Source organism: Micromonospora sp. KC723, from assembly GCF_004348595.1.
GTDB lineage: Bacteria > Actinomycetota > Actinomycetes > Mycobacteriales > Micromonosporaceae > Micromonospora.
On sequence record NZ_SMKD01000040.1, the window covers coordinates 1 to 41,181 of the forward strand.

Sequence of the window (41,181 nt, forward strand, 5' to 3'; positions counted from 1 at the left end):
GGCCGGAGCGGGGGCGGTGGGTGCCGCCTGCGCTGTGGTGACGACGCAGGTCAGCATGCCGCCGGTTAGCAGCATTGCGCTAACGGCGGCGAGGGGTCTTCTCACGTGCCCTCCTGGCAGGGGATTCGGTGACGGGGGTAGTCACCGATGTAGATATAGCTATATATCTGGCAAAGCGGAAGAGGGAGAGCACTCGCCGACACCGACACTGGCCGAACGGGGGAGGGCGTCCTGCTGACGGAACCCGACGGCGACGGTGCGCGTCCGACCGGCATGAGATCATCCACCCTGGCCATTGTCAAGATCGTCGTGGCCGGGCTGCTGACCGGCTGCGCGGCGACCTCGACCGGCGACCTCCCCGCCACCGCCACCCCTGACGGCACGGCCAGCAGTTCCACCGGCACGGCCGACATCCGGGTCGTGCTGACCCGCTCCGGGGGCCTGGCGGGCCGCGACGACACGGTGACCGTCGGACCCGACGGGCGTTGGACGGCCACCGGCCGGGGTGGGGCCGTCCGGCAGGGGCAGCTCTCCCCCGCCGACCTCGATCGGCTCCGTGCGCTGGCGGACACCGCCACCACCGGTGCCGGCGGCACGAGCACCGAGGCCGCCGGCTGCGCGGACACCTTCCGGTACCGACTCACCGTCCCGGCGGGCAGCGTCGCGTGGACCGACTGCCCCGGCCCGCCGCCGCCGACCGCCGACACGATCGCGCACCTCCTGCTCACCGCCACCGGAACCAACTGACGCGCCACTGATCGCAACGCCACGTTGCGTTGACATATGCTGGCAGGCATGACTGCTTCCACGGCTTCCGCGGGCACGGAGATCACCGGCAACCCGGCCGGTGGAGGGCTACCACCGGCCCTGCCCGCGCGGGCCGCCGACCTGGTGACCCAGGTCCGAGGCACCGGGACGCCGTTCACCGCGCGGTCGCCACTGACCGACGAGCCGACGGCGCGCGTGCCGTCCAGCGGACCGGACGACATCGACGCCGCGTTCGCCGACGCGGCCGAGGCGCAGCGGACCTGGGCGGCCCTGCCCGTGGCCCGACGCGCCGCCGTGCTGCTGCGCCTGCACGACCTCGTCCTCGACCGGCAGGCCGAAGGACTGGACCTGATCCAGCTCGAATCGGGCAAGGCCCGCCGGCACGCCGTCGAGGAGGTCCTCGACGTCGCCATCAACGCCCGGTACTACGCCCGTACCGCGGCGAAGCTGCTGCGCCCCCGGCGACGGGCCGGCGCGCTGCCGATCCTCACCCGCACCCGCGAGCTGCGTTTCCCCGTCGGCGTGGTCGGCGTCGTCTCGCCCTGGAACTACCCGCTCTCACTGGCCGCCGCCGAGGTGCTGCCGGCCCTGGTGGCCGGCAACGCGGTGGTGCACCGGCCCGACCCGGCCACCATGCTCACCGCCCTCTGGGTACGCGACCTGGCCCTGGCCGCCGGGCTGCCGCCCGCGCTGTGGCAGGTCGTCGCCGGAGCGGGCGCCGAGGTCGGCCCGCTGCTCGTCGCGCGTGCCGACATGATCTGCTTCACCGGCTCCACCCGGGTCGGCCGCGAGGTGGCCGCCCAGGCCGCCCGCCGGCTGATCCCCACCTCGCTGGAACTGGGCGGCAAGAACCCGCTGCTCGTGCTCGACGACGTCGACCTGGACCGGGCGGTGGAGGCGGCGATCCGTGCCTGCTTCGCCAGCGCCGGGCAGCTCTGCGTGTCGATCGAACGGATCTACGTCGCCGACCGGCTGCACGACGAGTTCCTGCGCCGGTTCGTGGCGCGTACCGGCACGCTGCGGCTGGGCATCGGCGGCGACTTCGACGCCGACCTCGGCTCGCTCGCCTCGGCCCGGCAACTCGACACGGTCACCGCGCACGTCGCGGACGCCGTCACGCAGGGCGCCACCCTGCACACCGGCGGCCGGCACCGCCCCGACGTCGGGCCGTACGTCTTCGAACCGACCGTGCTCACCGGCGTCACGCCGGGGATGCGCATGTACGCGGAGGAGACCTTCGGCCCCGTGGTCGGGGTGTACCGGTTCAGCACCGACGACGAGGCGGTCGCCCTGGCCAACGACACCACGTACGGCCTGAACGCCAGCGTGCTCAGCGGCTCCGGCGCGCGCGGCGAGACGGTCGCCGCGCGGATCGACGCCGGCGCGGTGAACGTCGACGACGGCTACTCCGCCGTCTGGGGCAGCATCGACGCCCCGATGGGCGGCTGGAAGGACTCCGGGCTGGGCGGCCGGCACGGCGCCGACGGGCTGCTCCGGTTCACCCGGGTCAAGACCGTCGCCCGGCAGCGAGGACTGGACCTCGCGCCGCCGTACCACCGGCCGGGCGACCAGACCGCGGCCTGGGCCCGCCGGATGACCCTGGCGCTGCGTCTGCTGCGCCGTACCGGACGATGACCGCCACCGCCGGGCGGACGGCGCGCGGGCCACGGGGCGCCGCCGCCATCCACGCCGCCGTGCTCGACCTGCTGGCCGCCGAGGGGTACGCCGGGTTGACCATCGAGGGGGTGGCCCGGCGCTCCGGGGTCAACAAGACCACGGTATACCGCTGGTGGCCGTCCAAGCCGGCGCTGGTCGCGGCGACGTTCCGGCACGCCGTGGCCCGGGAGCTACCGGTGCCGGACACCGGCACGCTCCGCGGCGACCTGGTCGCCCTGGTGCGGTCGAAGGCGGCGTTCCTCGGCGAGGGGCCGGGACGGCTCGCCGCCGACGTGCTCGCCCACACCGGCGCCGACCCGGAACTGGCCCGGCTCGCCGGCGAAGTGTTGGGCCAGCACAGCACGCACGTCGCCGAGGTGACCGGCCGGGCCCGCGCCCGAGGCGAGCTGGCCGGCGCGGTGGACGACCTCCTCCTGGCCGACCTGCTGCTCGGCCCGGTCTGGCTGCGGGCGGTGGTGACCCACCGTCCGCTCTCCGCCGAGGACGCCGAGGCGCTGGTCGACGCGGTGCTGCCCGGGTTGGACGGCTGATCGCCACCTTCGCCGGGTAACGTTCCGCTCCGATCCGTCGAGGAGCACCATGCCGAAGAGACGTCCCACCGGCCCGTGCCGGCCCGTTGCCCTGCTCGCCGCGCTGGTGGCCACCGGCGCCGTGACGTTCACCTCGGGCTGCGCCCGGGTGGGGGACGAACGTGCGGCGACACCGGCCCCGACGGCGACCGCTTCCCGGACGTTGACCCTGCCGGATACGGTGCTGGGTTTGCCCCCCTCGACCAGGCCGGAGTTGACCCGGGTCTCCCGGTCCTCCCTGAAGCGGCTGGGGGCGGAGGTCACCGACGTGACCAGCAGCATCGAGGGGGCGTACGCGGGCAGCGCACGGAACGCCGACGCGGTGGTGGTCAGCGGCGTCTCCGGCACGGTCACCGATCGGGAGGGCACCCTGACCCGGGTGCTGCGCCCGTACCCAATCACCACCTTCCGCACCGTCGAGTACGGCCGGTTCGACGGCGAGGCCCGGTGCGGCCGGGGACGCACCGGGGACAAGCACTACCTGACCGTCTGCGGCTGGGCGGACCCGGAGACCGCCGGCGTGATCGCCTTCATCTCCGCCCGCCGCCAACTCGAGCTCAACACCGAGTTCTTCGAGATCCGCGACCGTCTCGACGGCACCACCGGCTGAGGCGTCAGAGGCGTTCGACCACGCGGAAGCGTTCCAGCACCGCACGGGTGTCGTCGTCCACGGTGAACTCCGGGTCGCCCAGCCAGGCCCGGTAGTCCGGACCGTGCCAGTACGCCTCGTGCCCGGCCCGCCAGGCGGCCACCGAGGCGTACCCCTCGCCCTCGTCCCGGGCGTGGTCGAGGTCGACATCGCCGAGCCGGACGACCCGCACCCCGGTCACCTCGATCACCGCCACCGGACGGTCGACCGAGTCGACCACCACCGAGCGGGCACCGACCTCCGGCGGCGGCTCACCGTCGAGCTCGTAGTCCTGGAGCAGGCCGGTGGTGGAGGTCTTGGCCCCGGAGAGCACCGCCGCCACCAGCTGATCACGCAGCGGCCCGGGGAAGGCGAACTCACACCGGGGCAGGTCAGATGACGTCACCGGCCGACGGTAGCCGGATCGGTCGCCGCTCATATCCGGTAGTCGGCGGGCAGGCCGGTCCCCCGCAGCTCCGGCGGCAGGTGAGCGACGTCGTTGAAAGCGATCAGGCTGGGCGGCCCCGCCGAGCGGTAACGGATCACCGTCAGCCCCGCATTGTGGGCGTTGAGCCCGAGCCAGCGCCGCTCCGGCGCGTCCAGGGCGTGCCGGACCAGCCAGGCGATCAGGAAGGAGTGGGTGACCACCAGTTCGCGTACCTCACCGTCGGCCGGTGCGGTGGCGAACCGGGCCACGGCCGCCGCCGTCAGCCGTGGCCCGTCGAGCCGCTCGGCCGCCGAGTAGCCGGCCAGCAGGTCCGCGTACGACGGCGGCAGGCCGGCCGGGTCGGTGTCGTGCGGAAGATGGTCGCCGGCCAGTTCGGACTCGTACACCGGAATGCCGGGCAGCGATCCGGCGACCAACTCGGCGGTCTCCGTAGCCCGCGGCAGGGGGCCGTGGTGGACGGCGCGCAACGGCAGGCCGTGCAACCGTTCGCCGAGCAGGACCGCCTGCCGCCGGCCGCGCGCGGTGAGCCCGGCCTGCGGCGCCTCCGCCTCCGCGCGCTCCTGTTCACCGTGCCGGACCAGATAGAGCAGGCGGACGCCCATGGTCACCTCACCGGGTCGGGAGGCGCGATGCTACCCGCACCCGATCTGGTCCGTCCCCTGCGAGTTCGAGTCCCGGGGGAACATCTGGCCGATACGGATCTTGTTGCCGAACGGGTCGCGGATGCCGAAGTCGATCCCGTACGACCGCTCGGTCGGCTCGTCGGTGATCTCCACGCCCCTGCCGACCAGTTCCTCGTACGTCTTGTACGCGTCGTCGGTGGTCATGAAGAGGTAGCCGCCCAGCGCCCCCTTGGTGAGCAGCTCACGGACCTGCTCGGCGGTGGCCGGGTCCAGGGCCGGCGGGCCCGGCTTCTCCAGCAGGATCTCCCGCTCCGGGTCGCCGGGCAGGTTGACCGTCAGCCAGCGCATGAAGCCGAGATCGGCGTCGGTGTTGACCTCCATGCCAAGCTTGCCGACGTAGAAGTCGAGCGCCTCGTCCTGGTCGAGGACGTAGATCTGGGACCGGCTGATCGCGTTCATCGTCATGCCGAAGACGCTACGGGCCGGCCCTGAGCTGCTGCTTATCCAAAACTGCTGGGTCTGGTCCACGCCTTGGTGAAGCAGCTCGGCACGCCCGGGGTGGGCCGCCGGGCGCGGCGGAACTCGGTTGGCGACTGGCCCACGATCTGCCGGAACGTGCGGCTGAACGTGCCGAGGCTGCCGAACCCGACCGCGTAGCAGATGTCGGTGACGTCCCGGTTGCTCTCCATCAGCAGCGACATCGCCCGTTCCACCCGGCGGCGTTGCAGGTAGCGGTGCGGGGTCTCGCCGAAGGTGGCCCGGAAGGTACGGATGAAGTGGGCCTCGGAGACCAGGGCGACACGGGCCAGCGTCGGGATGTCCAGCGGCTCCGCGTACGCGCGGTCCATCGCGTCCCGGGCCCGCAGCATCGCCCGGTTGGACTCCTCCACAGCCCGGCTCATCGCGGCTCCGGTTCCGCCGCCCTGAGCACAATCGGGATCTGCCCGCCGATGACCACCACCACGCCGGGTGCCCCCTTTCACACACCCGGGCCGCGCCACCTGCGCCCGGCCGCACAAAGCGCCATCGTACGGAGGGATAGCCCTCGTCCGTTGCCCCTGCGGCCGACCGGCCGGGATCAGCCCGACGCACCGGCGAGCCGGTGGGCACGGCCGTCGGCGACGTGGTCGGCTCGGGCGACTGCGGCGTGGTCAGGCCGACACGATACAGATCAACGCCTGCGGCCGGGTGCCCGTCGGATCGATCGATGTAGTTGGAGCCCCCGGCCGGGATCGAACCGGCGACATCTCGCTTACAAGCTCTGTGCATCTCGTCCGCACACGTCCGGGATCGGCTGCACACTCGGAGCTTGGTCCGCGCCAGCGCGCGCCAGACTGCTGCCGTCCGGCGTCGTTGCTGTCAGCGTTGCTGTCGACAGCCGCCGTTCCGCCGACGGCCCACGCCAACTCACGTCGGGGGGATGCGGACATAACTTGCTGGCGGCTGTCATCTGCTAGCAGCCCGCGTTGGCGAGCACGTGGCGGGCAGTGCTGGTTGACGTCCGGTTCCGACAGGCGCCAAGCCTTGCGCTGTCTTCTGGCTGCCTCGCTGCCTGATGCTCCCTTACTTGCTCTGGAGGCCGCCTCCGCACGTGTCTGGCACCGGCCGCACACCTCGGGATCTTGCCCATGCCGGCCCACGTCAGCGTGCCTCCGTCCGGCGGGGTTGCTTTCGGCGCTCCTCCGACAACCCGGCCCGCATCCACCAGCGTCCGACAGCAGCGACGCGCAGGTGGGGGCCGCCAACACTTGCGGGCCCGGACGGCTGGCAGCCCGGGGTCTGTATGGACGCAACGGCGCGGCGTGCCTACCGACACTCGAACAGGCTTTCGAACATGATCGGGGCCAAGCCTCTATGCTGGCCGCTGCACCAACTGAGGGGATGGAAGCGAGATGACTGCCACGGCTGCCGAGCCGCTTTTTCACTTACCCGCCGCCATCCCGGGCCCCCGCGACGGCCAGGACGAGAGTCGTCCGCTCAAGGTCATCGACCTTTTCGCTGGCGCCGGCGGCCTCTCGGAGGGCTTCAGGCAGGCGGGCTTCGACGTTGTTGCAGGCTCGGACGTCGACCCAGACGCGGTTGCCACCTACAAGCTGAACTTCCCAGAGGCTACGCCGCTGTCTGGCGACATCCGCGAAGGCAGCGTTAAGCGGGATGTGTTGAGCGTGGGCCGGGGCGTGGACGTCGTCGTCGGTGGACCCCCGTGCCAGGCGTTCTCGCAAGTCCGCAACCATTCTCGCATTATCGATGACCCACGAAACTCGCTTTATCGGGAGTTTGTTGCATCGGTTGCTGACATAGCTCCGGCAGCATTTGTAATGGAGAACGTTCCCGGCATGGCGCAAATGGGTGTGCTCGAACAAGTTGTCGAGGACCTCAGCCTCGGCGGCACGTATACCGTAGAGCCGCAGGTCTTGGACGCCGCCGACTTCGGAGTACCACAAACGAGAAAGCGCATCGTGTTCCTCGGGGTGCGCACCGCCCTCAAGACAGCTCCCGTAAGGCTTACCGGCACCAACGCTACCGAGGTGCTGGGTCTCATCCGGCAGGGCAAGGGCCAATACGAGGTTGATGGGCGTGGCGGTGACGCCGAAAAATATCTTGAGCGTTTGGCAGACCCCCAGGACGCGAGGATTGTGACAGCAGCCCAGGCAATCTCTGACCTTGAAGACCTAGAGGCTGGCAGACGGCTAGACGACATAGCCACCGGAGAGCTGCCTCGCGCAAAGGGGGCCTATCAGCGGCTGATGCGACAGGGCCGAGGACCCACCGTAAGAAACGTAAGTGTCCCTCGCATTAACCGCGACACCGTCACCCGGCTGCTGGCCATCCCGGCGGGCGGCAATCACAGAGACCTCTCCGAGGAGCTTCTTGCCCGCTACATCAGCGGAGACAAGTGGGGTCCAAGCACCGACAGTGGACGCTTGGGCCGCTCTCACTTCTACGCCTACCGCCGTCTACACCCCGCCATCTGGGCTTGGACGTTGAACACGAAGGCTGACTCGGCCTACCACTATCGGGCCGCGCGGGCGCTAAGCGTCCGAGAGTTCGCCCGCCTTCAGTCCTTCCCCGATCGCTTCGTCTTCACAACGGACGAACGCCGTGGCAACATACCGGGGCGCATCGATGGCGGCGCCACCCACTCCCGTTACCGCCAGGTGGGAAATGCGGTGCCGCCTCTTCTTGCGGCAGCCATCGCACGGGAGGTCGCCACCCTTGTCAGAACCGCACGGCGCCGAGCCGCTCTCGGATGACCATGGTCTGATTGAAGTCAACCCGCTGGAGAGCACCAAGCTCGCCAACCGCGCTTTTGGAGAGGAGAACCGAGCGCGGCTCCTCGCCGACTACTTCTCAGAAGTCGGCGATGTAGGGCCTGAAACCGCGTGGATGCATGTCTACAAACTCCTCTTGTCGATTGACCGGACCATTGGGTTGGCCCACTGCTACGAGAGCGATAAGTGCCAGCCAGGGCGACCGTGGTACGCCCGATCCCTGGCTTTTCACGATTGGGTATCTGGCGCCTTAGGCGTTGCGCCCAGTGAGCTCGGTACCGAGATCGACTGGCTCTTTAAGAGAGCGAGCGCGGACTTGGCGAGCTACGCTCTTCGGGCTGGACACTCTGAGAAGGTGCGCCAGCAACGGAGGCCCTATCAGGGCCGAGCCTTTCCCGAGCCCGGCGATGACCCAGAACTAATGTCCATAGTCCTCGACGGTCTGAGGCCTTGGCTGAACTCGATGCCGCCAGCCACCGCTCAACGCGTGCTTGCGGAACGCATCATGGCGTACCTCACGCACGAGAACAAGCGCAAGAACCTGATCGGCGAGGGCTTCGAAGATACCTTGGCCGCTATATTAAGACGCGTGCCTGGCATTAGCGACGCCTACACGATCCACACTAGGGCGATGCTTCATAACTTGCCCGGCTTCCACCGCGGCCCCGTGAACGAGAAGCCTCGTCAAGTAGACCTCGCGCTGGTCCGAAAGTCCGACCAGCAGCGAACGCTAATCACCGCAAAGTGGAGCGTGCGAGCCGACCGAGAAGAGCAGTTCATGAGTGACTTCCGTGACTATGCTCGAGTGAACTTCGGCGGCGAGGCGTTCCGCTACGTACTCGTCACGAACGAGTTCGATGCAGCACGCCTGGTGCGGGCATGCGACCGGAGAGCCGAGAACAGTTTGCTACTCACGGACGTCGTGCACGTCAACCCTAATGGGCCTAAGGTAGCTTACGCTGACGTAAGCCCGGCATCGAAGAACAAGTGCGTTGACATGCGTCGGCACATCGAGAGCCGACGCCTTTCCTCTCTCGATGACTGGCTACAGCGCCTGGTCTCCGACCACTGACGGAGGGCTCCAGCCGGCGCGCTTAAGAGCCTCCAGCACCGAGTTTGTGACACGTTGGATGTCGTCCTTTACTTCGAAATCCCAGAAGCGTAGGACGGTCCAGTCAGCAGCGGCCAGCGATTCTGTAGCTATCCGGTCCCGCCTCTGAGTATTGGCTATCTTCATCTTCCAGTACTCAGAGGCGGTCTCCGGTTGAAAATGCTCAGGATGGCCGTGCCAGAAAGCGCCGTCTACGAAGATGGCGATCTTCCACCTCGTGAAAGCAATGTCCGGCTTGCCTGGAAGCAGTTTAGCGTGTAGGCGGTACCCTGTTGCACCTACCAGTCGCAGTGAGGCTCTGAGGGCAATCTCGGGCTTCGTATTCTTCGACCGAATGGCCGCCATGACCCGAGACCGCCCCTGCGTGGATAAGTGATCAGGCACTCAGCTAACTCCTGTCTCGGTTCGTACCCCGGCCGCCCTGCGTGCACTTACCTGCGACCCAAGTTGCGTCTCAGGAGCGTCCTCCGCTTCCGTATCCTCGATGAGCTTGCTGAAATCGCTGCTCAGGTATTCCTGCCTGTCATACCTCAGGTCGGCAAGAAGGTCTGCCATCTCAGCACGCATTGCGTCAAATAGAGCATCGTTAGATCGCAAAGCCTCGTCGGCGTCAACCACTCTACTCATCCTGCGAGCGTGCTGGGTAAGCTCCTCACACTCGTCTACGGGTCTTGGCTCCTGAAGCAGGCCCGCCGCATCGCGCACAGTCGGTTCTTGGGGCGTAACCCGGATGGCAAGGCTAAACATATTGGGCGCCAGCAGGTATCTGTTGACTCGATAATTCATGACGCTAACAACCCTAAAGCGGGAACTCCGGATCCCCCGGCCCACACTACATAGCCAGCTTATAAAAGCGAGCACCAGAAGCTTCGAGTACCCGTCGTGGTCGCATTCGTCCAACTCTGGCAGACCGCTTCCTTCGCCTCTCTCAAAGATGTCCTGCGCTGCGGCCTCCGCACTCGCACACTCCTCCAACCGCTCCTTCAGGGCCCGCACTAGGTTCTCTGCGTTCGACTGCCCATGATTGCTTTGAGTATCTTTTCCGAAGGTTGCCGTGAACAGCAGAAGCCAAGGCTCTTCACGCTTCGCTTGAACTCGGAGCACGTTTTTGAGGGCTGGATAGATGGTATTATCTTGGCCCGCCGGCTCGTTGGTGGCGCTTCCGCAGAGATCCAAGTTGACAACGTCGAACGACATGCGGTTAGCCGTTGTGTAGGCCAGCGATCGGACATCTCCTAACTGCGAGAACTCATCGGGCATGACAAGGCTTTCGCGGTGCACGTTGCCACTTTTAGACAGCTCGTCTCGGCTGAGGTTGAGATAGGCGCTCTCGGCGCTTTCCCCTGTGGCCGTCCTGTCGAAGCCGAGATACCGCAACTTTAGCGCTCTCGCGGCACACTCCTCGGCGAACAGACGGACATCAAGCAAGTCGCTACCAGGTAAGCCGATGTAGCTCGCGTCCCTCCGATCACTATCCCGCCGGCACAGTTCGTTCAGAAGATCCGCGAAGGAACTGACCCACTGCTTCCGTCGGACATATTGCTTTCGCGGCCGATGCCAAGGCTTGAATTGGCGTGGAATCCCGCCGAAGGGCACGGGTCTTCCGTAGGCCGGGCCGAGGTCGTCCTTCTCCTCCTCAAACGGCAGGTCATGCTCAACGTACTCTTCATCGATTTCGTCGAAGCTCACGGTTCCGCCCTAAGAGCCGTGGCGATAGCGCCCATTAGGTCATTGATCTCGCTCGGCGATAGGTTCTCCAGCAGGTTGTATGCCGCAAGGATCTGCGCGATAGCTGCTACCGTCCGCCGATCTCGCTCCAAGGCGGTTGTGTCGCGCCGATCGCCAAGTACCGTCTCCGGTTGTAGTCGAATGCTGTCGACGGTTTCTTGTTGTCGTCGCAATGACGGATAGGTCCAAGTTACAGGCGGAGGATCGCTTGATTCGTTCTGGCGGCGCTGCCAAGTTGACCGGGTCAATCGGTCGAGTTCTGCGGCGACGCCAACTGCCGCCGCTACACGACTTTCGCGCCGCTTCTTGTTTGCGATTGCCTTCTGGGTGTTGATTACCCGACCGATGGCAGCATGAAGCCAATTGGTTATGCGGCGGGCATGCGGGTGAGCTTGGTTGAACGCCTCTCGGTCAATGTTTAGTGCCGCTTCGAAGCCTTGTGTGACGTAGATCTCGCATGTCAACTGCCTGAGTCGCGTGGTTTCGGCTATCCCGTAATGCAGGAAGGTGCTGTCGAACAGTGTTCCGCTGGAGCCATGCACTCGAATGAGCGCCCCGTTGTGTTCAATCGGTGCAACCTTCGGCGCCCACATTATATACGCAATAAATTCGAGTGACCCTCCACTACGCGCAGTGTCCGCGCCTCCAAAGTCCTCACACACCCGGTCCGCGAAAATCAGCGGCTGCTTTAGCGCATGGCTGGTTGAGGGAAGGTTTTCTACTCTGATCGGGCGCTGGAGCTCAAGGTTGTCGACAAAAACCCTGAAGGGTTGCGCACCTATTCCGATGTCGGCAGGCACGCCCAAATCTGCCGCTAGAGATTCTTCCGCCAGGAAGCGTGGGGGCTGGCGTCTGCTCGTCTGCAACACGTAGCGTTCAGCGTCTTCAGGCCCGACCATTAATGGGTGTGCGCCGACGTACGGAAGCGGTGCCGCTAGCGCAATTTCCCACACAGTTTGCAGGTATTTGTCGAACAAGTGTTGAATGGATGGATTACGAGCGCTACCTGTCCGCAGCTCATCCCAAACGGCGTCCACGAGAGATTTGAAGGCGGTAGCACCGTCATCGCCCTCCTTCCACGGCACTGATTCGACCGGCTGGCCCTGCTTACTTACAAGCTCCCCATGCTCAATGCGGCCGACGTGATACCGCGGTGGGCTCTCGCCATTTTGCACTCGGTACCAGCGATCAGCGTCGGACATGGTGCGCACGGTATGCGCTTGCAGGTGCGTTAATACGATGGTCGTGCCGCTTGCGTCGACATCTCGAGCAGGTACCCGCCAAATCGAAACTAGGCCCGCTTCGTAGGGCCCATTTTCAACGTCCGAAGCCTCATCTGAAAACGTGCGAAGCCGGACCATTGCGACGGTTCGCCATGGATCACCGGCCACCTTCGTGATAATTTGAAATGAATGTGTCAACTGCGACACGGAAAACAGGCCAATCCCGATCCGGCCGATGAGTCGCCGACCACCTGGACTCAGATAGACATTGTCGCCCTGAGTTACTCCCAGGCTTCCCCCGCTGGGCGACCGCTTGGCGCTCCCGCCAATATGCTCGATTACGTGCGCAACTACCTCTGGGCTCATGCCATTGCCGTTGTCCGTGATGGTTATCGCCGAGAAACGTGGCCGGTCCGTCTGAATTACAACCTCGGTTGCATCAGCATCGTAGGCGTTAGAGACCAGCTCCCTCAGCGCACTCGACGGTTCACGGTAAATGCCGTCCGTAACTCGGGCAAGGACTCGCTCATCAGTCGTAAGCTTGGCCTGGACCACGTCATGCTCGCCACGGCTGCTGGCTATCCGCTGGGCGAGTGTTTCCTCCACCACGCTAGAAGCACTACCCGATGCGACCTCAGTCATGACGGAATACTACCTGCGTAGGCACCCTCCGTAGCACGGTGCAAGCGCCCTTCAGACTTCTTTCCAAATTGACATAAATCCTGCCCGTGCGGGCTATCCATCCCGTATGCCGTCCACCGGCCCTGCTAGAGAAGCGGGCTTCCGCCCGCCACGTCAAGCGGACCCTGTCCTTAGGCTTCGGAGGCTGGCGGGTGGTGCGTTGGCCTGCTCGGCTTGCCCGGGTGGATGGGGAGGCGGGATGGCCCAGCCCAACCACCCATGGAATCCGCCCCGTTGACAGAGCCCCGGCCTTACTGGCGCCGGGGCACCTCCGCCAGAAGCGCAATGATCACAACCCCGTGACCGGTGCCAGTTCGCCACCGGCCGGCGGGCGCTCTCCTGCGCCGCGTGGGCTCGTGGCCGCGCGGCGCGGCCGGCTGCCGGCCCACCCTCCTCCGGTCAACGGGCCTGTCGGTCTGCGGCGTCCTCCGGGCTTACCACCGTCCGCGCCAACTGCTGGGCGTCAGGCATGTCGGCCGCAGAGCGGTAGCAGCCGGCGCGCGCCCATGCAGCGGCGCGTGCGGCCGATGCGGGCCGCCCTCAGGGAATACAGAAGCTACGAGCCTCAGCTCATCAAATACTCCGCTCCATGGAGCTGGCTATTCAGTGGCAAGCCGCGTAGCGGCGCGGCAGCGATCGCCCTGCCATCGGTATCCGCCACCCCGCTCGCGATCGTCACGGCATGTTTGACCGTAAGCCTGCCCATCCTGCCCCGCCGGCGTGCCGGCCGATGCCGGCCGGAGGCCGCCAGCAGGCCGAGTGCGCCGGGCGGGGCCGCGCATGCGCGGCCCTTGATCCTAATGAGATTGTTTCGGCAGTGGTGAGGAAGAGGTCGCTACCCCCGGTCAGCGACCACCCGACGAAGCCGTTCCACAGCCGCGAAGACTTGTTGTTCTGGGCCAGGCCGGCTTGGTCGCCACTCGGTTAGCACAGGTCGCACCGCTTCGGCGAGCACCGGGAGGCCGTCAGCGGTCTGCGGATTAGGAAGCACCTCAAGCTCCGCAATCGCGCTCACGGTTGTCTGGTAGCGGTGGACGTTCGTCGGAGTGTCTGGCCAGTCTGAGGCGTGCCGCCACTCCTGTACTCGGGCCAGGACTTCGGCTGCGGCAGCTCGGATCAGGTCCGCGCGTTCACCCGGGGTAAGTCTGGATCGAGGGTGTTGGCTGTTGGAGGGGTCTTGCGGCGGCGTGTCGGCGTCGCGCATGGCGGCGATCGTACCGGTCCCATGATCACCATGGCTCGGCCTTGCTGCCGCAGCACAGGAGGCGGTCAGCCTGCGGTGGTGTTCCGCTCCTGGCCGAGGATGGAGTAGAGCAGGGAGTCTCGCCAGGCGCCGTTGGTGAAGACGTGATCGCGTAGGCGACCTTCGTACTGCATGCCGAGCCGTTTGGCGACGGCGATCGAGGCGGCATTGTCGGGGCCGATGGCTGCGGTAATGCGGTGTAGCTTCAGCTCCTCGAAGCCGAAGTTGACGATGGTACGGGCAGCGTCGGTGGCGTAGCCGTGGCCCCAGTGGTCGGCGTTGATGGCGTACCCGAGTTTGGCGGCCTGGTGGCCGGTGAGTCCGAGTCGGGCAAACCCGATCATGCGGTCTGCGGCGTCTGCCACGGCTAGGTAGTACTCGGTGCGAGGGTCGAGCTGCGCCCGGGTCACGGCGCCTTCGATCATCGCGACGGTGCCGTCCTGGTCGCGGCTGTCGAATGAGAGCCACTGGGTCACCCGGTCGTCGCCGACGATCGCCAAGGCGTCGGTCGCGTCATCGGGTCGCATTTCGCGGAGGGTGATGACGCGGCCGGGGATGGTGATCGGGTACATGCGCTGATGGTGCCTTATCGAGGGAGGGCGTTGGCGGGGGTGTGGGTGAAGTGTTCGATGCCGTCGATGAGGTCGCGGGCGTCGTTGGCGTGGCCGGCGCGGGTAATGGCTTGGTGGACGCGTCGGACAGAGTGAACGATTCCGTTGATGCGCTGGTCGGCGGGGAGGTCGAGTACGGGGGCGAGGGCGTCTTCGGCGGCGTCGAGTTCGCCGTTGGCGACGCGGGCGATGGCGAGGTTGGTGTGTGAGCCGGCTTGGTCGCCGAAGGCCCATGCGGGGTCGTAGCGGTCGGAGTATGCCTGGACGGCTTGCAGGGCGTAGCGCTCGGTGGTGGCGGCTTCGTCGGGGAGCCAGGCGAGGGCGTCGCTGGCGTAGTAGAGGGTGCGGGGCTGGTTGAAGGTGCAGATGCCGCCCATTTCGTCCATCTCGTCGGGCCGTACCCGGGACCAGGCGTCTTCGGCCTCGTGGATGGCGGCTTTGGCCTGGTCGGCGTTGCCGAGTGCGGCGTAGGCGCGGGCGGCGCTGGCGGGAAGCCAGACGGCGGAGGTGCCGCCGGCTTGGGTGGCGTACTCGCGTCCGGCTTCGGCGTAGCGGACGGCTTCGGCGTACCGGCCGGCCCAGTAGGCGACGAGGGATTGCAGGCCGCGGAGCCAGGCCTGCAGGCCGGGGTGGGCGGCCTGGTCGGCGCAGAGCACGGCGGTCCGGGCTTGCAGCATGGCGGAGTGCGGGTCGGCCATGTCGTGGGAGACCTTGGCGAGTAGGCCGCTAGTGATGCCGGCGAGGAAGTGAAGGTCCCGTGACTGTGCTGGTTGTTGGCGGCGTTCGAGCAGGGTGAACAGGGTGTCTTGGGTCTCGACCAGGTCCGGCAGGATCTGGCTGATCGGGCGTTGCGGGTAGGCCAGGGCGAGGCGCTGTACGTCCTCGGTGAGCTGGTCGATGGCTGCCGGTGAGGTGGACTCGGCGGCGAGCATGGCGTAGTGGCGGGCGCGTTGTGCGGCCATGGCGAGGAGGTTCCTTTCCGGGCCGGCGCCGAAGGGCTCGACAATGAGCTGTCGGCCCGGCGCAGGGGTCAACTGGTGGGGTGCCCAGGGACGCTGCAACTCATCGACGGTCTTGCCGAACATGGCCTGCAACGCACGCCGCGTGGCGGGGGTCGATGAGGTCAAGTCCCGTTCACCGCGTGCCAGCCGGCCGAGGTGCCGAGCGCTGATCGCCGCGCGGGGGTCCATGCGGCTGAACTCGTCGGCCAGTTCCTCGTACGTACGGTCGCTCTGCTGGATCAGGTACTCCAGCACGGTGCGAGGTTCGCGGCGGTCTCGGGCCATCGTCGATGCCTTCCTGATGGGCTATCTCCACGCTCGCCTGTCGGAGGTCCTGAACTCAACGCAGGTCCTCATGGTGTCCGCTCGATGTCCGCCAGAGGTGCTGATTCGGTCCTCGATCGGTCTCCGCCACCGGGTGTTCTATCTCCACCATGGACGTCTCACCTACCGCAATTGTGCATGTACTGGCCGCTGACGTGCATGCGCCGGCCGGGCATCGGCGCGGACGGTCTCGTGCCGGTGCGGTCGTGACCGTGGCGTCGGACGGTGTTCGTGTCCTGCGGTGCGTCGATGGGGTACGGCCGAGCCGCGGCCCTCATCGGGGTTCGCCAGCTGTGGTCGCCTGCTCCGGGTGTGAGGGGCGGGGCTGGAAGATTGCCAGCCCTCGGCGCTCGCTCCGGGCGCCGAGCGACCCGACCCGCCTGCAACGGCGGGACTGCCCAGACTGCGCTGGCACCGGTAGGCAGCCGCGACCGGTGACGATCCTCCCGGTCGGGGTCGCGTCCTGAGCAGGGCACCGGGGCAGGTGCCGGCAGGCGAATCGCGGTGTCGGCCGTGACCAGAGCCCGCCTGCCTCGGTGCCCATCCACATCATCTGGTGAGGGTGGGATCGATGAAATTGAACCCAGGTGACGTCGTGCATGTCGGCGCTGATGCGTCGGTGCAGTTCGGTGGTGCGCGGTCGCTGATCTTCCGGGTCATCAAGGTCTGCGATCAGCCGACGTACCACGGGTGGGTGTGGTTGACCGGATACGTCCTGGACCGGGCCGGCAATGCCATAGACCGGCGAGAGATCTACGTGCAACGCGCAGGTCTTTGGCTTCTTACTCCCGCTGCGACCGTGGACGTCGGGCGCCTACCACCGAACCTTCCGGGCCAGGCAATGCGGGGCGGATCGGGCCGGAAAGGCAAGAACGAAGGTCTGAGCTGTAGGAGGCAACGGTGACCACTCACGCAGTGGGCATGTTCCGGGCAACCCGACGGCTGGCCCGGCTCTGCCCGGAGCAGGTGAGGCGGATGCGCTTCCGTCGGACGAGATTCGGGCGACGCGGCCTGGCCGAGGAGCACGTCTACGCCTTCCTCCGCGCCGTCGTCGACGAGCTGATCGCCAGAGACGCCGTGGAAGCAAGCCTTCGCGCGGAGAACGCGCGACTGAAGGGTGCATTGCGCGACTGGCAGAGCAGCTTCGCGCCCAGGCCCGGCCGGTAGTAGACGCGGGACCATGGACAGAACCTGAGCAGCACAGATAGCCTGTTGACAAGCTGAGTTGCCGTCTGGGGTGAAACGGTGCCGATCGAAGTTGCGCCGCCGAAGTACGTCGTGATCGTCAACGCGGTGCAGCAACGCATCGAAGACGGCACGTACCCACCAGGCTCGATGCTGCCCAGCGAAACCGAACTGGTCCGCGAGTTCGGCGCCTCCCGACCAGTCGTCGTCAGAGCCCTGGACCTGCTACGTCAAGACGGCTGGATCGACAGCCGGCAGGGCAAGGGCCGATTCGTCCTCGGTCGGCCTGCCAGCCCTGACCAGCGACAGCGAGAACGCCGCTACGCGGTGCTGGAAGACGACGAGCGTGCCGGCTCCACCCTGCTCGCCGCGGGCGAGGTGCCCGCCCCGCCACGGGCGGCAGCGGCCCTGGGCTTAGAGCCGGGTACGTCGGTCGTCGCGCGCCGTCGTGTTATTGCCGTCGACGGCGTCGGCCCGGTCGAACTCGGCACGGCCTACCTTCCCGCCGACCTGGCCGACGGTACGGGGGTCGGCAATGCGGACGCTGTTCCCGAAGGACTGCTTCGGCACGTGGCGTCCCGAAAGCGCGTGCGCTTCGACCACGTCAGCGAGCGGATATCGGCCCGTCTCCCCGACGCCGAAGAGGCGCAGCTCTTGCAGATCGGTGCAGGCGACTCGGTGCTGACCGTGCTCCTCTCCGTCTGCGACCGCACCGGCAAGCCGCTGCTAGCCGTGGACCTTGTCCTCCCGGCCTCCAGGCACGATCTCGAAGACGTCTATCCACTCGACTGAACTGGGTCGATACATCACTTGACAAGTCAAGTTGGCGGCGCTTACGTTTGAACCCACTTGACAAGTCAAGTGGTTGAGTTGACTGGTGGATCTGGAGGTCACGCGTGGTTCCGATGACGTTGAAGGTGCCGGTCCCGTCCGAGTACGTCTTCCCCGCCGGGGCGCTCTGCCTCGGGGTGTCGCCGCAGATCGACTTCGAGCGGCGGGGCGAGGCGGACAACCAGGCGCGCGACAAGGAGACCGGGGAGCGGGTCTGGGTGGTGCGGGTGATGGACCTGGACCCGGAGGCCGGGAAGTTCGGTCGGTCGACGGAGGTGAAGGTCAAGGTGGTGGCCGCGCAGCAGCCGGTGCCGCCGCCGTCCACAGTGCCGGGTTACCCGCCTGCGGTGGAGTTCGAGGGCCTGACGCTGACGCCGTATGTGGATTCGCAGCGGTGCAAGCCGGGCCGGTCCTCGGGTGACTGCCGGTCGCGGATGGCGTACTCGCTGCGGGCGACGGCGATTCGGCCGGCGTCGGTGGTGCCGGGTTCGGTGGCGGCCTGATCGGTTGTTGTTTGGCGCGCGGGGCGGGTCGTTTCCCCGCCAAGAGTCCCGGCCCGTCCCCGCGCTCTCCCATCCCTCACCTGATGAAGGAGGGCGTGATGCCCACGGTAGTTCACCCTGCCCTGATCGCTGTCGTGCCGCTGCTGGTCGGCGCGGTGGCCGTCCTCTCTCGTGGCCGTCTGACCGGTCTTCGAAATGCCTACCGGGAGGTGCAGGCGGCCGTTCGGTCGGCGCTGCGGTTGCCGCCGGCTCCGGCCCGGGTGTGTGCGATCCGCTGCCCTCGGTGCCGGCGGTGGGTGAAGCCGCGCCGGTTCGATGCGCGCCGCATGTCGTGCCGGACCTGCATCGCCACTCTCGGCCGTGGCCGTCGTGGTCAGGGCGGTGACCTGTGCCTCTGATCAACATCATTCCGGGGGACAAGATCCCCGTCGCGCCGATGAACGTGCGCCTGCCGGCGTGGCGGGTTCCAGGCTGGCTGCTGGTGTTCTGGTGGCTGGCCCGAGGCATGTTCAGGGTGACCGTGCTAGCGGTCCGCTATTGGTGGATCTCCGCCCCGACCGTCGTTGCCCTGTGGATCCGGGCCGAGTTCGGCAACCTGGTCCTGGCCGCTGTGACGCTCGGCCTCCTCGCCGCGTGCCTGAGTTGGTGGCGGTGGCACCCGAGGTCGTGGCTGCGGTTCGGCTGGTACCCGATCGTTGCCCGGGTCCGCGCTGCGGTGGTGTATCGGCGGCGGTGGGCGTCGGTCATGTCCACGTGCGGGCTGGCGACCGTCTTCGCCGGTGACCGCTACGTGCCACGACTGCTCAAGGTGCGCTGTGACCGGTTCGGCGACGAGGTGACGGTCCGGATGCTGCCGGGGCAGATCCCGGACGACTGGGGGCAGGCCGCGGAACGCCTCGCCTACGCGTTCCGCCTCCGCACCGGGCAGGCCCGTTCGGCGGCCCGGCCAGATCGGGTGGTGCTGCGGTTCGTGCGCCGTGACCCTCTGGCCGGTGTTGTGGCGCCGCTTCCGGTGGCCGAAGTGCCGGACCTGGACGGGCTCGCCCTCGGCGTCGATGAGCACGGGCAGCCGTATCGGCTGCGGCTTGCCGGGTCGCATGTGCTGATCGCGGGGGCGACGGGCTCGGGCAAGGGATCGGTGTTGTGGTCGCTGATCCGGTCTCTGGCCGGTGGTGTGCGGTCGGGGTTGGTGGAGCTGTGGGCGTTCGACCCGAAGGGCGGGATGGAGTTGGCGGCCGGGGTGCCGCTGTTCACCCGGTTCGCCTACGACGACCCCGACAGCATGGCCGGCGTCCTGGACGAAGCCGTCAAACGCATGCGGCTGCGCGCCGCCCGCCTGCGTGGGGTCACCCGCCAACACGTCCCGACCGTCGACGAGCCGCTGATCGTCCTGGTGGTCGATGAGCTGGCCGCGCTGACCGCCTACATCACGGATCGGAAGGTCCGTGACCGGATCAAGGAATCCCTGGGGCTGCTGCTGTCGCAGGGGCGTGCGGTGGGGGTGCATGTGGTGGCGGCGTTGCAGGACCCACGCAAAGACGTGCTGCCGTTTCGGGACCTGTTCCCCACCCGCATCGGGCTGCGACTGACCGAACCGGAGCAGGTGGACATGGTCCTCGGCGACGCCGCCCGCGACCGAGGCGCGCTGTGCGACCGCATCCCCGAATCCTCGCCCGGCGTCGGGTTCGTCGTCCTCGACGGCGTCCGCGAACCCGTCCGGGTCCGCTTCGCCTACCTCACCGACGACGACATCCGCCACCTCGGCCGCACCTACCGGCGACTCGACGACACCGACCAGCAGGAGGTGACCGAGTGAAGACCAACACGAACGCAGACCGGGTGGAGGGCGTGGTCCTGGTGCTCATCGTCCTGACCGTCGGCGGGCTCGCCGGGGCGGCGTCGTTCACCCACGTCCACGACTGGACCATGGCCAACTCACCGGCCGGTACGGGGGACTGGTTCGGCTGGGCCAACGCTGCCATCTCCGAACTCCTGCCCCTCGCGGCGCTGCTGACCATCCGGCGGCGTCGCCGCACCGGCGGGCCGATCGGGTACCCGATGTTCCTGCTCGTCTGCGCCGTCGCGCTGTCCCTGGCGGCGCAACTCGCCGTCGCCAAACCCGGCCTGTCCGGATGGCTGCTCTCAGCCGTGCCCGCTCTGGCGTTCCTCGGACTGTCCAAACTCGTCTTCTCCACCACCCCCGCCTCCTCGGCCGCGGTGCCTGTCGACAAGCCAGCAGACGCCGACGGCTGGGGCAACGTGCCGCCCGGAGCCGACCCCGTGGACGACCAGGCGTCGGCGGACATCAACGAGGGCCAGGCGGTAAGCGTCGCCCTGGAGGCCACCAACGAGCAGCCTCGGCCGGCCCTTCGCCCGGTCCCACCGATGCCGGTGGAGCGGCGGCCGGGACTGGTGCCCGTGCCAGCGGCGGCGTTCGCACCCCGCAACGGCAGCGTCTTCGGCGGGGAGCGTGACCGGTGAACCAACTGGAACTCATCCCCACCACAACGCCGGCCGTCGAGCAGCCTCGCCCGGGATCGCGGGCGGACCGGATGCGCAAGCCCCTCGCGAAGGACGCGCTCAAACAGCTCGCCGAGCAACACGGCGTCTGCGTCCGCCCCCTGGCCCTGCGCCGCACCGACACCGCCACCGGCCTCACCGAGGTCGTCGAGGTGCCCTGCGGCGCGACCCTCGCCGTCAAGTGCAAGCCCTGCGCCGAGCGGGGCCGGCGGCTGCGTATCCAGCAGATCCGGGAAGGCTGGCACCTCGCTGACGAACCCGCCGTCCGGCCCGACAAGCCGGGTGAGGAGGTGCTCGCTCTCGTCCGCGTGCGGGCGCACCTGGAGTTCGAACGGGAAGCACTGCACTACCAGCCGATGACCCCCGACGAGCGAGCCTCGCAGATCGCTGACGTGGACGCCGCGATCGCCGAGCTGGACGAAGCCCTCGCCGAAACCAGCCTGCGCGGCCACCTCACCCCCAAAGACCGCGACGAGCGGCCCCGGCGCAAGCGGTCCACCAGGCGACGGCAGGACTCCCCGGACCTGCCCCGGCTGCCGGTCGATTCGCGCACTGTGGGTCGCGCCTACTCGGGCAAGGCGGGCAAGACGCACCGGCCGTCCATGCTCGTCACACTCACTCTGGGTTCGCACGGGCCGGTTCACTCCCACCTGCGGCGCGGCGCCTACGTCGCCCCATGCGAATGCGGACAACGGCACAGCCCTCACGATGACCTTCTCGGCACCCCGGTCGACCCGGCCAGCTACGACTACCGGCGGGCGGCCCTGGACGCGATCCACTTCGCGCGGGTTCTTGACCGGTGGTGGCAGAACGTCCGCCGGGCCGCCGGCTGGAACGTCCAATACGCGGGCGCGGTCGAGCTGCAACGACGACTTGCCCCACACGCCCACTTCGCCATCCGTGGCACGCTTCCGCGCCGGCTACTCAAGCAAATCGCCGCCGCCACCTACCACCAGGTGTGGTGGCCACCCTTCGACGAACCGGTCTACCCGGTCGACAAGCCCCCGGTCTGGGACGTCGACCAGCAGGCATACGTCGACCCGAAAACCCGCCAGCCACTACCCACCTGGGGCGAAGCCCTCGACGCCCTGGAAGAACCCGACAGCCGCCCCGCCTACGTCGCCCGCCTCGGCCGCATCGACGCCCGAGGCATCGAACAAGGCACCAAGGACGCCGAACGGTCAATCCGCTACGTGACCAAGTACGTCACCAAAGACCTCACCGACCAAGCCAAGCCCCGCTCCGACGCGCAGAAGGCACACTTCGACCGCCTCCACGCGGAACTCGCTGTCCTGCCGTGCTCCCCAACCTGCGCCAACTGGCTGCTCTACGGGGTCCAGCCGGACGGGGTCAAGGCGGGCTTGACCCCTGGCCGGTGTACCGGGAAGGTCCACCAGCGCTCCACGCTCGGCTTCACCGGCCGGCGGGTGCTGGTTTCCCGGCAGTGGTCCGGCAAGACACTGGCCGACCACCGCGCGGACAACCGGGCCTGGGTGCGGGCGATCCTCGCCGGAGGCATGGCCGACACCGAGGAGCACGACCAGGCGGCCGACGAGGCAGACGGACCGAACCGATACCGGTTCGAACTCGCCCGACCCGAAGACCCCGACGTGCCACCCCTGGAACACCGCCTCCTGCGCGCCATCTCCGCCCGCATCCGCTGGCGCACAGACCTCGACACCGCACGCCTACGAACAGCCGCCGCCGTTCCGGCAACCAATCCACCCGCCGCGCTCGCGGCCTGCGCCCTTGGATAGTGAACCCTTGCTGCTCCGGCACCCCCGCCACTTGTCGGTGCCCCCGCACACGAGGAAGGCCAGTCGATGAACGTCTCCAGCTCGATCACTCCTCGCGTGCTGCGCGTCGAGGAAGCCGCCCGAGCGCTCGGCATCGGCCGCTCGCTCGTCTACGACCTCATCCGCTCCGGCCGGCTCCGCTCCTTCAAGGTCGGCAGCCGCCGTCTCATCCCTGCATCGGCCATCGACGAGGCCATCGCCACGCTGACGGAAGAAGCCGCCTGATGCCCAGAGAGCCCAAGCAACGACAGTCGACCGGCCGCCGCAACCCCAACGGGGAAGGCTCGATCTACCAGCGCTCCGGTGACGGCCGGTGGGTCGGACAGGCGTACGTGCTCACCACCGACGGCACCCGCAAGCGCAAGTTCGTCTACGGCGCGACCTGGGACGAGGCACACGCCAAGCTCATCGAGCTGAAGGCGCAGTCCCAGCGCGGCATCCCCGTCCCCGATCGGGCATGGAAACTGGCCGACTACCTGCCCTACTGGCTCACCACATACGTCAGTGACCTGAAGCCGACCACTGCGCGCGGCTACGAGAGCGCTGTACGACTGCACCTGGTCCCGGCCCTCGGCACTAAACGCCTCGACGGCTTGCAGGTGCAGCACGTCAAGGCGTTCATGGACGGCTTCCGCCGCAAGTGCCTCTGCTGCACCAACGGCCTCGACAAAATCCGTCCGGCCAACCGGCGGTGCTGCTCCGTGGGTCGCTGCTGTCAGGGTTACCCCAGCGCTCGTCAAGTCCAGTTCGTGCACGCGGTCCTACGCAACGCCCTGCAACACGCCATGCGGGAGGAGTTGGTGTCACGCAACGTGGCGAAGCTGGTGCGGGTCCCCTCGCCTCGGTATAAGGTCGGCAAGGGCTTGTCCGTCGACCAGGTGCGCAAGATCCTGGCCGCCGCAGCCGGTCATCGGCTTCACGCGCTCTACGTCGTGGCCGCCACGATGGGGCTGCGACGCGGTGAGCTGGTCGGACTGCGCTGGTCGGATGTCGACCTGGACGAGGGCACGCTACGGGTGCACCAGACCGTTCAGCGAGTCGCCGGCCGGCTTCACGTCCTGGACGCGAAGACCGAGGACTCGGAGGCCGTCTTGCCGCTGCCCGAGATCACCTGGCTGACGCTTCTGGAGCACCAAGAGCGTCAGCAGGCCGAGCGGACGGCCCTCGCTGAGGCGTGGGAGGACCATGACCTTGTCTTCCCCTCCGAGCGGGGCACCCCGATGGAGCCCACCAACCTCAGTCGCTCGTTCGCCCGCCTCCGGGAGACTGCAGGCCTGCCTGGCGTCCGGCTGCACGACCTGCGGCACACCGTCGTATCGCTGCTGATGGAGCTGGGCGTCCCGCCGCACGTCGTCCAGGCCATCGCCCGGCACGCTGACGTCAAGGTGACGCTGAAGGTCTACGCTCACGCCAACCTCGACGCCATGCGTCAGGCGCTGAGCAAGCTCGACGGGCGGCTGTCGTGACCCCGGTTGCTGTCAGCGTTGCTGTCAACCCGGTGACTCGCGGCAGCGCCCGTCGCGAAAGGCCTGATGTAGTTGGAGCCCCCGGCCGGGATCGAACCGGCGACATCTCGCTTACAAGGCGAGTGCTCTGGCCAGCTGAGCTACAGGGGCGCGTGCGCAGAGGTCAGCATAGCGACTGACGTCGGGAAATCCTCGCTCGGCGGGGGTCCCCAGCATGCGAAACGTCAATTTGCCGACGCGTTCACCAACGGATGAACGCTCGGCTGACCGAACAGTCCAGGGGATTGATGCCTCGGCGTGCCTGACTGACCGGAATGTACGTCCCGGCTGTCCCATCCCCTGTCCCACGTCTTGGCAGGGTGCGAAAGACCGTTTACCGTGCAGTGACACGTACGACACCTTGTCCGGCTCCGCTCGGCGAACGTGGCGTCCCGTGGGCCGGCACCGGCACGGTGCCGGCGGCTCCTTCACTCGGATCGTCCGGCACGTTCCTGCCGGTGAAAGGAAGCGCACCAGCATGGCTACGGTCACCTACGCGAAGGCGTCCCGGATCTACCCCGGCACCGAACGCCCCGCGGTCAACCAGCTCGACCTCCAGATCGGCGACGGGGAGTTCCTCGTCCTGGTCGGCCCGTCGGGTTGCGGTAAGTCCACCAGCCTCCGGATGCTCGCCGGGCTGGAGGACGTCGACGACGGCGCGATCTACATCGACGACCGGGACGTCACCCACCTGCCGCCGAAGGCCCGCGACATCGCGATGGTCTTCCAGAACTACGCCCTCTACCCGCACATGTCGGTGTACGAGAACATGGCGTTCGCGCTGAAGCTGCGCAAGACCCCGAAGGCCGAGATCGACCGGCGGGTGAAGGAGGCGGCCGGGCTGCTCCAGCTGGAGGATTACCTCCACCGTAAGCCGAAGGCACTCTCCGGTGGTCAGCGCCAGCGGGTCGCCATGGGCCGGGCGATCGTCCGGGAGCCGCAGGTCTTCCTCATGGACGAGCCGCTGTCGAACCTCGACGCCAAGCTCCGGGTGCAGACCCGTACCCAGATCGCCTCGCTGCAGGCGAAGCTCGGCATCACCACCGTCTACGTCACCCACGACCAGGTCGAGGCCATGACCATGGGTCACCGGGTGGCGGTCATGCTCGACGGCGTCCTCCAGCAGGTGGACACCCCGCGTTCCCTCTACGACACCCCGGCCAACGTGTTCGTCGCCGGCTTCATGGGTTCCCCCGCCATGAACATCAAGACCGTGCCACTGGCCGAGGGGGGTGCGGCGTTCGCCGAGCTGCTCATCCCGCTGACCCGTGAGCAGTCCGAGGCCGCCCGCGCCGAGGGCGGCGACGGCAAGGTGACCGTCGGCTTCCGTCCGGAGGACTGCGACCTGGTCAGCCCGACCGAGGGCGGCATGCCGGTCGTGGTGGAGCTGGTCGAGGACCTCGGCTCGGACGCCAACGTCTACGGCCACGCCGCGCTGGAGGGCCACAACGAGCGCTTCGTGGTCCGTACCGACCGCCGCACCATGCCGAACATGGGTGACACCGTGTTCGTCAAGCCCCGCGCCGGCCGTACCCACGTGTTCCACGCCGCCACCGGCAAGCGGATCTGACGTACGACAGCAGGGGCGGTCCGCTACGGCGGACCGCCCCTGCCGCGTACGTGCTCAGACCTCCGCGGCGCGGCGGCGGGCCACCTCGGCCAGGGTCACCGCGGCGGCGACGCTGGCGTTGAGCGACTCGACGTCGGACACCATCGGGATGCGGACCGTCAGGTCGCAGGTCTCCCCGACAAGTCGGGACAACCCGCGCCCCTCGGAGCCGACCACGACGACCAGCGGGCCGACGGCGGCCTCCAGGTCGTACAGGTCGGTCTCGCCGTCGGCGTCCAGGCCGACCACGATGAAGCCGGCCTCCTGGCAGGCCTTCAGCGACCGGGTCATGTTGGTGACCTGGGCGACCGGCACCCGCGCCGCCGCGCCGGCACTCGTCCGCCAGGCGGTCGCGGTGATCCCGGCAGCGCGCCGTTCCGGTACGAAGACCCCCTGCGCGCCGAAGGCGGCGGCGGACCGGATCACGGCGCCCAGGTTGCGCGGGTCGGTCACCCCGTCCAGCGCGACCAGCAGCGGGGCGGACTGTTCCAGGGCGGCGGCGACCAGGTCCTCGAACGGCTGGTACGCGAAGGGCGGCACCTGGAGGCCGACGCCCTGGTGCAGGACGCCGCCGGTCATCCGGTCCAGCTCGGCCCGGCTGATCTCCAGGATGGCGATGCCCCGGTCCGCGGCGGTCCGGACGATCTCGTTGACCCGGTCGTCGACGTCGATGCCCTGCGCGGTGTACAACGCGGTCGCCGGCACCTGCGCGCGCAGCGACTCCAGCACCGGGTTACGGCCGACCAGCAGCTCCGGGCTGTCCTTGGCCGGGTTGGACTTGCGCCCCGGCGCGACCCGGGGGCCGCCCCGGCCGGCCGGCTTGCCGCCGCGACCGCCCGCGCCGCCCTTGAACGGGGCGCCGGCACGGGCGCCCCTGCCCCAGGTGGTGTCCTTGGTGCCCGGCTGGCCGATCTTGGGGGGACGCCCCTCCTCGGCCGCCGCGCGCCGTTCCTTGTCCTGCTTCCAGGCGGTGCGCTGGGGCAGCTTCTCGGTGCCCGAGTACGCCTTGTGCCAGGGCCGTTCGTCGGCGGGCAGGGTGCGACCCCGGCCCGCGAGGGCGTCCTTGTTCTTGCCGCCGGAGCCCTTCGGGGCACCCGCCTTCGGCGTCAGTCGCCGGCCACGGCGCTGCGAGTTGCCGGCCATCAGTCCTGCTCTCCAATAGTCCAACGGGGCCCCTGGGGGGTGTCCTCCACCATCACGCCGGCCTGCTTGAGCTGGTCGCGTACGGCGTCGGCGGCAGCCCAGTCCTTGCGGCTGCGGGCCTGCGCGCGCTGCTCCAGGGCCAGCGCGATCAGGGAATCCACCACGCCGCGCAGGTCGTCCGCGCATCCGCCGCCCGTCCAGGCCGGATCCAGGGGGTCGACGCCGAGGATATCCAGCATGGCCCGGGTGGAGGCGAGGGTGGTGCGGACAGTCACATCGTCGCCGCCGGTCAGCGCCGTGTTGCCGTCCCGGACGGTCTCGTGCAACACGGCCAGCGCGGCGGAGGTGTTGAGGTCGTCCTCCATCGCCGCGACGAAGCCGGCCGGCAGCTCACCGGGCGTCCCCGCGCCGACCCGCTCCGCGGCGCGCTGCACGAAGCCCTCGACCCGCCGGTACGCCACCGCCGCCTCACGCAGCGCGTCCTCGGAGTAGTCGATCCGGGAACGGTAGTGCGCGGCGGCGTAGTAGTAGCGCAGCTCCACCGGGCGCACCCCGAGCGAATCCACGTACGCCAGGTCGAGAGCGTTGCCCAGCGACTTGCCCATCTTCGCGCCGCCGATGCTGAGCAGGCCGTGGTGCACCCAGTACCGGGCGAACGGCAGGCCCGCGGCCTGAGACTGGGCGAGCTCGTTCTCGTGGTGCGGGAAGATCAGGTCGAGCCCGCCGCCGTGGATGTCGAACTCCGGCCCCAGGTAACGCCAGCACATCGCCGAGCACTCGATGTGCCAGCCGGGACGGCCGCGCCCCCACGGCGACGGCCAGTAGGCGTCGGCCGGCTCGTCCGGCTTGGCGCCCTTCCAGAGCGCGAAGTCACGCGGGTCGCGCTTGCCCCGGTCGGGGGCGTCCCCGGCGGACTGCATGTCGTCGGGCGACTGCCCGGACAGCGCACCGTACGCCGACCAGGAGCCCACGTCGAAGTAGACGTCACCGGAGCCGTCGGTGGCCGGGTAGGCGTGCCCGTCGGCGATCAACCGGGCGATCAGCTCGTGCATCTCCGGGATGTGCCCGGTGGCGCGCGGCTCGTACGTCGGAGGCAGCACGTTCAGCGCTCGGTACGCCCCGGCCAGGACCAGCTCGTTGGCGTAGGCGATGGACCAGAACGGCCGGCCCTGCTCCTGCGCCTTGACCAGGATCTTGTCGTCGATGTCGGTGACGTTGCGAATGAACCGCACCTCGTAGCCGGCGACGATCAGCCAGCGGCGCAGCACGTCGTAGTTGACACCGGACCGAAGATGGCCGATGTGCGGCGGGGCCTGGAGAGTGACACCACACAGGTAGATCCCCACCTTGCCGGCTTCCCGCGGGACGAAGTCCCGCACCGATCGGGTGGCGGTGTCATACAGGCGTAGCGTCACCGTACAAGGGTAGCCGTCCCCGCTTCCCCGGGTCGCCCGGAGCCGGGCCGTACGCTGCCTGCTGTGGAGAAGGGACGGGCGGGCGGCGCACGCCACGACGCCAGGACGGCAGGGCCGGCCGACGAGGCGCGCCGCGGCGCGGAGACGGCGCAGACCCTCGACCGGGGGCTGCGCCTGTTGCACCTGGTCGCCGACACACCCGCCGGGCTGACCGTCACCGAGGCGGCGCACCGGCTGGGCATCGGTCGCGCGGCTGTCTACCGGCTGGTGGGGGCGCTTTCCGGGCACGGCATGGTCCGCCGGAACGGCGACGGCCGGCTGCGCCTCGGCGCCGGCGTGCTGCACCTGGCCCGCCGCGCCCAGCCACTGCTCGCCGAGGGGGCGCTGCCCGCGCTGCGCCGGCTGGCCGAACAGGCCGGTGCCACCGCGCACATGACCGTGGTCGAGGGCGGTGAGGGAGTGGCCCTGGCCGTGGTGGAACCGAGCTGGACGTCGTTCCACGTCGCGTACCGGACGGGGACGCGGCACCCGTTGGCGCGGGGTGCCGCAGGGCGGGCCATCCTCGCCGGCAGGTCAGGCGACGCCCGCCCGGTGAGCACCGCCGGAGAACTCCAGTCCGGGGCGTACGGGGTGGCTGCCCCGGTGCTCGGGGTGCCCGGGCTGGAGGCCAGCGTCGGCGTGGTCGCGCTGGCCCCGCTGGACGTCGACGCGGTCGGCCCCCAGGTCACCGCCGCCGCCACCGCCATCGCCGCCGCCCTCTCCTGACCCAACCCGCCTCACCCACCACCCACCGATCCCGCTGCTCGCCCCGTCGGCTCGGCTCCGGAGGCCGCGACCTGCGGGAATCGGAATCGGATCGCGCGCCGCCGGGCCGGGGCACTCCCCGAGCCGGCGGCGCGGCCGGTCACCGCGGCGTAGGCGGTGCCGTTCCCGTCAGGGCGGGTTCGTCGGCACGGCTCTGCGCCGGTGGGGTGGCCACCCCACGCAGCTCGTCGAGGCGGACCAGCGCCACTCCGGCGACGATCAGCGCGCCACCGGCCAGTTGCACCACGGACGGCAGCTCACCCAGCACCAGCCAGGCGATGAGCACCGCGAACATCACCTCGGTCAGCCCCACGAACGACGACAGTCGGGCACCGAGGATCCGCGTCGCGGCGATCCCGGTGAGGTACGCGACCACCGCCGCGATCAGCGACAATCCGGCGATCGGGACGAGCCAGCTGGTGTGCTGCCCCGCGAAGTCGACGGGCCCGAAGGTGGCCCGCAGCGGCAGTATCCCGACCAGGCCGAGCAGCGCCAGCGCGGTCGCTCCGATCGCCATGCCGAGGCTGGCCATGGTGACCGAGGGCAGTTCGTCGTCGACGCGGGCGGCGAGCACGAAGTACCCGGCCAGGCCGACCGCCGCGCCGAGGCCCCAGAGCACGCCGACCGGGTGGAGGCGACCGGTGCCGGTCAGGTCGAGGACGAAGGCGAGCCCGGCCAGCGCCGCGACCGAGCCGATCACGGTGAGCCGCTGGGGGCGCTGCCGGTGCACCAGCCACATCCAGGCCACGACGAGGACGATGCCGAGATACTCCAGCAACAGGGCGACGCCGACCGGCAGGTACCGCACGGCGTTGAAGAAGCAGGCCTGGGCGGTGGCCACGCCGAGCAGCCCGAAGACGCCCACCTGGCCGAGGGTGCGACGCAGCACATGTCCCCTGCCACGCAGCGCCAGCACGGCCGGCACGGCGAGCACCAGGGCCGCGATGCCGACCCGGGCGACCACCACGGCCTCGGCGGACCAACCGGCTTCGATGAGGGAGCGGGCGAAGGTACCCGAGGTGGCGAAGGTGACTGCCGACAGCAGAGCCAGACCGAGCCCGGCACCGGCGGTTCGTTGCTGCATCGGGTTCTCCCCACCAACTCGGCGTCATGAGCAAAGTGCGTTTATGCTGGTGACGCTAACGGGTTACCGAGACAGGAGTCAAGTTGCTTTTCGCTCATGACACCGAGTGTGGGCTGATCACCGCCACCGCGCTGGTCAACACCGGCGGTCGGGACGGCGAAGGGCTGCCGGACATCGCCGCCCTCGACCGGTTCGTCGTCGCGTACGGCTGGACCGGCCGGCACGAACGCACCGATGCCGAACTCGACGCGGTCCGCGCGCTGCGCCCCCGGCTGCGCCGGATCTGGTACGCCGACACCGACGAGGTCGTCGCCATCGTCAACGCGCTGCTGCGAGAGTCCCACGCGCTGCCCCAGCTCATCCGGCACGACGACGAGCCGTACCACGTGCACGCCGTGCCCCGGGACGCGCCGCTGGCCACCCGGATGGCGGTCGAGGCGGCGATGGCTATCGCTGACCTGGTACGCGGTGGCGAGCTGGCCCGACTCGGGATCTGCGCTCACGCCGACTGTGACAACGTGCTGGTCGACCTGTCGAAGAACCGGTCCCGCCGGTTCTGCGAGGCCGGCTGCGGCAACCGCGCGGCGGTCACCGCGTACCGGGCGCGGAAGGCGGCCACTCGCTCCTGAGCAGCTCGTACTCCACCTCACCGTGCTCGGTGCCCGGAATCGGGTCGGTGAAGTGCAGATGGAACGTGCGCACGTACCGCAGGCCCACCCGCTCCATCACAGCCCGGGACCCCGCGTTGACCGCCATCGTCTCCGCCCACACCCGACCGACACCCACCGTCTCGAAGGCGTGCCGCAGCAGAGCCCGGGAGCCCTCGGTGGCCAGGCCCCGCCCCCACGCCTCGCGGCGCAACCGGTAACCCAGCTCCGCCTCGACGCCGTCGTCGGACGGGTCGAGCGCGAACCAGCCCAGGAACTCACCGGTCGACCGGTCCTCCGCCACCCACCGGCCCAGGCCGGGCCGCCGGTCGTACCCGGCGAGGATGCGCGGCAGATGCTCATCGCGCACCTTCTCCGGCGGGGTCGGTTCGCCACCGGTCAGGAAGCGCATGACCTCCGGGTCGGCGTCCAACCCGACCAGGTTGTCCACGTCGTCGGTGGTGAACCGGCGCAGCCGCAGCCGCTCCGTCTCCAGCAGCACCTCTCCGCTCATGCTCCGAATCATGGCGACAGCCGGACGGCCGGTCGACGGGTTATCCGGTCTACGCTACGGCCGTGGTCAGGGGCCTGTTACTCGACTTCCACGGCACCGTCGTGGAGGACGACGACGCCCTCGTGGCCGCGATCGCCGCCCAGGTGGCGGCCGACGCCACGACACCGGTCACCCCCGAAGCTGTCGCGGCGGCATGGATGCGCGAGTTCGCCACAGTCGCGGAGGGCCCGCCGTTCCGGCTGCTGCGCGACAGCGCACCCGAGAGCCTGGCCCGGGTGATGACCGAGGTCGGTTGCCCCGGCGACCCGGCGGCGCTCTACGCGGCCCACCACGCCACCTGGCGGCTGCCTCGCGCCCCGGCACCGCCGGACCTGGCGCGTCTTCCGCCTGTGGTGCTCGTGCGGGCTGCGGTGGCGCAGGTGCCCCGACCGGTACGCCCCCGTGCCGACCGAACCGGTCGTCGTTCCGCCCACTCCGCACCGTCCACCCTGGGCCGACGCCACGGTGGCGTACCCCGACGGTGGGGCGTGCCGGCTGGCTCACCCCGGCCCAGAAGTGGCGGGCCAACGGCGGGCGCTGGTGAGTGCGGGGCCCAGCCGTCGAGCAGCACGTAGGCCGCCGCAGCCGCCCGAGCAGCCCGGACGGCCAGCGGCCGGCGTCGACCAGCCGCGTCCGCACCTGCCGTTGCGTCCCATCTGGCTCTGCCGGTGCTGTGCCGCGCCATGGCCCTGCGCCACGGCCCGCCTCACGCTGGTGGCCGAGTACGCGCACGACCGGGTAGCGCTCAGCGTCTACCTCTGCGCGATGCTGCACGACGCCGCCGAAGACCTGTACCGGCTCAACCCGCACGACGGCCCCGACCCGGCGACCCTCTTCCGGCGCTTCCTCGCGTGGGTGCCCCGCCTGCGTACCGGCCCGGACGACCGATGACCCGCGCCGACTGCGGCAAGCGGGGTCACCGGCCACCCGGACACCGCGGGTTGCCGCAACGTGCGGGCGGCCCCCGGGGCGCGCGGCCCCAGGGCGGGTACGCCAGATCAGGGGTGGGTCATGCGGAGCAGGTCGAGGGCCTCGTCGAGTTGCTCCTCGGTGAGCCTGCCGGAGTCGACGTGGCCCCGGGAGATCACCACCTCACGGATCGAGACCTGCCTCGCCAGCGCCTCCTTGGCGATCGAGGCGGCCTCGTCGTACCCGAGGTGGCGGTTGAGCGGGGTGACGATGGACGGCGAGCCCTCGGCGTACGCCAGGCAGACCTCGGCGTCCGCGACCAGGCCGACCACCAGCCGGTCGGCGAAGAGCCGGCTGGACGCGGCGAGCAGCTTGATCGACTCCAGCAGGTTGCGGCCCATCACCGGAAGCATGACGTTCAGCTCGAAGTCGCCCTGCGAGCCGGCGAACGCGATCGTGGCGTCGTTGCCGATCACCTGCGCGCAGACCTGGCGCATCGCCTCGGCGACCACCGGGTTCACCTTGCCGGGCATGATCGACGAGCCGGGCTGGAGGTCGGGGATACGCAGCTCGCGCAGGCCGGCGCGGGGGCCGGAACCCATCCAGCGGATGTCGTTGGCCATCTTGTACAACCCGACCGCGATGGTGCGCAGTTGGCCGGAGGTCTCCACCAGCGCGTCCCGGGCGCCCTGCGCCTCGAAGTGGTTGCGGGCCTCGGTCAACGGCAGCCCGGTGGACTCCCGCAGCTTCTCGATCACCCGGGCGGCGAACCCGAACGGGGTGTTGATGCCGGTGCCCACGGCCGTGCCACCGAGCGGCAGCTCGGCCAGCCGGGGCAGCGTCGACTCCAGTCGCTCCACCCCGTACCGGATCTGGGCCGCGTAGCCGCCGAACTCCTGGCCGAGGGTGACCGGGGTGGCGTCCATCAGGTGGGTACGCCCCGCCTTGACCACCGTCTCGAACTCGGCCGCCTTTTCCTCCAGCGCCCCGGCCAGGTGCTTGAGCGAGGGGATCAGGTCCTCCACCACGAACTGGGTGGCGGCCAGGTGGATGGAGGAAGGGAAGACGTCGTTGCTGGACTGCGAGGCGTTGACGTCGTCGTTCGGGTGCACCTCCCGACCCAGCTCCCGGCCGGCCAGGGTGGCGATCACCTCGTTGGTGTTCATGTTGGACGAGGTGCCGGACCCGGTCTGGAAGACGTCGACCGGGAACTGGTCGTCGTACCCGCCGTCGGCCACGTGCGCGGCGGCGGTCGCGATCGCGGCGGCGACGTCCGCGTCGATCACCCCCAGCTCGCCGTTCACCTGGGCCGCCGCACCCTTGATCTGGGCCAGCGCCTTGATCTGCGCCGGTTCGATGCCCCGGCCCGAGATCGGGAAGTTCTGCACCGCGCGCTGGGTCTGCGCCCGCCACAGCGCCTCGGCGGGCACCTCCACCTCGCCCATCGAGTCGCGTTCGATCCGGTAACCCGCTGCCTCTGGAGTCGTCACGCGTACCATCCTGCCGCGCCCCGAGGCTACTCGCTCGAAAGCCGGCAGAAAGCGGATGGGCGGCAAGCAGAGCGGTAACCCGGCTCCGATCCGCCATCCACAGGAGAACCCCGGCGACATCCCACCCGCCACCTCTTGGATCCCTGTGCCGCAACCTTCCCTATCGGGGCTAAAAGCCTTGTCGGTCTGGGAGGGGTGTTGGGCATGATAGGTAACCATGAGGGTGAAGGCGGTCGACTCCGCTGACGAGGGGACCTCCCTGCCCGGCGCACCAGCAGGGGCGGACCGTGCGGCGTGCCGCCCCCGGCGGGGCCGACCACGTGGGAAGCGGGTCAGCCCCATCGGGTCGTTCACGAAGCCGACGCCATGACTTCGATCTACCGATCCGAGAGTGGACGCCGCGCGGTGGAGGAGCGTTACCGCGCATTCCTGCACGCCTGGCCCGTGTCCTCGACGGAGTCGTTGCTGTCCACCCGCCAGGGTGACACCTTCGTCGTTTCCTGCGGCCCGCTCGACGCACCGCCGGTGGTGCTGCTGCACGGTGGCGGGTTCAATTCGGCGGCCTGGTTGAGCGATGTCGCAGATTGGGCCCGGTCGCATCGGGTATACGCCGTCGATGTGATCGGCGAGCCCGGTCTCAGCGCCCCATCTCGACCGTCGCTGGAGTCGGATGCATACGCCGAGTGGCTCGATGACGTGCTTGACGGGCTTGGGGTCACGCGGACGGCGTTCGTGGGCGCGTCGCTGGGCGGGTGGCTGGCGCTCGACTACGCCGTACGCCGACCGGAGCGCGTTGCGCGGCTCGCGCTGCTCGTACCCGCTGGGATCGGGCGTCAGAAGCACGGCGCGCTCATCGCCTCGCTCTTCCTCGTGCCCTTCGGCAGAAGGGGTCGGCGTGCGGCTTACCGCTTCGTGCTCGGTCCCGCCCCCACGTCGAAGGTGTCGGGTGCCGAGGCGGCCCTTCACCGAGACTTCGCCGACTACCTGCTGCTCATTCTGATGCACTACCGGATGCGACGCGAGCGGCTGCCGGTCTTCACCGATGAGCAACTGCGCCACCTTGATGCGCCGTTGCTGGTCGTTGCTGGAGCGAAGGATCGGATCCTGGACACCCACCACACCGTCCGCCGGCTGCGTCACCTGCGTCCCGACGCTGCCGTCACCCTGCTGCCCGACACGGGCCACATTCCCACCGGATACGCCGAGACGATCCAGCGGTTCCTGACCGACGGAGGCCAGGAGGCCTGGTGATCCATGCGCCTGGCCGGGCATTCTGGAAGAACTGCCCATGAGCGGGCCGGAGAAGCTTCCCGTCCGGCCCGTTCGGAGAGCCGTCCGAAGTCCTACCGCCGGCCGACGGTGAGCACCGGCTTGGTGACCTCGGCGAAGAAGTCGTTGCCCTTGTCGTCGACCACGATGAAGGCGGGGAAGTCCTCCACCTCGATCTTCCAGACCGCCTCCATGCCCAGCTCGGGGTACTCGAGCACCTCGACGTGGCGGATGCAGTCCTGCGCCAGCCGGGCGGCGGGGCCGCCGATCGAGCCGAGGTAGAAGCCGCCGTGCTGATCGCAGGAGCGGGTGACCTGGGCGGAGCGGTTGCCCTTGGCCAGCATCACCAGCGAGCCGCCGGCCGCCTGGAACTTCTCCACGTACGCGTCCATCCGACCGGCGGTGGTGGGGCCGAACGAGCCCGAGGCGTACCCCTCGGGGGTCTTCGCCGGGCCCGCGTAGTACACGGCGTGGTCGCGCAGGTACTGCGGCATGGGCTCACCGGCGTCCAGCCGCTCGGCGATCTTCGCGTGCGCAATGTCCCGGGCGACGACCAGCGGGCCGGTCAGCGACAGCCGGGTCTTCACCGGGTACTTCGACAGCTCGGCGCGGATCTCGGCCATCGGCCGGTTCAGGTCGACCTTGACGACCGTGTCGGCGTCCAACGTCTCCTCGGTGACGTCGGGCAGGTAGCGCGCCGGGTCGGTCTCGAGCCGCTCCAGCCAGACCCCCGACGGGGTGATCTTGGCGACCGCCTGCCGGTCCGCCGAGCAGGACACCGCGATCGCCACCGGGCAGGAAGCGCCGTGCCGGGGCAGCCGGACCACCCGCACGTCGTGGCAGAAGTACCGGCCGCCGAACTGCGCGCCGATGCCGAAGTTGCGGGTCAGCTCCAGCACCTCCGCCTCCAACTCCAGGTCACGGAAGCCGTGGGCGGTCATCGAGCCGGAGGTGGGCAGGCTGTCGAGGTACTTCGCGGAGGCGTACTTCGCGGTCTTCAGGGCGTACTCCGCGGAGGTGCCGCCGATGACGACGGCCAGGTGGTACGGCGGGCAGGCCGAGGTGCCGATGAGCCGCAGTTTCTCCTCCAGGAACTGCATCATCCGCGTCGGGTTCAACAGCGCCTTGGTCTCCTGGTAGAGGTACGACTTGTTGGCCGAGCCGCCGCCCTTGGCCATGAACAGGAACTTGTAAGCGTCCGGGTGGCCGTCCGGGTCCTCGGCGTAGAGCTCCACCTGGGCCGGCAGGTTGCTGCCGGTGTTGCGCTCCTCCCACATGGTCAACGGAGCGAGCTGCGAGTAGCGCAGGTTGAGCCGGGTGTACGCCTGCCACACGCCGCGCGAGACCGCCTCGGCGTCGCTGCCGTCGGTGAGCACGTGCCGGCCGCGCTTGCCCATCACGATCGCGGTGCCGGTGTCCTGGCACATCGGCAGCACGCCGCCGGCGGCGATGTTCGCGTTGCGCAGCAGGTCCAGCGCGACGAACCGGTCGTTCGGCGAGGCGGCCGGGTCGTCGATGATCGACCGCAGTTGGGCCAGGTGCGCGGGGCGCAGGAAGTGGGCGATGTCGTGCATGGCCTCGGCGGTCAACGCGGTCAGCGCGGCCGGCTCCACGGTCAGGAACCGGCGGCCCCCCGGGCCGTTGACGACATCGACGCCCTCGTCGGTGACCAGCCGGTACTCCGTCTGGTCGGGGCCGGTCGGCAGCAAGGGGGCGTAGGAGAACGCGGCGGCACTGCTCATGACGGGAAAGCCTAGGGCAGACCGGTCGATCGGTGACACCCGCCGGGGTGGGTCGTGGGACAGCGCTTCCACCGGGAGGACGGGACACGCTCAGCCGTCGGCGCAGAGTTCCCGTTTCGGTCCGCAACTGTCCGGCGCACCCGGGGTCCGGCCGCCGGGCACGGGGGCGTCCCCGCCGTCCGGGCGGGACGCCGGCGGCCCGCCGGTGCCGGTGCCGGTGCCGGTGCCGAAGCGGACGTAGCCGATCTCCCGGCCCTCGCCGATGACCATCCCGCCGGACCCGACCGCGAGCACCTCCGCGCTGCTGCGCAACACCACCAGCTCCCGGCCGGTCCGCGGGTCGAGCGCGATCAGCCGGTTCGGTTTCTCCCCGGTGAGCACCGCCGCGTACGGGGTGAGGGCCGCACCGGCCCGGTCGCTCGCCGGGCGGGTCCACCGCGCCCGGCTCACGCCGAGCTGGCGGCCGACAACCGACCTCTTGTCGGCGGCACGCACCAGCGCGTACCGGTCGTCGACGGCGAGCAGCCGCTCCCCCTCGGCGGCGACCAGCAGCCCCCTGCCGTCGTACCCGTCGAGGACCGCCTCCCGGCCGTCCGCGGCGGTGCCGATCAACACGTTCCGGGCACCCTGCGGATCCTCCCGCTGGACGCAGCCGACGCTGTCGGCGGTCCGCAGGTTCACCCCTGCCCGCCGCCACACCTCCTCGCCGGTGGCCACGTCTCGGGCGGAGACCGCGTACTGGCAGGAACCGTCGCGGGACACGGCGGTGATCCGCAGCAGCCGGCCGCCGACCACCGCCAGCCGCTCGTCCCGACCGGGTTCGAGGTCCTGCACCACCCGACCGCTGGCGGTGTCCACCACGTGCACCCGGCCGTCCACCGGGAAGCCGAGCAGCGGCGGCGCGGGCTCGGGGCCGGCCACCCCGGCGTCGATCCGCAGCGCGCTGAGCCGCCGGGTACCCAGCAGGTTCGGGTTGTCGGCGAAGAGGCCGCTGCTGACGCCGGGCAGGAACGCCGTCCACAGCGGTGCGGTGCCGCGCGGATCCCAGGCGGAGAGGGTGCAGTCGGTCGCCTCGACGCAACGCGCGTCGAGCAGCAGGTTCCGGTACGTCCAGACCGCCACCGCGTCGTCGTCGCGCCGGCGCACCACCCCGGTGGCGGGGTCGAGCAGCTCGTACCCCTTCACCAGGAGCTTGCCCACGGCGACGACCGAGTCGCGGTCGCCGCCGGCCACCGCCGCCCAGTCGGCCTTGCGCTCCCACAGCTGCGTCCCGGTGGCCAGGCTGCGCGCCTCGATCCGGGTCCGCTGCTCGACCACCACCGTGTCCCCGGCGATGGTGACACTCTTCGGGGTGCCGCCGACGCGCTGCTGCCAGACCACGTCCGGCTCGGAGATCGGCTTGCGGGTGCCGAGCCACTCCCACACGGCGGGGAACGGGTTCCAGACGTTCGTGGCGGCGAGAACGACCACGGTGACGAGCCCGAGCAGCAGCCACCCACGCACGCCGAGCTTCGACACACCGCACACCGTAGCGATGGTCACCGCATCCCTGGCCTTGTCGGCCGGAGTGTCGCCGTCCTTTCTGCCTCGGGGACTCAGCCCCGCGCGGCGGAACGGACCAGCGGAAGGGTGCGGTATGGGATCTGCTCGGCGAGGGCGATGATGGTGGAGGCGCGGCGGATGCCCTCGTACGAGACGATCTGGTCGATCACCCGTTGCAGGTCGGCGTTGGAGCGCGCCACGATCCGGCAGAGCAGGTCGCTGGCCCCGGTGATGGTGTGCGCCTCCAGCACCTCGGGGATGGCGGCCAGGTGGGCGGTGACCGGGTCGTGCCCGTGTCGCTGGCTGATCTCCAGGGTGACGAAGCTGGTCACCGCGAAGCCGATCGCGGCCGGGGAGACCTCCGGCCCGAACCCGCCGATCACCCCGCGCCCGACGAGCTTGTCCAGCCGGGCCTGGGCGGTGCCCCGGGCCACGCCGAGTCGGCGGGAACACTCCAGCACCCCGATCCGCGGCTCCTCGGTGAGCAACTGGATCAATCTGGCATCGAGTTCGTCGAGCTGTGCACCCTGCCCAGCGTTCATGCGTCGGCACTCTACCGAATGTGCAAGCTGACCAGCGGAACTGGTGACAGTTGCCCAGTCCGGGCGGGGCGGTGATAGTCCCCGGAAGAGCGCAGGAACGGCGGCCCACGAGGCCGGCCGGTACGCGAGGGAGACCACCATGACCCAGGCGATCGACCGACCGACCGACGACGTCGACATCGACCAGCTCGTCGGCGCCGTCGACCACGACATCAGCCACGACCCGTTCCCGGTCAAGGGCCTCGACCACGTGCACTTCCTGGTGGGCAACGCCAAACAGGCCGCGCACTACTACTCCACGGCGTTCGGCATGACCTGTGTCGCCTACCGGGGGCCGGAGCAGGGCTACCGGGACCACGCCCAGTACGTGCTGACCAGCGGCTCCGCCCGGTTCGTGCTGACCGGCGCGGTCCGCCCCGACGCCGAGGGCGCCGACCACGTCGCCAAGCACAGCGACGGGGTCCGCGACATCGCGCTGGAGGTGCCGGACGTCGACGCCGCGTACGCGCACGCCGTCGGTCAGGGCGCGACCGGCCTCATCGAGCCGCACGACGTCGCCGACGAGCACGGCACCGTCCGGCTGGCCGCCATCGCCGCGTACGGCGACACCCGGCACACCCTGGTCGACCGGTCCCGCTACCGCGGCCCGTTCCTGCCCGGTTTCGTCGCCCGTGCCCCGATCGTGGACCGGCAGCCGATGATCGACGCCGGCCTCCAGCCGAAGCGGTTCTTCCAGGCGGTCGACCACGTCGTCGGCAACGTCGAACTCGGCCGGATGGACGAGTGGGTGGACTTCTACAAGCGGGTCATGGGCTTCTCCAACATGGCCGAGTTCATCGGCGACGACATCGCCACCGACTACTCCGCGCTGATGAGCAAGGTCGTCGCCAACGGCACCCGCAAGGTGAAGTTCCCGCTCAACGAGCCGGCGATCGCCCGCAAGAGGTCGCAGATCGACGAGTACCTGGAGTTCTACCAGGGGCCGGGCGCGCAGCACATCGCCGTGGCCACCAACGACATCCTGGCCAGCGTCGACGCCATGCGGGCGGCCGGTGTGGACTTTCTGCACACCCCGGACTCGTACTACGACGACCCCGAGTTGCGCGCCCGCATCGGCGTGGTGCGGGTGCCGATCGAGGAGCTGAAGGCCCGCAGGATCCTCGTCGACCGGGACGAGGACGGCTACCTGCTCCAGATCTTCACCAAGCCGGTGCAGGACCGTCCGACCGTTTTCTTCGAGCTCATCGAGCGACACGGCTCGCTCGGTTTCGGCAAGGGCAACTTCAAGGCGCTCTTCGAGGCCATCGAGCGGGAACAGGAGAAGCGCGGCAACCTGTAAGACTGTCGGGCGTGACCCAGCCTCCGACGTACCCGACGCCACCGGCCGGTGGGCAGCCGCCCGCCGCCGGTGGCTTCGCGCCGCCCGCCGGTCCAGTCCCCCAGGGGTACGCGGTCCCGCCGCAGTACGCCCCGCCGGGCTGGGCTCCGCCACCCGGGTACGCCTATCCGCCGCGTCCGATGCTCCCGCCGGCCCTCGCTCCGAACGGGCAGCCGCTGGCCGGCTTCGGTGACCGGCTGCTGGCCTACCTCGTCGACGCGGTGATCGTGGGTGGGGTCTCCGCGGTCCTCGCCATTCCCGCGGTCCTCCTGCTCGTGGCGGCGATGGTGCCCGACCTGGCCGCGACCGCCCCGGACGGCACCCCCGCCGCGAACCCGATCACCGACCTCCTGCTGCCGCTGCTGGCGCTGGAGGTCGGGCTGTTCGCGGTGATCTTCGCGCTCTCCTACGTCTACCAGGTGGAGTTGGCGCTGAAAACCGGCCAGACCGTCGGCAAGCGCGTGCTGAAGCTCAAGATCGTGCCGTTCGACCCGGCCGCCCCGCTCACCCGCCGGGTGCTGGCGAAGCGCTGGCTCGCCCACCAGGGTGGCGGGCTCATTCCGGGCTTCAGCTACCTCGACGGGCTCTGGCAGCTCTGGGACAAGCCCTGGCAGCAGTGCCTCCACGACAAGTTCGCCCGTACGGTCGTCGTTAAGGTTGCCCCGTGAGTGTGCAGCCAGGCTGGTACGTCGACCCCGCCGAACCGACCACCCGGCGGTGGTGGGACGGCGAGGGCTGGGTCGGGGCGCCGATCCCCGTCGATGTCACGCCGCCGGACGGCCCGCCTCCCCCGGAGGAGCCCACCCC

Annotated in this window: 41 protein-coding genes and 1 tRNA gene; 24 read left to right on the forward strand and 18 right to left on the reverse strand. The window is 69.4% G+C overall.

Annotation, left to right across the window (positions count from 1 at the left end):
• The first annotated feature begins 273 nt into the window (after positions 1 to 273).
• Genes E1165_RS11805 through E1165_RS11820 form a run of 4 tightly spaced genes read left to right on the forward strand, consistent with a single transcriptional unit; the run spans position 274 to position 3,624 of the window.
• A complete protein-coding gene (locus E1165_RS11805) occupies positions 274 to 747 on the forward strand; it encodes a hypothetical protein (RefSeq protein ID WP_132390705.1) in 474 nt (157 codons plus the stop codon).
• 48 nt (positions 748 to 795) lie between these two features.
• On the forward strand, positions 796 to 2,403 hold the full coding sequence (locus tag E1165_RS11810) for a succinic semialdehyde dehydrogenase (RefSeq protein WP_132390707.1): 1,608 nt from the start codon (positions 796 to 798) through the stop codon (positions 2,401 to 2,403).
• Entirely contained in the window at positions 2,400 to 2,975 is a 576-nt protein-coding gene (locus tag E1165_RS11815) for a TetR/AcrR family transcriptional regulator (protein ID WP_132390709.1), read from the forward strand. Before E1165_RS11810 ends, E1165_RS11815 begins: the two co-directional genes overlap by 4 nt.
• Positions 2,976 to 3,024: 49 nt before the next feature.
• Positions 3,025 to 3,624 carry a hypothetical protein gene (locus E1165_RS11820; protein WP_132390711.1) on the forward strand — a complete coding sequence of 200 codons (600 nt, stop codon included), beginning with the start codon at positions 3,025 to 3,027 and terminating at the stop codon, positions 3,622 to 3,624.
• Positions 3,625 to 3,628: 4 nt separating this feature from the next.
• Here E1165_RS11820 and E1165_RS11825 read toward each other — a convergent pair whose 3' ends face one another.
• From E1165_RS11825 to E1165_RS11840, 4 genes are read right to left on the reverse strand one after another with little or no spacing between them, the layout of a single operon-like run.
• Positions 3,629 to 4,048: an ASCH domain-containing protein gene (locus tag E1165_RS11825; RefSeq protein ID WP_243704720.1), complete on the reverse strand. Its 420-nt coding sequence runs from the start codon at positions 4,046 to 4,048 to the stop codon at positions 3,629 to 3,631.
• A 29-nt stretch (positions 4,049 to 4,077) separates the two neighbouring features.
• On the reverse strand, positions 4,078 to 4,692 hold the full coding sequence (locus E1165_RS11830) for a histidine phosphatase family protein (protein WP_132390715.1): 615 nt from the start codon (positions 4,690 to 4,692) through the stop codon (positions 4,078 to 4,080).
• Between the two features lie 30 nt (positions 4,693 to 4,722).
• On the reverse strand, positions 4,723 to 5,178 hold the full coding sequence (locus E1165_RS11835; RefSeq protein WP_132390717.1) for a VOC family protein: 456 nt from the start codon (positions 5,176 to 5,178) through the stop codon (positions 4,723 to 4,725).
• Positions 5,179 to 5,213: 35 nt separating this feature from the next.
• Complete coding sequence (locus tag E1165_RS11840; protein ID WP_132390719.1) at positions 5,214 to 5,615, reverse strand: helix-turn-helix domain-containing protein; 402 nt, start codon at positions 5,613 to 5,615, stop codon at positions 5,214 to 5,216.
• Between the two features lie 990 nt (positions 5,616 to 6,605).
• Between E1165_RS11840 and E1165_RS11845 the strand changes: the two genes are divergently transcribed.
• Positions 6,606 to 7,967, forward strand: a complete 1,362-nt coding sequence (locus E1165_RS11845; protein WP_132390721.1) for a DNA cytosine methyltransferase — start codon at positions 6,606 to 6,608, stop codon at positions 7,965 to 7,967.
• On the forward strand, positions 7,930 to 9,057 hold the full coding sequence (locus E1165_RS11850) for a hypothetical protein (RefSeq protein ID WP_207916840.1): 1,128 nt from the start codon (positions 7,930 to 7,932) through the stop codon (positions 9,055 to 9,057). The genes E1165_RS11845 and E1165_RS11850 overlap by 38 nt, the downstream gene beginning before the upstream one ends.
• Here the strand turns inward: E1165_RS11850 and E1165_RS11855 are convergent.
• The 5 genes from E1165_RS11855 to E1165_RS11875 form a co-directional block, all read right to left on the reverse strand.
• Positions 9,031 to 9,480 (reverse strand): very short patch repair endonuclease, encoded by a 450-nt coding sequence (locus E1165_RS11855; protein WP_256370655.1) that lies wholly within the window; start codon positions 9,478 to 9,480, stop codon positions 9,031 to 9,033. The genes E1165_RS11850 and E1165_RS11855 overlap by 27 nt on opposite strands.
• Positions 9,481 to 10,785 (reverse strand): hypothetical protein, encoded by a 1,305-nt coding sequence (locus E1165_RS11860; RefSeq protein ID WP_132390725.1) that lies wholly within the window; start codon positions 10,783 to 10,785, stop codon positions 9,481 to 9,483.
• Positions 10,782 to 12,689: an ATP-binding protein gene (locus E1165_RS11865; RefSeq protein ID WP_132390727.1), complete on the reverse strand. Its 1,908-nt coding sequence runs from the start codon at positions 12,687 to 12,689 to the stop codon at positions 10,782 to 10,784. Before E1165_RS11865 ends, E1165_RS11860 begins: the two co-directional genes overlap by 4 nt.
• A 1,308-nt stretch (positions 12,690 to 13,997) precedes the next feature.
• Positions 13,998 to 14,543 (reverse strand): GNAT family N-acetyltransferase, encoded by a 546-nt coding sequence (locus tag E1165_RS11870; RefSeq protein WP_132390729.1) that lies wholly within the window; start codon positions 14,541 to 14,543, stop codon positions 13,998 to 14,000.
• Positions 14,544 to 14,557: 14 nt separating this feature from the next.
• Positions 14,558 to 15,868 carry a hypothetical protein gene (locus E1165_RS11875; protein ID WP_132390731.1) on the reverse strand — a complete coding sequence of 437 codons (1,311 nt, stop codon included), beginning with the start codon at positions 15,866 to 15,868 and terminating at the stop codon, positions 14,558 to 14,560.
• Positions 15,869 to 16,478: 610 nt separating this feature from the next.
• Here E1165_RS11875 and E1165_RS11880 point away from each other — a divergent pair.
• The 9 genes from E1165_RS11880 to E1165_RS11925 all read left to right on the forward strand — a co-directional run bounded on the left by E1165_RS11880 (position 16,479) and on the right by E1165_RS11925 (position 24,208).
• Entirely contained in the window at positions 16,479 to 16,811 is a 333-nt protein-coding gene (locus E1165_RS11880) for a hypothetical protein (RefSeq protein WP_132390733.1), read from the forward strand.
• A complete protein-coding gene (locus tag E1165_RS11885; RefSeq protein WP_243704721.1) occupies positions 16,808 to 17,074 on the forward strand; it encodes a DivIVA domain-containing protein in 267 nt (88 codons plus the stop codon). Before E1165_RS11880 ends, E1165_RS11885 begins: the two co-directional genes overlap by 4 nt.
• 78 nt (positions 17,075 to 17,152) lie before the next feature.
• On the forward strand, positions 17,153 to 17,884 hold the full coding sequence (locus E1165_RS11890) for a GntR family transcriptional regulator (protein ID WP_132390735.1): 732 nt from the start codon (positions 17,153 to 17,155) through the stop codon (positions 17,882 to 17,884).
• A 113-nt stretch (positions 17,885 to 17,997) separates the two neighbouring features.
• Positions 17,998 to 18,426 (forward strand): hypothetical protein, encoded by a 429-nt coding sequence (locus E1165_RS11895; protein WP_207916842.1) that lies wholly within the window; start codon positions 17,998 to 18,000, stop codon positions 18,424 to 18,426.
• A 388-nt stretch (positions 18,427 to 18,814) separates the two neighbouring features.
• Complete coding sequence (locus tag E1165_RS11905) at positions 18,815 to 20,242, forward strand: FtsK/SpoIIIE domain-containing protein (RefSeq protein WP_132390739.1); 1,428 nt, start codon at positions 18,815 to 18,817, stop codon at positions 20,240 to 20,242.
• Positions 20,239 to 20,907 carry a DUF2637 domain-containing protein gene (locus tag E1165_RS11910; RefSeq protein WP_132390741.1) on the forward strand — a complete coding sequence of 223 codons (669 nt, stop codon included), beginning with the start codon at positions 20,239 to 20,241 and terminating at the stop codon, positions 20,905 to 20,907. The genes E1165_RS11905 and E1165_RS11910 overlap by 4 nt, the downstream gene beginning before the upstream one ends.
• Positions 20,904 to 22,703 carry a replication initiator gene (locus tag E1165_RS11915; protein WP_132390743.1) on the forward strand — a complete coding sequence of 600 codons (1,800 nt, stop codon included), beginning with the start codon at positions 20,904 to 20,906 and terminating at the stop codon, positions 22,701 to 22,703. The genes E1165_RS11910 and E1165_RS11915 overlap by 4 nt, the downstream gene beginning before the upstream one ends.
• Positions 22,704 to 22,769: 66 nt before the next feature.
• Complete coding sequence (locus E1165_RS11920; RefSeq protein WP_132390745.1) at positions 22,770 to 22,967, forward strand: excisionase family DNA-binding protein; 198 nt, start codon at positions 22,770 to 22,772, stop codon at positions 22,965 to 22,967.
• Positions 22,967 to 24,208 carry a site-specific integrase gene (locus tag E1165_RS11925; protein WP_132390747.1) on the forward strand — a complete coding sequence of 414 codons (1,242 nt, stop codon included), beginning with the start codon at positions 22,967 to 22,969 and terminating at the stop codon, positions 24,206 to 24,208. The genes E1165_RS11920 and E1165_RS11925 overlap by 1 nt, the downstream gene beginning before the upstream one ends.
• Positions 24,209 to 24,281: 73 nt before the next feature.
• Here the strand turns inward: E1165_RS11925 and E1165_RS11930 are convergent.
• Positions 24,282 to 24,358: transfer RNA gene (locus E1165_RS11930), tRNA-Thr, on the reverse strand.
• Positions 24,359 to 24,725: 367 nt separating this feature from the next.
• Between E1165_RS11930 and E1165_RS11935 the strand changes: the two genes are divergently transcribed.
• On the forward strand, positions 24,726 to 25,817 hold the full coding sequence (locus tag E1165_RS11935; RefSeq protein WP_132390749.1) for an ABC transporter ATP-binding protein: 1,092 nt from the start codon (positions 24,726 to 24,728) through the stop codon (positions 25,815 to 25,817).
• A gap of 54 nt (positions 25,818 to 25,871) precedes the next feature.
• Here the strand turns inward: E1165_RS11935 and rlmB are convergent, their stop codons facing one another.
• Together rlmB and cysS are read right to left on the reverse strand one after the other, a co-directional pair.
• The gene (gene rlmB, locus E1165_RS11940; protein WP_132390751.1) at positions 25,872 to 26,999 is read right to left on the reverse strand and encodes a 23S rRNA (guanosine(2251)-2'-O)-methyltransferase RlmB; all 1,128 of its coding nucleotides are present in this window, start codon (positions 26,997 to 26,999) and stop codon (positions 25,872 to 25,874) included.
• Positions 26,999 to 28,414 carry a cysteine--tRNA ligase gene (cysS, locus tag E1165_RS11945; protein ID WP_132390753.1) on the reverse strand — a complete coding sequence of 472 codons (1,416 nt, stop codon included), beginning with the start codon at positions 28,412 to 28,414 and terminating at the stop codon, positions 26,999 to 27,001. Before cysS ends, rlmB begins: the two co-directional genes overlap by 1 nt.
• 63 nt (positions 28,415 to 28,477) lie before the next feature.
• On the opposite strand from cysS, the gene E1165_RS11950 reads away from it, so the two are divergent.
• A complete protein-coding gene (locus E1165_RS11950) occupies positions 28,478 to 29,179 on the forward strand; it encodes an IclR family transcriptional regulator (RefSeq protein WP_371687332.1) in 702 nt (233 codons plus the stop codon).
• A gap of 139 nt (positions 29,180 to 29,318) precedes the next feature.
• Here E1165_RS11950 and E1165_RS11960 read toward each other — a convergent pair whose 3' ends face one another.
• The gene (locus E1165_RS11960; RefSeq protein ID WP_132390757.1) at positions 29,319 to 30,302 is read right to left on the reverse strand and encodes a DMT family transporter; all 984 of its coding nucleotides are present in this window, start codon (positions 30,300 to 30,302) and stop codon (positions 29,319 to 29,321) included.
• Between the two features lie 83 nt (positions 30,303 to 30,385).
• Here E1165_RS11960 and E1165_RS11965 point away from each other — a divergent pair, with 83 nt between their 5' ends.
• Entirely contained in the window at positions 30,386 to 30,931 is a 546-nt protein-coding gene (locus E1165_RS11965; RefSeq protein ID WP_132390759.1) for a CGNR zinc finger domain-containing protein, read from the forward strand.
• Here the strand turns inward: E1165_RS11965 and E1165_RS11970 are convergent.
• Positions 30,891 to 31,463 (reverse strand): GNAT family N-acetyltransferase, encoded by a 573-nt coding sequence (locus E1165_RS11970; RefSeq protein ID WP_132390761.1) that lies wholly within the window; start codon positions 31,461 to 31,463, stop codon positions 30,891 to 30,893. The genes E1165_RS11965 and E1165_RS11970 overlap by 41 nt on opposite strands.
• A 62-nt stretch (positions 31,464 to 31,525) precedes the next feature.
• Here E1165_RS11970 and E1165_RS11975 point away from each other — a divergent pair, with 62 nt between their 5' ends.
• Together E1165_RS11975 and E1165_RS11980 are read left to right on the forward strand one after the other, a co-directional pair.
• Positions 31,526 to 32,077, forward strand: coding sequence for a hypothetical protein (locus E1165_RS11975; RefSeq protein ID WP_132390763.1), 552 nt, complete (start codon positions 31,526 to 31,528; stop codon positions 32,075 to 32,077).
• A gap of 64 nt (positions 32,078 to 32,141) precedes the next feature.
• Positions 32,142 to 32,393, forward strand: a complete 252-nt coding sequence (locus tag E1165_RS11980) for a hypothetical protein (RefSeq protein WP_132390783.1) — start codon at positions 32,142 to 32,144, stop codon at positions 32,391 to 32,393.
• Positions 32,394 to 32,500: 107 nt separating this feature from the next.
• Here the strand turns inward: E1165_RS11980 and E1165_RS11985 are convergent, their stop codons facing one another.
• Positions 32,501 to 33,910, reverse strand: coding sequence for a class II fumarate hydratase (locus E1165_RS11985; RefSeq protein WP_207916844.1), 1,410 nt, complete (start codon positions 33,908 to 33,910; stop codon positions 32,501 to 32,503).
• A gap of 357 nt (positions 33,911 to 34,267) precedes the next feature.
• Here E1165_RS11985 and E1165_RS11990 point away from each other — a divergent pair, with 357 nt between their 5' ends.
• Positions 34,268 to 35,152 (forward strand): alpha/beta fold hydrolase, encoded by an 885-nt coding sequence (locus E1165_RS11990; RefSeq protein ID WP_132390767.1) that lies wholly within the window; start codon positions 34,268 to 34,270, stop codon positions 35,150 to 35,152.
• A gap of 92 nt (positions 35,153 to 35,244) precedes the next feature.
• Here the strand turns inward: E1165_RS11990 and E1165_RS11995 are convergent, their stop codons facing one another.
• The 3 genes from E1165_RS11995 to E1165_RS12005 form a co-directional block, all read right to left on the reverse strand.
• Positions 35,245 to 36,912: a fumarate hydratase gene (locus E1165_RS11995; RefSeq protein WP_132390769.1), complete on the reverse strand. Its 1,668-nt coding sequence runs from the start codon at positions 36,910 to 36,912 to the stop codon at positions 35,245 to 35,247.
• A 90-nt stretch (positions 36,913 to 37,002) separates the two neighbouring features.
• Entirely contained in the window at positions 37,003 to 38,403 is a 1,401-nt protein-coding gene (locus E1165_RS12000) for a PQQ-binding-like beta-propeller repeat protein (RefSeq protein WP_132390785.1), read from the reverse strand.
• A gap of 104 nt (positions 38,404 to 38,507) precedes the next feature.
• Positions 38,508 to 38,996 (reverse strand): Lrp/AsnC family transcriptional regulator, encoded by a 489-nt coding sequence (locus tag E1165_RS12005; RefSeq protein ID WP_132390771.1) that lies wholly within the window; start codon positions 38,994 to 38,996, stop codon positions 38,508 to 38,510.
• A 139-nt stretch (positions 38,997 to 39,135) separates the two neighbouring features.
• Between E1165_RS12005 and hppD the strand changes: the two genes are divergently transcribed.
• The 3 genes from hppD to E1165_RS12020 all read left to right on the forward strand — a co-directional run.
• The gene (hppD, locus tag E1165_RS12010) at positions 39,136 to 40,335 is read left to right on the forward strand and encodes a 4-hydroxyphenylpyruvate dioxygenase (protein ID WP_132390773.1); all 1,200 of its coding nucleotides are present in this window, start codon (positions 39,136 to 39,138) and stop codon (positions 40,333 to 40,335) included.
• Between the two features lie 11 nt (positions 40,336 to 40,346).
• The gene (locus E1165_RS12015; protein WP_132390775.1) at positions 40,347 to 41,042 is read left to right on the forward strand and encodes an RDD family protein; all 696 of its coding nucleotides are present in this window, start codon (positions 40,347 to 40,349) and stop codon (positions 41,040 to 41,042) included.
• On the forward strand, positions 41,039 to 41,181 hold a 143-nt coding region (locus tag E1165_RS12020; protein ID WP_132390777.1), incomplete at its 3' end, for a DUF2510 domain-containing protein. The genes E1165_RS12015 and E1165_RS12020, both read left to right, overlap by 4 nt.

Coding starts and splice junctions, on each gene's coding strand:
- E1165_RS11810 (WP_132390707.1), top strand. CDS start 796: ATGACTGCTTCCACGGCTTCCGCGGGCACGGAGATCACCGGCAACCCG.
- E1165_RS11995 (WP_132390769.1), bottom strand. CDS start 36,912: ATGAGCAGTGCCGCCGCGTTCTCCTACGCCCCCTTGCTGCCGACCGGC.
- E1165_RS11880 (WP_132390733.1), top strand. CDS start 16,479: ATGAAATTGAACCCAGGTGACGTCGTGCATGTCGGCGCTGATGCGTCG.
- hppD (WP_132390773.1), top strand. CDS start 39,136: ATGACCCAGGCGATCGACCGACCGACCGACGACGTCGACATCGACCAG.
- E1165_RS11935 (WP_132390749.1), top strand. CDS start 24,726: ATGGCTACGGTCACCTACGCGAAGGCGTCCCGGATCTACCCCGGCACC.
- E1165_RS11990 (WP_132390767.1), top strand. CDS start 34,268: ATGACTTCGATCTACCGATCCGAGAGTGGACGCCGCGCGGTGGAGGAG.
- E1165_RS11985 (WP_207916844.1), bottom strand. CDS start 33,910: ATGGTACGCGTGACGACTCCAGAGGCAGCGGGTTACCGGATCGAACGC.
- E1165_RS11960 (WP_132390757.1), bottom strand. CDS start 30,302: ATGCAGCAACGAACCGCCGGTGCCGGGCTCGGTCTGGCTCTGCTGTCG.
- E1165_RS12005 (WP_132390771.1), bottom strand. CDS start 38,996: ATGAACGCTGGGCAGGGTGCACAGCTCGACGAACTCGATGCCAGATTG.
- E1165_RS11830 (WP_132390715.1), bottom strand. CDS start 4,692: ATGGGCGTCCGCCTGCTCTATCTGGTCCGGCACGGTGAACAGGAGCGC.
- E1165_RS11815 (WP_132390709.1), top strand. CDS start 2,400: ATGACCGCCACCGCCGGGCGGACGGCGCGCGGGCCACGGGGCGCCGCC.
- E1165_RS11840 (WP_132390719.1), bottom strand. CDS start 5,615: ATGAGCCGGGCTGTGGAGGAGTCCAACCGGGCGATGCTGCGGGCCCGG.
- E1165_RS11875 (WP_132390731.1), bottom strand. CDS start 15,868: ATGGCCCGAGACCGCCGCGAACCTCGCACCGTGCTGGAGTACCTGATC.
- E1165_RS11970 (WP_132390761.1), bottom strand. CDS start 31,463: ATGAGCGGAGAGGTGCTGCTGGAGACGGAGCGGCTGCGGCTGCGCCGG.
- E1165_RS11925 (WP_132390747.1), top strand. CDS start 22,967: ATGCCCAGAGAGCCCAAGCAACGACAGTCGACCGGCCGCCGCAACCCC.
- E1165_RS11845 (WP_132390721.1), top strand. CDS start 6,606: ATGACTGCCACGGCTGCCGAGCCGCTTTTTCACTTACCCGCCGCCATC.
- E1165_RS11865 (WP_132390727.1), bottom strand. CDS start 12,689: ATGACTGAGGTCGCATCGGGTAGTGCTTCTAGCGTGGTGGAGGAAACA.
- rlmB (WP_132390751.1), bottom strand. CDS start 26,999: ATGGCCGGCAACTCGCAGCGCCGTGGCCGGCGACTGACGCCGAAGGCG.
- E1165_RS11835 (WP_132390717.1), bottom strand. CDS start 5,178: ATGACGATGAACGCGATCAGCCGGTCCCAGATCTACGTCCTCGACCAG.
- E1165_RS11805 (WP_132390705.1), top strand. CDS start 274: ATGAGATCATCCACCCTGGCCATTGTCAAGATCGTCGTGGCCGGGCTG.
- E1165_RS11895 (WP_207916842.1), top strand. CDS start 17,998: ATGACGTTGAAGGTGCCGGTCCCGTCCGAGTACGTCTTCCCCGCCGGG.
- E1165_RS11820 (WP_132390711.1), top strand. CDS start 3,025: ATGCCGAAGAGACGTCCCACCGGCCCGTGCCGGCCCGTTGCCCTGCTC.
- E1165_RS11870 (WP_132390729.1), bottom strand. CDS start 14,543: ATGTACCCGATCACCATCCCCGGCCGCGTCATCACCCTCCGCGAAATG.
- E1165_RS11920 (WP_132390745.1), top strand. CDS start 22,770: ATGAACGTCTCCAGCTCGATCACTCCTCGCGTGCTGCGCGTCGAGGAA.